The organism is Spirillospora sp. NPDC047279, from assembly GCF_040643285.1.
Classification (GTDB): Bacteria; Actinomycetota; Actinomycetes; order Streptosporangiales; family Streptosporangiaceae; genus Spirillospora.
In genome coordinates, this window is the sequence record NZ_JBEYUA010000013.1 from 168,274 (window position 1) to 224,362 (window position 56,089).

At 72.1% G+C, this 56,089-nt stretch carries 55 protein-coding genes and 2 tRNA genes (1 of these 57 cut by a window edge); 21 read left to right on the forward strand and 36 right to left on the reverse strand.

The annotated features are described in order from the left end of the window. Window positions 1-407, forward strand: partial view of a CHRD domain-containing protein gene (locus ABZ810_RS30935; protein ID WP_358409340.1) — the 3' end only. 946 nt of this gene lie to the left of the window's left edge; 407 of the gene's 1,353 nt are visible here — the last part of the coding sequence; its start codon lies off the left edge, out of view; its stop codon occupies window positions 405-407. Here the strand turns inward: ABZ810_RS30935 and cydC are convergent. The 4 genes from cydC to ABZ810_RS30955 are packed head-to-tail and all read right to left on the reverse strand — an operon-like array spanning window position 389 to window position 6,073. Continuing rightward, window positions 389-2,017, reverse strand: coding sequence for a thiol reductant ABC exporter subunit CydC (cydC, locus tag ABZ810_RS30940; protein WP_358409341.1), 1,629 nt, complete (start codon window positions 2,015-2,017; stop codon window positions 389-391). The two genes, ABZ810_RS30935 and cydC, sit on opposite strands and share 19 nt — an antisense overlap. Then, entirely contained in the window at window positions 2,014-3,624 is a 1,611-nt protein-coding gene (cydD, locus tag ABZ810_RS30945; RefSeq protein WP_358409342.1) for a thiol reductant ABC exporter subunit CydD, read from the reverse strand. Before cydD ends, cydC begins: the two co-directional genes overlap by 4 nt. A 10-nt stretch (window positions 3,625-3,634) precedes the next feature. Continuing rightward, the gene (gene cydB / locus ABZ810_RS30950; protein ID WP_358409343.1) at window positions 3,635-4,636 is read right to left on the reverse strand and encodes a cytochrome d ubiquinol oxidase subunit II; all 1,002 of its coding nucleotides are present in this window, start codon (window positions 4,634-4,636) and stop codon (window positions 3,635-3,637) included. 18 nt (window positions 4,637-4,654) lie between these two features. After that, window positions 4,655-6,073 (reverse strand): cytochrome ubiquinol oxidase subunit I, encoded by a 1,419-nt coding sequence (locus tag ABZ810_RS30955; RefSeq protein ID WP_358409344.1) that lies wholly within the window; start codon window positions 6,071-6,073, stop codon window positions 4,655-4,657. 183 nt (window positions 6,074-6,256) lie between these two features. Here ABZ810_RS30955 and aroA point away from each other — a divergent pair, with 183 nt between their 5' ends. The 3 genes from aroA to ABZ810_RS30970 all read left to right on the forward strand — a co-directional run bounded on the left by aroA (window position 6,257) and on the right by ABZ810_RS30970 (window position 10,214). After that, window positions 6,257-7,525 carry a 3-phosphoshikimate 1-carboxyvinyltransferase gene (gene aroA / locus ABZ810_RS30960; protein ID WP_358409346.1) on the forward strand — a complete coding sequence of 423 codons (1,269 nt, stop codon included), beginning with the start codon at window positions 6,257-6,259 and terminating at the stop codon, window positions 7,523-7,525. A gap of 28 nt (window positions 7,526-7,553) precedes the next feature. Next, a complete protein-coding gene (rsgA, locus tag ABZ810_RS30965; RefSeq protein ID WP_358409534.1) occupies window positions 7,554-8,573 on the forward strand; it encodes a ribosome small subunit-dependent GTPase A in 1,020 nt (339 codons plus the stop codon). 75 nt (window positions 8,574-8,648) lie between these two features. Further along, window positions 8,649-10,214: a serine/threonine-protein kinase gene (locus ABZ810_RS30970; protein WP_358409347.1), complete on the forward strand. Its 1,566-nt coding sequence runs from the start codon at window positions 8,649-8,651 to the stop codon at window positions 10,212-10,214. Here the strand turns inward: ABZ810_RS30970 and ABZ810_RS30975 are convergent. Further along, window positions 10,192-11,106 carry an MHYT domain-containing protein gene (locus ABZ810_RS30975; protein ID WP_358409348.1) on the reverse strand — a complete coding sequence of 305 codons (915 nt, stop codon included), beginning with the start codon at window positions 11,104-11,106 and terminating at the stop codon, window positions 10,192-10,194. The two genes, ABZ810_RS30970 and ABZ810_RS30975, sit on opposite strands and share 23 nt — an antisense overlap. 194 nt (window positions 11,107-11,300) lie before the next feature. On the opposite strand from ABZ810_RS30975, the gene ABZ810_RS30980 reads away from it, so the two are divergent. Continuing rightward, window positions 11,301-12,824 carry an FAD-binding oxidoreductase gene (locus ABZ810_RS30980; RefSeq protein ID WP_358409350.1) on the forward strand — a complete coding sequence of 508 codons (1,524 nt, stop codon included), beginning with the start codon at window positions 11,301-11,303 and terminating at the stop codon, window positions 12,822-12,824. 43 nt (window positions 12,825-12,867) lie between these two features. On the opposite strand, the gene ABZ810_RS30985 is transcribed toward ABZ810_RS30980, so the two are convergent. Further along, complete coding sequence (locus ABZ810_RS30985; protein WP_358409352.1) at window positions 12,868-13,725, reverse strand: hypothetical protein; 858 nt, start codon at window positions 13,723-13,725, stop codon at window positions 12,868-12,870. A gap of 101 nt (window positions 13,726-13,826) precedes the next feature. On the opposite strand from ABZ810_RS30985, the gene hisN reads away from it, so the two are divergent. From hisN to lhgO, 4 genes are all read left to right on the forward strand, one after another. Next, window positions 13,827-14,630, forward strand: a complete 804-nt coding sequence (gene hisN / locus ABZ810_RS30990) for a histidinol-phosphatase (RefSeq protein ID WP_358409354.1) — start codon at window positions 13,827-13,829, stop codon at window positions 14,628-14,630. 154 nt (window positions 14,631-14,784) lie between these two features. Beyond that, on the forward strand, window positions 14,785-14,976 hold the full coding sequence (locus ABZ810_RS30995; protein WP_358409355.1) for a hypothetical protein: 192 nt from the start codon (window positions 14,785-14,787) through the stop codon (window positions 14,974-14,976). Between the two features lie 113 nt (window positions 14,977-15,089). After that, window positions 15,090-16,022, forward strand: a complete 933-nt coding sequence (locus ABZ810_RS31000; RefSeq protein ID WP_358409357.1) for a TIGR03619 family F420-dependent LLM class oxidoreductase — start codon at window positions 15,090-15,092, stop codon at window positions 16,020-16,022. Further along, window positions 16,019-17,215 carry an L-2-hydroxyglutarate oxidase gene (gene lhgO / locus ABZ810_RS31005; RefSeq protein WP_358409358.1) on the forward strand — a complete coding sequence of 399 codons (1,197 nt, stop codon included), beginning with the start codon at window positions 16,019-16,021 and terminating at the stop codon, window positions 17,213-17,215. Before ABZ810_RS31000 ends, lhgO begins: the two co-directional genes overlap by 4 nt. 45 nt (window positions 17,216-17,260) lie before the next feature. Here the strand turns inward: lhgO and ABZ810_RS31010 are convergent, their stop codons facing one another. Genes ABZ810_RS31010 through ABZ810_RS31040 form a run of 7 tightly spaced genes read right to left on the reverse strand, consistent with a single transcriptional unit; the run spans window position 17,261 to window position 24,258 of the window. After that, a complete protein-coding gene (locus tag ABZ810_RS31010; protein ID WP_358409360.1) occupies window positions 17,261-18,409 on the reverse strand; it encodes a hypothetical protein in 1,149 nt (382 codons plus the stop codon). A 9-nt stretch (window positions 18,410-18,418) separates the two neighbouring features. Next, complete coding sequence (locus ABZ810_RS31015; RefSeq protein ID WP_358409362.1) at window positions 18,419-19,312, reverse strand: ABC transporter permease; 894 nt, start codon at window positions 19,310-19,312, stop codon at window positions 18,419-18,421. Next, a complete protein-coding gene (locus ABZ810_RS31020) occupies window positions 19,309-20,103 on the reverse strand; it encodes an ABC transporter ATP-binding protein (protein ID WP_358409364.1) in 795 nt (264 codons plus the stop codon). The genes ABZ810_RS31015 and ABZ810_RS31020 overlap by 4 nt, the downstream gene beginning before the upstream one ends. An 11-nt stretch (window positions 20,104-20,114) precedes the next feature. Next, complete coding sequence (locus ABZ810_RS31025) at window positions 20,115-21,323, reverse strand: amidohydrolase (RefSeq protein WP_358409366.1); 1,209 nt, start codon at window positions 21,321-21,323, stop codon at window positions 20,115-20,117. Further along, window positions 21,320-22,570: an amidohydrolase family protein gene (locus tag ABZ810_RS31030; protein ID WP_358409367.1), complete on the reverse strand. Its 1,251-nt coding sequence runs from the start codon at window positions 22,568-22,570 to the stop codon at window positions 21,320-21,322. Before ABZ810_RS31030 ends, ABZ810_RS31025 begins: the two co-directional genes overlap by 4 nt. Window positions 22,571-22,627: 57 nt before the next feature. Beyond that, window positions 22,628-23,476 (reverse strand): sulfite exporter TauE/SafE family protein, encoded by an 849-nt coding sequence (locus ABZ810_RS31035; RefSeq protein ID WP_358409368.1) that lies wholly within the window; start codon window positions 23,474-23,476, stop codon window positions 22,628-22,630. Window positions 23,477-23,499: 23 nt separating this feature from the next. Continuing rightward, a complete protein-coding gene (locus ABZ810_RS31040) occupies window positions 23,500-24,258 on the reverse strand; it encodes a GntR family transcriptional regulator (protein WP_358409369.1) in 759 nt (252 codons plus the stop codon). 101 nt (window positions 24,259-24,359) lie between these two features. Between ABZ810_RS31040 and ABZ810_RS31045 the strand changes: the two genes are divergently transcribed. Both ABZ810_RS31045 and ABZ810_RS31050 read left to right on the forward strand, forming a co-directional pair. Further along, entirely contained in the window at window positions 24,360-25,406 is a 1,047-nt protein-coding gene (locus ABZ810_RS31045; protein ID WP_358409370.1) for an acetamidase/formamidase family protein, read from the forward strand. Continuing rightward, a complete protein-coding gene (locus ABZ810_RS31050; RefSeq protein WP_358409372.1) occupies window positions 25,403-26,524 on the forward strand; it encodes an amidase family protein in 1,122 nt (373 codons plus the stop codon). The genes ABZ810_RS31045 and ABZ810_RS31050 overlap by 4 nt, the downstream gene beginning before the upstream one ends. 116 nt (window positions 26,525-26,640) lie before the next feature. On the opposite strand, the gene ABZ810_RS31055 is transcribed toward ABZ810_RS31050, so the two are convergent. From ABZ810_RS31055 to ABZ810_RS31075, 5 genes are read right to left on the reverse strand one after another with little or no spacing between them, the layout of a single operon-like run. Then, the gene (locus tag ABZ810_RS31055) at window positions 26,641-27,711 is read right to left on the reverse strand and encodes a hypothetical protein (RefSeq protein WP_358409373.1); all 1,071 of its coding nucleotides are present in this window, start codon (window positions 27,709-27,711) and stop codon (window positions 26,641-26,643) included. A gap of 12 nt (window positions 27,712-27,723) precedes the next feature. Further along, a complete protein-coding gene (locus ABZ810_RS31060; RefSeq protein WP_358409375.1) occupies window positions 27,724-28,413 on the reverse strand; it encodes a class I SAM-dependent methyltransferase in 690 nt (229 codons plus the stop codon). After that, complete coding sequence (locus ABZ810_RS31065) at window positions 28,403-29,341, reverse strand: NAD(P)/FAD-dependent oxidoreductase (protein ID WP_358409376.1); 939 nt, start codon at window positions 29,339-29,341, stop codon at window positions 28,403-28,405. The genes ABZ810_RS31060 and ABZ810_RS31065 overlap by 11 nt, the downstream gene beginning before the upstream one ends. 57 nt (window positions 29,342-29,398) lie before the next feature. Next, window positions 29,399-29,854 (reverse strand): hypothetical protein, encoded by a 456-nt coding sequence (locus ABZ810_RS31070; RefSeq protein WP_358409378.1) that lies wholly within the window; start codon window positions 29,852-29,854, stop codon window positions 29,399-29,401. 8 nt (window positions 29,855-29,862) lie between these two features. Further along, complete coding sequence (locus ABZ810_RS31075) at window positions 29,863-30,450, reverse strand: HTH domain-containing protein (protein WP_358409379.1); 588 nt, start codon at window positions 30,448-30,450, stop codon at window positions 29,863-29,865. A gap of 128 nt (window positions 30,451-30,578) precedes the next feature. Here ABZ810_RS31075 and ABZ810_RS31080 point away from each other — a divergent pair, with 128 nt between their 5' ends. From ABZ810_RS31080 to ABZ810_RS31100, 5 genes are all read left to right on the forward strand, one after another. After that, window positions 30,579-32,072, forward strand: a complete 1,494-nt coding sequence (locus ABZ810_RS31080) for an MFS transporter (RefSeq protein ID WP_358409380.1) — start codon at window positions 30,579-30,581, stop codon at window positions 32,070-32,072. A 121-nt stretch (window positions 32,073-32,193) separates the two neighbouring features. Next, window positions 32,194-32,988, forward strand: a complete 795-nt coding sequence (locus tag ABZ810_RS31085) for an alpha/beta hydrolase (protein WP_358409382.1) — start codon at window positions 32,194-32,196, stop codon at window positions 32,986-32,988. A gap of 22 nt (window positions 32,989-33,010) precedes the next feature. After that, on the forward strand, window positions 33,011-33,910 hold the full coding sequence (locus ABZ810_RS31090; protein ID WP_358409383.1) for a helix-turn-helix domain-containing protein: 900 nt from the start codon (window positions 33,011-33,013) through the stop codon (window positions 33,908-33,910). 225 nt (window positions 33,911-34,135) lie between these two features. Beyond that, window positions 34,136-35,326, forward strand: coding sequence for a hypothetical protein (locus tag ABZ810_RS31095; protein WP_358409384.1), 1,191 nt, complete (start codon window positions 34,136-34,138; stop codon window positions 35,324-35,326). Then, entirely contained in the window at window positions 35,323-36,168 is an 846-nt protein-coding gene (locus ABZ810_RS31100) for an FkbM family methyltransferase (RefSeq protein WP_358409386.1), read from the forward strand. The genes ABZ810_RS31095 and ABZ810_RS31100 overlap by 4 nt, the downstream gene beginning before the upstream one ends. Here ABZ810_RS31100 and ABZ810_RS31105 read toward each other — a convergent pair. From ABZ810_RS31105 to ABZ810_RS31125, 5 genes are all read right to left on the reverse strand, one after another. Beyond that, the gene (locus ABZ810_RS31105) at window positions 36,145-36,405 is read right to left on the reverse strand and encodes a hypothetical protein (protein ID WP_358409387.1); all 261 of its coding nucleotides are present in this window, start codon (window positions 36,403-36,405) and stop codon (window positions 36,145-36,147) included. The genes ABZ810_RS31100 and ABZ810_RS31105 overlap by 24 nt on opposite strands. Next, a complete protein-coding gene (locus ABZ810_RS31110; RefSeq protein WP_358409389.1) occupies window positions 36,402-36,674 on the reverse strand; it encodes a hypothetical protein in 273 nt (90 codons plus the stop codon). The genes ABZ810_RS31105 and ABZ810_RS31110 overlap by 4 nt, the downstream gene beginning before the upstream one ends. Window positions 36,675-37,031: 357 nt before the next feature. Next, window positions 37,032-37,910: a hypothetical protein gene (locus tag ABZ810_RS31115; RefSeq protein WP_358409391.1), complete on the reverse strand. Its 879-nt coding sequence runs from the start codon at window positions 37,908-37,910 to the stop codon at window positions 37,032-37,034. A 65-nt stretch (window positions 37,911-37,975) separates the two neighbouring features. After that, a complete protein-coding gene (locus ABZ810_RS31120; RefSeq protein ID WP_358409393.1) occupies window positions 37,976-38,179 on the reverse strand; it encodes a DUF397 domain-containing protein in 204 nt (67 codons plus the stop codon). Then, window positions 38,176-39,027 (reverse strand): Scr1 family TA system antitoxin-like transcriptional regulator, encoded by an 852-nt coding sequence (locus ABZ810_RS31125; RefSeq protein ID WP_358409395.1) that lies wholly within the window; start codon window positions 39,025-39,027, stop codon window positions 38,176-38,178. The genes ABZ810_RS31120 and ABZ810_RS31125 overlap by 4 nt, the downstream gene beginning before the upstream one ends. Window positions 39,028-39,094: 67 nt before the next feature. Between ABZ810_RS31125 and ABZ810_RS31130 the strand changes: the two genes are divergently transcribed. After that, window positions 39,095-39,505, forward strand: coding sequence for an ATP-binding protein (locus ABZ810_RS31130; protein ID WP_358409396.1), 411 nt, complete (start codon window positions 39,095-39,097; stop codon window positions 39,503-39,505). Window positions 39,506-39,568: 63 nt separating this feature from the next. Next, a complete protein-coding gene (locus ABZ810_RS31135) occupies window positions 39,569-40,321 on the forward strand; it encodes a trypsin-like peptidase domain-containing protein (RefSeq protein ID WP_358409397.1) in 753 nt (250 codons plus the stop codon). Between the two features lie 108 nt (window positions 40,322-40,429). Here the strand turns inward: ABZ810_RS31135 and ABZ810_RS31140 are convergent, their stop codons facing one another. From ABZ810_RS31140 to ABZ810_RS31160, 5 genes are all read right to left on the reverse strand, one after another. Beyond that, entirely contained in the window at window positions 40,430-41,887 is a 1,458-nt protein-coding gene (locus ABZ810_RS31140; protein WP_358409399.1) for a carboxylesterase family protein, read from the reverse strand. Between the two features lie 87 nt (window positions 41,888-41,974). Further along, window positions 41,975-42,049, reverse strand: a tRNA-Met gene (locus ABZ810_RS31145). A 49-nt stretch (window positions 42,050-42,098) separates the two neighbouring features. After that, complete coding sequence (trxA, locus tag ABZ810_RS31150) at window positions 42,099-42,404, reverse strand: thioredoxin (RefSeq protein ID WP_358409400.1); 306 nt, start codon at window positions 42,402-42,404, stop codon at window positions 42,099-42,101. Then, complete coding sequence (locus tag ABZ810_RS31155; RefSeq protein ID WP_358409402.1) at window positions 42,292-42,789, reverse strand: MerR family transcriptional regulator; 498 nt, start codon at window positions 42,787-42,789, stop codon at window positions 42,292-42,294. The genes trxA and ABZ810_RS31155 overlap by 113 nt, the downstream gene beginning before the upstream one ends. 107 nt (window positions 42,790-42,896) lie before the next feature. Then, a complete protein-coding gene (locus ABZ810_RS31160) occupies window positions 42,897-43,505 on the reverse strand; it encodes a helix-turn-helix domain-containing protein (RefSeq protein ID WP_358409403.1) in 609 nt (202 codons plus the stop codon). Between the two features lie 89 nt (window positions 43,506-43,594). Between ABZ810_RS31160 and ABZ810_RS31165 the strand changes: the two genes are divergently transcribed. Then, entirely contained in the window at window positions 43,595-44,485 is an 891-nt protein-coding gene (locus tag ABZ810_RS31165; protein ID WP_358409404.1) for an oxygenase MpaB family protein, read from the forward strand. A gap of 70 nt (window positions 44,486-44,555) precedes the next feature. On the opposite strand, the gene ABZ810_RS31170 is transcribed toward ABZ810_RS31165, so the two are convergent. Both ABZ810_RS31170 and ABZ810_RS31175 read right to left on the reverse strand, forming a co-directional pair. After that, window positions 44,556-45,359, reverse strand: a complete 804-nt coding sequence (locus tag ABZ810_RS31170) for an SDR family oxidoreductase (protein WP_358409405.1) — start codon at window positions 45,357-45,359, stop codon at window positions 44,556-44,558. Further along, window positions 45,356-46,732, reverse strand: coding sequence for a cytochrome P450 (locus ABZ810_RS31175; protein ID WP_358409407.1), 1,377 nt, complete (start codon window positions 46,730-46,732; stop codon window positions 45,356-45,358). The genes ABZ810_RS31170 and ABZ810_RS31175 overlap by 4 nt, the downstream gene beginning before the upstream one ends. 185 nt (window positions 46,733-46,917) lie before the next feature. On the opposite strand from ABZ810_RS31175, the gene ABZ810_RS31180 reads away from it, so the two are divergent. Further along, on the forward strand, window positions 46,918-47,604 hold the full coding sequence (locus tag ABZ810_RS31180; RefSeq protein ID WP_358409409.1) for a L,D-transpeptidase family protein: 687 nt from the start codon (window positions 46,918-46,920) through the stop codon (window positions 47,602-47,604). On the opposite strand, the gene ABZ810_RS31185 is transcribed toward ABZ810_RS31180, so the two are convergent. From ABZ810_RS31185 to ABZ810_RS31205, 5 genes are all read right to left on the reverse strand, one after another. Then, entirely contained in the window at window positions 47,601-50,561 is a 2,961-nt protein-coding gene (locus tag ABZ810_RS31185) for an AMP-binding protein (RefSeq protein ID WP_358409411.1), read from the reverse strand. The two genes, ABZ810_RS31180 and ABZ810_RS31185, sit on opposite strands and share 4 nt — an antisense overlap. A 105-nt stretch (window positions 50,562-50,666) precedes the next feature. Further along, complete coding sequence (locus tag ABZ810_RS31190; RefSeq protein ID WP_358409412.1) at window positions 50,667-52,319, reverse strand: AMP-binding protein; 1,653 nt, start codon at window positions 52,317-52,319, stop codon at window positions 50,667-50,669. 96 nt (window positions 52,320-52,415) lie between these two features. Further along, entirely contained in the window at window positions 52,416-52,796 is a 381-nt protein-coding gene (locus ABZ810_RS31195; protein ID WP_358409414.1) for a DUF3054 domain-containing protein, read from the reverse strand. A gap of 251 nt (window positions 52,797-53,047) precedes the next feature. Continuing rightward, window positions 53,048-53,121 (reverse strand) — tRNA-Met (locus tag ABZ810_RS31200). Next, window positions 53,099-53,767, reverse strand: a complete 669-nt coding sequence (locus ABZ810_RS31205) for a TetR family transcriptional regulator (RefSeq protein ID WP_358409416.1) — start codon at window positions 53,765-53,767, stop codon at window positions 53,099-53,101. The genes ABZ810_RS31200 and ABZ810_RS31205 overlap by 23 nt, the downstream gene beginning before the upstream one ends. Window positions 53,768-53,809: 42 nt before the next feature. Here ABZ810_RS31205 and ABZ810_RS31210 point away from each other — a divergent pair, with 42 nt between their 5' ends. After that, window positions 53,810-55,006 carry a cytochrome P450 gene (locus ABZ810_RS31210; protein ID WP_358409417.1) on the forward strand — a complete coding sequence of 399 codons (1,197 nt, stop codon included), beginning with the start codon at window positions 53,810-53,812 and terminating at the stop codon, window positions 55,004-55,006. Here ABZ810_RS31210 and ABZ810_RS31215 read toward each other — a convergent pair. Continuing rightward, window positions 54,966-55,988, reverse strand: a complete 1,023-nt coding sequence (locus ABZ810_RS31215) for a rod shape-determining protein (protein WP_358409419.1) — start codon at window positions 55,986-55,988, stop codon at window positions 54,966-54,968. The two genes, ABZ810_RS31210 and ABZ810_RS31215, sit on opposite strands and share 41 nt — an antisense overlap. Window positions 55,989-56,089: the final 101 nt, after the last annotated feature.

The window sequence follows — 56,089 nt, forward strand, 5'->3', positions numbered from 1 at the left end:
AGGCGCGGACGTTCACCAAGCCGGTCATCGCGGGCGCGCAGATCTACCGCTGCACCAAGCAGGCCGATGGATCGTTCGCCTACACGCAGGAGGGCGTGACCGCGGTCCTGGCGGGTGGCATCGCGCACTCGTTCGCCAACCCCGGCCCGCAGGGCCCGCCGCAGTGGGTCGCCCCTGACGGCAGCGCGGTCCAGGGCAGGGCCGTCGTGCGGACGCCGAACGGCGACGGCAACATCCCCGAGCTCGTGCTCGACGCCACCCAGAGCGGTGCCGGCCGCGGCCTGCTCGCGGACACGACCGCGATCCTGCGTCTCAACACCATCGGCGGCGTCGCCCCCGCCGGCGCCTGCGCCGAGGGCTCGCCGGCCAAGGTCCCCTACCGGGCCGACTACGTGTTCCTGGGCTGATCCCCGACCGTGACGACCTCGTCCACGTGACGCAGCACGGGGTCGGCACCCGGAATCGCCGCACGGTGGCTGACGAGCAGCACCGTGCGGCTTCCGGCCGCCCGGAGCAGGTCGGTCAGCACGGTGGTGGCGGTGGCGTCGTCGAGGTGGGCGTCCGGCTCGTCCAGGACCAGGATCCGCACGTCCGCCAGGAGCGCCCGCGCCAGCGCGATCCGCTGGCGTTCGCCGCCGGAGACGGCGGTGCCGTGCTCGCCGACCCGGACGCCGAGCCCGAGGTGCCCGGCCCCCGCCCGCCGCAGCGCGTCCGCCACCTCGTCGTCGGACGCCTCCGGCCTGGCCAGCCGCACGTTCTCGGCCACGGTCGTGTCGAAGAGGTGGGCGTCCTGCCCGCACAGGCCGATCACCGAACGTACGTCGTCGGCCGCCAGGTCCCGGAGCTCGGTGCCGCCGAGCGTCACCGAGCCGCGGTAGTCCAGGAAGCGCGCCAGCACGGCCGCGAGCGTCGACTTCCCCGACCCGCTGCGTCCCATGACCACGACGCGGCGTCCCGGCGCCAGATCCAGGTCCGGCGCCACCAGAGAGTCGTCCGCCGCGCCCGGCCAGCGGGCTCGCAGGCCCCGCACGGTCAGCCGGTGACCGTCCGGCAGCGGCCGCGCCTCCGCGGGCTCGGTCGACGGAACGGGCGCGTCCAGCACCTCGCGCACGTGCGCCGCGTCCTCCCGTGCGCGCAGCAGCCGCTGGGCGGCCTCCGACAGCGCGCCGAGCGCCTCGAACGCGGCCAGCGGGGTCAGCACGATCACCGCGAGCAGCACGGCGTCGAGCCGCCCGTCCCGCACGGCGGGAACGCCGGCGGCCAGCGCCCCCAGCACCGCGCTGCCCCCGGCGAGCGTCGTCAGCCCCGCCCCCAGGCCCGCGGTCCAGGCCGACCGCCCGGCGGCCGCCACGACGGCCGCGTCCGCCCGCCGCAGTTGCTCCAGCCGTCCCGGCAACGCCCCGTAGGCCACCAGCTCGGGCAGCCCGTCCAGCGTCTCGGCCGTACGCGCCGACAGGGCCGCGCGTCCCTCGGCCCCGCGCGCCTCCGCCCGCCGGGCGCCCCGCCACGCGACCACCGGCGCCAGCACTCCCCCGGCGAGCACCGCGCCCAGCAGGACGGCCCCCGCGGCCGGCAGGATCCACCACTCCAGGACGACCGCCGTCGCCGCCGCGATCCCCGCCGCCACCATCGGCAGGACGCCGCGCAGCCAGCGGTCCGCGACGCCCTCGGCGTTGCCGACGACCGCCCCCAGCGAACCCGGCCGCGTCGCGGGCGCCAGCTCCGCCAGCCGTACGAAGATCCTGACCCGGGTCCGGGCCAGCAGCCGCAGCGCCGCGTCGTGCGCCACGACCCGTTCGGCGTAACGCAGCACGCCGCGCCCGAGCCCGAACGCCCGCACCGCCACGATCGCGACCATCAGGTAGAGCACGGGCGGATGGTGCGACGCCCGCGAGATCAGCCACGCGGACGTCGCCATCAACCCGACGCCGCACACCAACGCCGCGGCCCCCGCCGAAGCCGCCAGGCCCAGCCGCGCATGGACGGCGCCCGGCCCTCTGCGCGGCGCGGCGCTCACACCGTCACCGCCCGGTCCGGCTCGCTACCCAGCTCGGCGTCCCGGCGGACGCTCAGTTCGACGACCCGGTCGGCTCGTTCCAGGAGGGCTCGGCGGTGGGTGGCCACCAGGGCCGTCCGGCCGCGCAGCAGGTCCGTCAGGGCCTCGGCCACCGCGACCTCGGTCAGGACGTCCAGGTGGGCGGTGGGCTCGTCCAGCAGCACGAGCCAGGTGTCGAGCAGGTCGCAGCGCAGGGCGGCGCGGGCGAGGGCGACCCGGTGGCGCTGGCCCGCCGACAACCCTTCGCCGCCCACCCCGAGGCGGGTGTCCAGCGTGGTGAACGTGCAGACCCCGACCGCCTCGGCGGCGCGCGAGACCGCCGTGCCCGGGGCCTCCGGCACCGCGATCGCGATGTTCTCCGCGACCGTTCCCTCGAACAGGAACGGGCGCTGCGGCACCCAGGCGATGCCCCTGCGCCACGCGTCGTCCGCCACGACCTGGACGCCGCCCGACAGGATCCGGCCCGACACCGGCGTCACCAGCCCCGCCAGCGCGCCGATGAGGCTCGACTTCCCGGCCCCGGAGGGGCCGGTCAGCGCGGTGATCGCCCGTTCCGGCACGTCCAGCGAGAACGGCCCCACCGCTTCGCGCGGCGCGAGCGCCTCCACCCGCAGATCCCCGCGCGACGGCGAGGAGACGGGGCGTGGGGCGGGCACGGGCTCGTCCAGCAGGCCCAGGATGCGGTCGGCGGCGGCGAGGCCCTCCTGCCCCGCGTGGAACTGGGCCGCGGCCTGCCGCAGCGGCAGGTACGCCTCCGGCGCGAGGATCAGGACGAAGAGCGCCGTCTCGAACGAGATCGACCCGCCGACCAGGCGGAGCCCGACCGACACCGCGACGAGCGCGACGGCCAGGGTCGCGGCCAGCTCCAGCACGAGCGCCGAGCAGAAGGCGATCCTCAGCGTCGCCAGCGTGGCCCTCCGGTGGTCGCCGGTGACCCGTTCGATGTGGCGCGCCTGGGCGCGGGCCCGGCCGAACGCCTTGAGCGCCGGCAGCCCGGCGACGACGTCGGCGAAGTGCCCGGCGAGCACCTCCAGCGTGCGCCACTGCCGCCGCGTCCGGGACGCCGCGTACGTGCCGATGAGCACGCCGAAGACCGGGATCAGCGGCAGGGTCGCGGCCACGATCGCGGCGGCGGCCGGGTCGGCGGCGGCCAGCGCCGCCAGGACCGTCACGGGGACCAGCAGCGCGAGCACCAGCTGCGGCAGGTACCGCGAGAAGTAGGGGTCCAGCGCGTCCACGCCGCGCGTCACCAGCGCGGTCAGCTCGCCGGACCGCGCTCCGGGACGGTCGGCGGTCACCCTGGCCAGCAGCCCGGCCCGCAGCTGCGACGTCACCCCGGCCGCCGCGCGGTGCGCCACGACCTCCTGGCCCCACACCAGCAGCGCGCGCAGCGCGATCACGGCCGCGAGCGCGGCGGGGAAGGCCGGCGCCGCGACGGCGTGGGCCAGCAGCGCCGCCTGCGCGAGCACGCAGCCCGCGCCGAGCGCGCCCAGCAGGACGCAGGCCAGGAGGTACGGGGCCGTGGAACGTGCGTGGCGGGCCAGCCGCCGGTCGAAGGGGGTCGGCATCGTGGTCGCCCTAGTGGGCCGGGATGCTCTGGAGCCCGATGCGCTTGCGGAACACCCAGTAGGTCCAGCCCTGGTAGATGAGGACCACGGGCAGGAAGATGACGGCGACCCAGGTCATGATGCCGAGGGTCTTGGGCGTGGCGGCGGCGTTCTCCACCGTCAGGCTGTTGGCCGCGCTGACGGTGGACGGCATCACGTCCGGGTAGAGCGCGACGAACAGCGTGATCGCGGCGAACGCGAGCGCGCCCCCCGACAGCCCGAACGTCCAGCCGTCCCGGCCGCCCGTCCGGTTGAGCAGGTACGAGGCGACCAGGGCGGCGGCGGCCACGATCCCGGTGACGGCGGTGGCGGCCGACCCGTGCTGCGTCTGCGTCCAGATGAGGAAGACGGCGGCGGCGACGATGGTGGCGACGCCGACCTGCCCGGCCAGCCTGATCGCGCGTTCGCGGACGTCGCCGGCCGTCTTCAGCGCCGTGAACACCGCGCCGTGGTAGAGGAACAGCAGCAGCGTGGTGACGCCGCCGATCAGCGAGTAGATGGTGAGCAGGTCCCAGAACGTGCCGACGTACTCGTGCCGCTCGTCCAGCTTCACGCCGCGCACGATGTTGGCGAACGCGACGCCCCACAGGAACGCCGGGACCAGCGACCCGAAGAAGATGCACAGGTCCCACCCGCCGCGCCACCGCTCGCTGTCGCGCTTGCCGCGGTACTCGAACGCCACGCCGCGCAGGATGAGCGCGACGAGGATCAGCAGCAGCGGCAGGTAGAAGCCGCTGAAGAGCGTCGCGTACCACTCGGGGAACGCGGCGAACGTCGCGCCGCCCGCCGTGAGCAGCCAGACCTCGTTGCCGTCCCAGACCGGGCCGATCGTGTTGATCAGCACCCGCCGTTCGCGGTCGTCCCGGGCGAGCGCCCGGGTGAGGATGCCGACGCCGTAGTCGAAGCCCTCCAGGAAGAAGAAGCCCACCCACAACGTCGCGATGGCGACGAACCACAGGTCGTGCAGTTCCACGGAATTCCCCAGATCAGGTCAGTAGGCGAAGGCGAGCGGCTTGTCCTCGTCGGAGTCCCCGGACCCGGACGGGTCGCCGGAGGACCCGCCGGCGGGCTCCTCGGGCGGGTCCTTGCGGGCCCAGCGCAGCATGAGCCCGAGCTCGACGACCGCGAGCGCGCCGTACAGCGCGGTGAAGACGATCAGCGAGGTGAGCACGGTCCCGGCCGGCACGGTCGGCGACACCCCCGCCCTGGTCTCCATCAGGCCGAAGACCACCCACGGCTGCCGCGCCATCTCGGTGAAGATCCAGCCGAACGAGTGCGCGACGAACGGCAGCACCACGCTCCAGATCGCGATCCCCCAGACCCAGCGGTTCTTCGGCAGCCGGCCGCCGCGGGTGAGCCAGAGCCCGGCCAGCGCCACCAGCGCGGCCAGCGAGCCCGCGCCGATCATGATGCGGAAGCCCCAGTAGGCGATCGGGATGTACGGCCGGTAGTCGCCGGGCCCGTACTTCTGCTGGTACTCGGCGTTCAGGTCGTTGATCCCCTGGACCTCGCCGTCGAAGCTGCCGGTGGCGAGGAACGACAGCAGGCCCGGGATCTCGATCTGGGTGACGGGCCGGGTGCCGTCGAGCGTGCCGATGGTGAAGAGGGAGAACGAGGCGGGCTGCTGGGTCTCGTACAGCGCCTCGGCCGCGGCCATCTTCATCGGCTGGGTCTCGGTCATCACCTTGCCGAGCAGGTCGCCCGACACCAGCACGCCGCCGAACCCGACGAGCGTGGCGACGAGGCCGAGGCGCAGCGACGGCCGGAAGACGTCGAGGTTGCGGCCCCGCTTCAGATGCCAGGCGGCGACGGCGGTGAGGAACACCCCGGCGGTCACCCAGCAGCCGAAGATCGTGTGCGGGAAGGTGGCGAGCAGCACCTTGTTGGTGAGCACCGCGCCGAAGTCGGTGAGCTCGGCCCGCCCGGCCTCGGGGTTGTACCGGTAGCCGACCGGGTTCTGCATGAACGAGTTGGCGGCCAGGATGAAGTACGCCGACAGCACGGTGCCGATCGCGACCAGCCAGATGCAGAGCAGATGGACGCCGCGCGACAGCCGGTCCCAGCCGAAGATCCACAATCCGAGGAACGTGGACTCCAGGAAGAACGCCAGCAGCGCCTCGATGGCCAGCGGCGCCCCGAAGATGTCGCCGACGAAGCGGGAGTACGAGCTCCAGTTCATGCCGAACTGGAACTCCTGCACGATCCCGGTGACCAGCCCCATGGCGAAGTTGATCAGGAAGAGCTTGCCCCAGAACTTGGTGGCCCGCCTGTAGTGCTCCCTGCCCGTCCGCGCCCACGCGGTCTGCAGGATGGCGACGGCGAGCGACAACCCGATCGTGACCGGCACGAACAGGAAGTGGTAGACCGTGGTGATGCCGAACTGCAGGCGTGCGAACAGCAACTCGTCCACGGCGCCTCCCCCCGAAGCCGCGTGCCGAAAGACCGGCTCACCGTAGAGGTGGAAGGTCGTCCGTTCCGGGCGACATCTGGGGGATCTACGGAGGGTTTTCCGTTCCTTGTCATGATCTTGCCTGCCCGATGGCGGCCCCATAGTGGTCCGCGCGCCCGGGGCGGGTCCCGATAACCTTGGGACATGTCCTCTCCGCACTGGTCCGCCCCGGTGGCCCATGCCCCGGTCGACGCCACCGTGGCGATCCCGGGCTCCAAGTCGATGACCAACCGTGCGCTGATCCTGGCCGCGCTGGCCGGGTCCCCCGCGACCGTCACCCGCCCCCTGCGCAGCCGCGACACCGAGCTGATGGCGGGGGCGCTGCGCTCCCTGGGGGTCGGCGTCGGCGAGGACTTCGACGACTGGCAGGTGCTGCCGGGCGAGCTGACCGGCCCCGCCCGCATCGACTGCGGCCTGGCCGGCACGGTGATGCGGTTCGTCCCGCCGGTCGCGGCCCTGGCCGACGGCGAGGTCGTGGTGGACGGCGACCCGTACGCGCGCCGGCGGCCGATGGGCCCGCTCATCACGGCGCTGCGCGAGCTGGGCGCGGACATCGACGACGGGGGGCGGGGCGCGCTCCCGTTCACGATCCGCGGCCGCGGCACGGTCGAGGGCGGCACCGTAACCATCGACGCGTCCGGCTCCTCGCAGCTGGTGTCCGGCCTGCTGCTGGCGGCGCCGCGGTTCGAGAAGGGCGTGGAGGTCCGGCACGTGGGCCCGCCCGTGCCGTCCGCGCCGCACCTGGCGATGACCGTGGAGATGTTGCGCGAGCGCGGCGCCGCCGTCGAGGTCGAGGACGACGTCTGGCGGGTCGCGCCGGGCCCGCTGCGCGGCGGCGAGACCGTCATCGAGCCCGACCTGTCCAACGCGGCGCAGTTCCTGGGCGCCGCGCTGGTGACCGGCGGCCGGGTGACCGTGCCCGGCTGGCCCGAGCGCACCACCCAGCCCGGCGACGCGCTGCGCGGCCTGCTCGCCGCGATGGGCGCCGAGGTGACGTCCGGGCCGGACGGCCTCACCGTCCGCGGCTCCGGCACGTTCGAGGGCCTGGAGGCCGACCTGCACGAGGTCGGCGAGCTGACCCCCGTCCTGGCGGCGCTCGCGGCGCTCGCCTCGTCGCCGTCCCGGCTGACCGGCATCGCGCACCTGCGCGGCCACGAGACCGACCGGCTGGCCGCGCTCGTCAACGAGATCAACGCCCTCGGCGGCGACGCGACGGAGCTGCCGGACGGCATCGCGATCAACCCGCGCCCGCTGCGCGGCGGCGTCTTCCACACCTACGACGACCACCGGATGGTCATGGCCGCGGCGGTGCTCGGCCTGGCGGTCCCGGGCGTCGAGGTGGAGAACGTCGCCACCGTGGGCAAGACCCTTCCCGACTTCACCGAGCTGTGGGGCTCGATGGTGACCGCGTAGCCGGGCACCGCACAGAAAGGCACGGACACTGGCACGACGAACACGCGACTACGACGAGGACGACGTCCGGGTACGCCCGAGCCGTCGCGGCTCCAAGCCGCGCACCCGGCGCCGGCCGGCGCACGAGGACGCGGTCGCGGGCTTCGTGACGGCCGTCGACCGCGGCCGCTACCAGGTCCTGGTCGGCGAGGGCACCGGTGACGCCCGCAACGTCGTCGCGATGCGGGCCCGCGAGCTGGGCCGCAAGGGCGTCGTGGTGGGCGACCGGGTCGCGCTGGTCGGCGACGTGTCCGGCGAGCCCGACACGCTGGCCCGGATCGTCCGGGTCGAGCCGCGCACGTCGTCGCTGCGCCGCACGGCCGACGACACCGACCCGTTCGAGCGGATCATCGTCGCCAACGCCGGCCAGCTGGTGATCGTGACCGCGCTGGCCGATCCCGAGCCGCGGCCCCGCATGATCGACCGGCAGCTCGTCGCCGCCTACGACGCGGGCATGGAGCCACTGCTCTGCCTCACCAAGGCCGACCTCGGCGACGCGGACGCGCTGGTCGCCGAATACGCGCCCCTCGGCGTCCGGTACGTCGTCACCACGCGCGGCCAGGAGGCCGCGGGGCAGGTCGGCGAGCTGTACGGGCACCTGGCCGGGCGGATGAGCGTGCTCGTCGGGCACTCGGGTGTCGGCAAGTCGACATTGGTCAACGCGCTCGTGCCGGACGCCGAGCGTGCGGTCAGCCACGTCAACGCGGTCACCGGACGCGGCCGGCACACCTCGTCGTCGGCGGTCGCGCTGGAGCTCCCGGACGGCGACGGCTGGATCATCGACACCCCGGGCGTGCGCAGCTTCGGCCTGGCCCACGTCAAGCCCGAGAACGTCATCAACGCGTTCGAGGACCTCGCCGAGGGCGCCGCCGAACGGTGCCCGCCGCTCTGCGACCACCTTCAGGACGACTGCGGCCTCGACGAGTGGGTCGCCGAGGGGCGCGCCTCGCGGGCGCGCCTCGACTCGCTGCGCCGCCTGCTGGCCAGCCGCGAGGGCGAAGCCGAGTAACCCTGCCGGGCGGCGCCGCCGGGCGGCGCCACGAAGCCCGCTTCAGAGGGCGCGAGAGGTCGGTATCGTCCTTCTATGCCCCAGGTCATCGCGGAGCGCTACGAGCTCGTGGAACTGCTCGGCAGCGGTGGAATGGGCGCCGTCTGGCGGGCCCGCGACCGCATGCTCGACCGCGAGGTCGCGGTCAAGGAGGTGTCGCTCCCGCCGGGCATCGACGACGTCCAGCGTGAGCGGACGTACGCCCGCACGTTCCGCGAGGCGCGGTCGGCCGCGCGGCTGGACCACCCCGGGATCGTCACGGTCTTCGACGTGATCGAGCACGACCGCCGCCCCTGGATCGTGATGCGGCTGGTCCGCGCGCCCGCGCTCGACAAGGTCATCTCGCGGGAGGGGCCGCTGCCCCCGGCACGGGTGGCGGCGATCGGCGCCGGCCTGCTGGAGGCGCTCCGGGCCGCGCACGCGGCCGGGGTCGTGCACCGCGACGTGAAGCCGGGCAACGTCCTGATGCAGCACGACCGGGCCGTCCTCACCGACTTCGGCATCGCCACGGTCGCGGGCGACGAGACCCTCACCCAGGCGGGCGCGGTCGTCGGCTCGCCCGCCTACCTCGCGCCCGAGGTCGCCCGCCGCCAGAAGGCCTCCCCCGCCTCCGACCTGTGGTCGCTCGGGGCGACGCTGTACGCCGCGGTGGAGGGCCGTCCGCCGTACCAGCGCGATGACGTGTGGGGCGTGATGGCCGCGGTGCTGAGCGACGATCCCGACCCGATGCGGCGGGCCGGCCCGCTGGCGCCGGTGATCGAGGGCCTCCTCCACAAGGACCCGGACCAGCGGACCCGTCCCGAGGATGCGCTCCAGCGGCTCCGCCAGATCGCCCAGGGCGCCGAGGGCGCCCCGTTCCAGGCCGGCGGGACCGGCTGGGCACCGCCGCACCCGCCGCATCCACCGCACCCGGTCACGGTGGACGGCGGGCCGGCCCGCGACATGACGTTGCCGCCGCCTCCCCCGCCGGGCACGCTGGAGCCGCCGCCGCGCCGGTCCCGGTCCCCGCGCTGGGCGCTGATCGTCCCCGCGGGCGTGCTCGCCGTGATCCTGGCGGCCTCGGTACTGATCGTCCTGGTCTTCGTCAACGGCGAGGACGACGACCCCGGCGTGACGTCCTCCTCCAGCGGCTCTCCGGGGGCGCGAACGAGCGTCTCGGGGTCCCCGGCGGGATTCGACACCTACCAGGGGTCGTTCGTCACGCTCGTTCCGCGGGGCTGGAAGCAAGAGCAGACCGGCCGCAACGTGTCGTTCACCGACCCGGACGCCGGCGCCACCCGCGGCATCTTCTTCCAGCACCTCGCCGACACCCCGGGCGGTGAGGCCCGGCAGCTCAACCAGGCCGCGCAGAGCTTCCAGAACGACTCCGGCTACGCCGACTACCAGCAGGTGGCCTGGAACGAGAACATCCCCTTCCAGGACGGCAAGGCCGCCGAGTTCCAGTTCACGTTCAAGAAGGACGGCAAGAACGGGCGCTGCCGGGTGCGGGTCTTCTCCTACAACGGCGGGCTGCAGATGGCGTTCCTGGTGTCCGGCCAGCACAACTGGCAGGACAGCAACGCCAAGTTCGACACGTTCCTCACGAAGTTCCGTCGCCCCTAGGCCGGGTCTCGTCGCTCCTGGGGCGGCCGGGCTGCGGGCGGTGCGGCAGCAGCAGCGGCGCGCGGGGCGCCGGCACCTGCTGGTCCCGGTACGCCGACCGGACCGCGCCCCGGGACGGCTCGGGCGGGACGCGGGTCGCCTGGCGCGCCTCGTCGATCAGCTCGGCCTCGGTGGGGGCCAGCGAGACGATCACGAGCAGGATGGTGGCCAGGAGGCCGAGGCCCACGATCAGGGGCAGCAGGAAGTCGCCCGCCGAGGCGCCGGCGGGTGCGTGCGAGTCCGAGGAGTGCAGGGTCACCCGCATGGCGGCCATGCCGGTGTAGTGCATGCCGCAGACCGCGACGCCCATGATGAGGGCCGCGCCGAACGTGGCGCGCCGGCCCCGGACGCGGACGGTGAACCACAGGGCCGCGGTCGCCGCGCCCACCGCGATCACCACCGACGCCACGACGAGGACCGCGTCGTAACTGAGGTGCCCGGACATGTTCATGGCGGCCATGCCGGTGTAGTGCATGCTGGCCACGCCGAGGCCGGTGACCACCCCGCCGATCAGCAGCGGCGCCAGCCGGGCCCCGCCGAAGCCGACCGTGAACAGCCCGACGCCGACGACGCCGACCGCGATGAGCGCGCTCACCAGGGTGAGCGGCACGTTGTAGCGCAGGTGGGCGCCCGACACCTTGAAGCCGAGCATCGCGATGAAGTGCATGGCCCAGATGCCGGTGCCGCCGATCGCGACCGCGGCCAGGCCCAGCCAGCCGGCGCGCCGGGTGCCCTCCGTCGCGCGGGCGCGCGAGGTGCACATCAGCCCCAGCATCGACCCGATCACCGACAGTGTGTAGGCGATCGCGGGCGTGCTGATCCCGTAGGCAAAGTGATGAGTTTCGGCCGTCACGAACATCCCCCGTGGTCCACCCCAATAGTGATCGCATGCTAACGACCACGACCTGCTCCAAACAGGAAGAAATATGGCCCATTCCGGCCATGACCTGCAACGATCTTCAGAGAGGCTTCAGCGGACGTTCAGCTTGGCCTTCAAGATCGTTGCGAAACGCGTGAAATCCGTCGGCCAATGGCGAGAATGGCCGCATGGAACGACGCACGTTCCTCGCGGCGACCGCACTCGGCGGGCTGGGCTCTTTCACCGCGTCCGGCTGCTCGCCGGACGGCGACCGTGGAGGCGCCGGCCCGAAGGCGACCACGCCCCGGGCGTCCCGCCCGGCGCCGACCGGGCCCGCCGACTGGAACGCGCTCGAACGCGGACTGGAGGGCCGGCTGATCCGCCCCGGCGACGCCGCCTACGACCAGGCGAAGCGCCTCTACATCCCCCGGTACGACCGCGTCCGCCCCGCCGGGATCGCCTACTGCGAGATCCCGCAGGACGTGGCGGAGTGCGTGGCGTTCGCGACCCGGCGGCGGCTGCCGGTGGCGGTCCGCTCCGGCGGTCACAACTACGCGGGCTGGTCGACCGGCTCCGGCCTGGTCGTCGACGTGTCCGCGATGGACGCGGTGGAGCACGACGGCGGGCGCGCGACGGTCGGCGCCGGCACGCGGCTCATCGACCTGTACGACCGGCTGTCCCGCGCCGGCGCGGGCGTGCCGGCGGGCACCTGCCCGACCGTCGGCATCGCCGGGCTGGCCCTCGGCGGCGGGCTCGGCGTCCTCTCTCGCGCGTACGGCCTGACCTGCGACGTCCTGGAGTCGGTGCGGGTGGTGACCGCCGACGGCCGCGTCCGCACCTGCGACGCCGCCCGCGAGCCCGAGCTGTACTGGGCGTGCCGCGGCGGGGGCGGCGGCAACTTCGGCGTCGCGGTCGAGTTCACGTTCCGCACGCACGAGGCCGGCGACCTGACGACGTTCGACCTGCGCTGGCCCTGGTCGCGCGCGGCGGCGGTGCTCCGCGGCTGGCAGCGCTGGCTGCCGTCCGCCTCCGACGGCGTGTGGACGAGCGTGCAGATCAACACCTCCCCCGGGGCGGGCGCCCCGACCATCGACATCACCGGGGTCGCCGCCGAGTCCCCCGAGCGGGACCTCGACCGGCTCACCGCGGCCGTCGGCGACGAGCCGGACGGGCCCGGCCTCGTGCGCCGCTCCTATCTCGCCACCATGCAGCGGGTCGGTGGTTGTGCCGGGCAGTCGATCGACGCGTGCCACGGCCAGGGCACGCTGCCGGGCCGCCGCCCCGGCGGGCGTTTTCCGCGGACGGACTACGCGGGCAAGTCGCACGTCGTCACGCGCCCGCTGACGGACACGGGCATCGAGGCGCTGCTCGCGCGGTTCGCCCGGGGCAACGAGGTGTCCGGGCGGTCGGTGCTGATCGACGCGCTCGGCGGCGCGATCGGCCGGGTGAAGCCGGGCGACACCGCGTTCCCGCACCGCGGCGCCCTCTTCTGCGCGCAGTACCTGGCGGACGGCGACGACCGCGACTGGCTGCGGGCCACGCACCGCGCGATGGAGCCGCACGCGGGCGGCGCCGCGTACGTCAACTACATCGATCCCGAACTGGCCGGCTGGGCGCGGGCCTACTACGGCCCCAACCTCGAACGGCTGCGCAGGGCGAAGGCGGCCTACGACCCGGCCCGGCTCTTCCGCTTCCCCCAGTCCGTGGGCTGACGCCTCCGGGCCGCGAGGTGACGCGACCCGGGCCGCGAGCCGATCAGCCGTTGCCGATCTCGTCGTAGAGGGAGTTGGCGCGCTCCTCCGCCTCGTTCAGGACCTTGACGTGGTCGGGCGCCAGGTCCTCGACGCAGCGGGTCATCGCGGTCGTGACATGGCTGAACGCGGTCTCCTCCGCTCCGCGCAACGCCGCCCGGACCGTCGCCGAACGGGCGCCGAGCGCGGCCCACTCCAGCTCGAGCCTGGCCACCGCCTCGTCGAAGGCGCGGGAGGTCTCGGCGCCCGCCTCCTTCATCTCGTCGGGGACCGGCCCGCGCCCCGCCTTGCGCGCCGCGCTCGACAGGGCGGAGATCCGGCTGGCGAGGTTGAGCCCCTCGCGGGCCAGCGGCAGCACGTCGTGGATCAGGTCGGTGACCGCCTTGGCGAGCTCCTCGACCCGGGTGAGCAACGTCTGGGTCGCCTCCTCCAGGGCGGTCGACGTGCGCGCCGCGACCTGGGTGGCGACCTCCTGCTGCTGCCGGGTGAGCACCGGCACCACGTCGCTCTCCAGTCGCCGGCGCAGCTCCTGCGCCCGCGCCGTGTCGGGCTCGGCCGCGCCGCCGCCGCGTTCGACCCATTCGGCCCAGATCTTCTCGATCCGGCTCTCACCGGACGCCCCGATCTCGGCCGCGATCTCGTCGAGCGCCTCGGCGGCGCGGCTCTTCAGCCGGTCGACCCGGCCGTAGAGGGCCTCCCGCCGGAACGGGTCGTTGAGCTCGTTGAGCAGGGTCTGCAACCGCCGGGAAACGTCGATCGCGTGCTCGGCGAGCGGAACGAGCCTGTCGGCAAGCTCCTCGAGCGTCTGCGCCCGGCGTGGGTCGGTCAGCTCGGCCACCCACCCGGGAAGGTCGTGCGCCATTCGACCATGCTCCCATCAACGGGCCCCGCTAGCCGGGCACAACGCTCTTCCACCCGGTAAGAGTGTCGGCGCACGCCGTGATCGCGGTAGCGTTGCACGCCGTGGCAGGCTATTCCGATGACCTGCGTCTCGCCCACGTGCTGGCGGACGCGGCCGACGACATCACGACCAAGAGGTTCAAGGCACTCGATCTGAGCATCGAGACCAAGCCGGACCTGACCCCGGTCAGTGACGCCGACCGCAGCGTCGAGGAGCAGATCCGCGGCACCCTCAAGCGCGCCCGCCCCCGGGACGCGGTCGTGGGCGAGGAGTACGGCAAGACCGGCTACGGCGCCCGCTGCTGGGTCATCGACCCGATCGACGCCACCAAGAACTTCGTCCGCGGCGTTCCCGTCTGGGCCACCCTGATCGCGCTGATGGAGGCGGACGAGGTGGTCGTCGGGCTGGTGTCGGCGCCCGCGCTCAACCGCCGCTGGTGGGCCGCCCGGGGCGGCGGCTCCTGGACCGGCCGCAGCCTCGCCCGCGCCTCCCGCCTCCAGGTCTCGTCCGTCGCCGAGTTGGCGGACGCGTCCCTGTCGTTCTCCAGTCTCAGCGGCTGGGAGCAGCAGGGCAGGCTGGAACGTTTCCTCGACCTCAACCGCTCGGTGTGGCGCACCCGCGCGTTCGGCGACTTCTGGTCGCACATGATGGTCGCCGAGGGCGCCGTCGACGTCTCCGCCGAGCCCGAGGTCTCGCTCTGGGACCTCGCCGCCCTCCAGGTGATCGTCGAGGAGGCGGGCGGCATGTTCACCGACCTGTCCGGGGTCCCGGGGCCGGACGGCGGCAGCGTCGTCTGCACCAACGGCCTGCTGCACGCCGAGGTGCTGCGCACCCTCGGCGGAGGTCAACTCTCCCTCCGCATCTGACCCGCATCTGACCCGCATCTGACCCGTATCCGAGCCGCCACGCAACGTGATCTTTGGACGGCCGCCCACTCGCGACATATCGTGGGAGCCAAGCGGAACTGGCGGCCCTGTCACGTCCGTTTACCCAGTGGGCGGCCGTACGGAGGTTTGGGACATGACCACCAAGAGCAAAGTCATCATCGGCGGAGTCGCCGTCGGCTTTCTGACCCTGTTCATCTTCCCGTGGTGGCTGAGCGCGCTGATCATCCTCGGCGTCGTCGGGGCACCGCTGGTCGGCTACCTCATGCTCGACCCGTCGCAGCGCAAGCGCGTCCGCGCTCAGAGCCGCAAGCGCCTCGGCAGCTGACCGCCGGAGGTCGGCCCGCCGCGCCGTTCGGCGTGACCTGAGCCGGTCGGCCCGTTCGGGGTCTCCGGTCGGGCAGGACGTGGCGGGCCGGGACGAGCACGGGGGATCATCGGGTGACCGCAGAACGACGGCTGGGGCTGGCCATCGCCCAGTACGGCCCGCACGCGACCGCCGACGCGGTCCACACGGTCGCCGCCGCGGCCGAGGAGATCGGCTTCGACAGCCTGTGGGTGGGCGACCGGCTGCTGCGGCCGGTCGAGCCGACGGAGCTGTACGGGGGCCTGCTGCCGTGGCCCGAGGGTTTCGGCACGTTCCTCGACCCGCTGGTCACGCTCACCGCCGCCGCGGCGCGCACCGAACGGATCAGGCTGGGCACGAACGTGCTGATCGCGCCGCTGCACGTGCCGGTGCGGCTCGCGCGCGAGCTGGCGTCGCTGGACGTGCTGAGCGGCGGGCGGCTGATGGTGGGCCTGGGCGTGGGGTGGTCGCGGCAAGAGTACGCGGCGGCCGGGGTGCCGTGGGCCGAACGCGGCGCCCGGCTGGAGGAGACCCTCGACGTCCTGGAGGCCGTCTGGGCCGGGTCACCGGTGTCGCATCAGGGGCATTTCTGGCACATCGATCCGGCGCGGATCGATCCCAGGCCGCCGCGCCGCCCGCCGCTCTATCTCGCGGGCCGCGCGCCCGCCGCGCTCGACCGCGTCGCGCGTCGCGCCGACGGCTGGCTTCCGGCGGGCGTCCCGTTCCCGGTCATGGCGGAGACGTGGGAGCGGCTGCGCGCCAAGAACGGCTCGCTGGAGCTGATCGTGCGCGGCAACGTGTTCCTCACCGGGGACGCGGTGTCCGTCGCCCGAGGCGGGACGCCGGGTGAGCGCTTCCCGTTCGTCGGCTCCCGTGACCAGGTCGTCGAGGACGTGCTGACCTGCTTCCGGCTGGGCGCGCACGAGGTCCTCCTCGACCTCCAGCAGACCTGTGACGATCCGCGGCGGATGCTGGCCGAGGCCGCCCTGATCCACGAACGGGTGCGGTGTGCGAGCATCGGCGGGTGACTCGTATCGGCGTGGTGGGCGCGGGGATCCTCGGCCTGGCGGTGGCCCGGCGGCTGGGCGAGCTGCGCCCTGACGCGGCGGTCACCGTCCTCGACAAGGAGGACCGTGTCGCCGCGCACCAGACCGGCCACAACAGCGGGGTGGCGCACGCGGGCCTCTACTACACGCCCGGCTCGCTCAAGGCGACGCTCTGCCGGCGCGGGATCGGCCTGCTCAAGGACTACTGCGCCGACCGCGGCCTGCCCTACGACGAGTGCGGCAAGGTCGTGGTCGCGAGGTCGGCGGCCGAGCTGGACGCGCTCGCCGAGATCGAGCGCCGCGCCACCGCCAACGGCGTGCCCGGCCTGCGGCGGCTGGCCTCGCGCGAGGAGATCCGCGAGATCGAGCCGCACGCGGCGGGCGTGGCGGGCCTGCACTCCCCCACCACCGCGATCGTCGACTTCCCCGCGGTGACCCGCGCGTACGCCGACGACGTCGCCAAGGCGGGCGGCGAGGTGCGCCTCGGCTTCGAGGTGGCCCGGCTGCGCCGCGCGGGCGACCGGGTCGTGGTCGTCTCGGCCGGCGGCGAGGAGCTGGCGTTCGACCGGCTGGTGGTGTGCGCCGGGCTCCAGTCCGACCGGGTCGCGCGGCTGGCGGGTGACTCCGCCGGGCCCGCGATCGTGCCGTTCCGCGGCGAGTACTACCGGCTCGTGCCGTCCCGCACCGACCTGGTGCGCGGGCTGATCTACCCGGTGCCCGACCCGCGCTACCCGTTCCTCGGCGTGCACTTCACGCGGCGGGTGGACGGCGGCGTGGACATCGGGCCCAACGCCGTGCTGGCGCTGGCGCGCGAGGGATACCGGCGGCGTGACGTCCGCCCGGCCGACGTGTGGGAGACGCTGCGCTGGCCCGGTTTCCGGCGCCTGGCGGCGCGGCACTGGAAGACCGGCGTGAAGGAGATGTACGGCTCGGCGGTCAAGCGCGCGTTCCTCGCCGAGGCCCGGGCGTTCGTGCCCGAGCTGGCCGCCGCCGACATGGTGCCCGCGCCCGCCGGGGTCCGGGCCCAGGCCGTGGACCCCGACGGTGCGCTCGTGGACGACTTCCGCATCGGCTCGATCGGGCCGGTCACCACCGTCCGCAACGCGCCCTCCCCCGCGGCGACCTCGTCGCTCGCCATCGCCGAGCACGTCGCGGCCACGGTCCTGGACGAGTAGCCGCGGCGGACGGGCGCCGCGCAGGGCGGCCGGCAGGCGGGCGGATCAGCCCTTCAGGCCGATCGAGGTGTCGATGAACTCGTTGGTCACGATGTCCTCGGGCTTCAGCCCGGCCGGGATCGTGTCGCCGCGCGCGGTGAAGATCGGCGTGACGGCGGCGATGGCGCGGGCGGTGCGCTTGAGGTCGAAGTCGCCGAGGGTCGCGTTCGGGCCGTTCCCGACGATCTTCTGCTCCTTCATGACGCGGACGGAGTCGGTGTTGCCCGGCAGGGTGATCGGCGGGCCGTCCGGGATCGTCTCGGCGATGCGGACGAGGGCCTGGTTGATCGGGCCCGGGTTCTGGACGTAGTCGACCTGGGCCTTCTGGAGCATCGGCACGAGCTTGGCGAGGCAGGCGCGGTTCTTCTCCAGCTCGCCGGCGCGCACGGACCAGCCGTGCTGGTAGATCTCATAGCCCGCCTCGTGGATGAGCAGCGACTTCACCGGCTTCTTCCAGCCCTGCACGTCGTTCTGCCAGCGGTACGGCTCGTTGCTGATGTAGCCCTGCTGCATCGATTTGCCCTTGTCGGCGACGAAGCGGCTGGGCGTCCCGTCGAACGAGGCGTCCGCCTGCTCCTTGGTCACCAGGCCCTTGGCGATGAGGAAGTCCATGTAGGCCTTGCCCTCGCTGTAGACGACCTTCGCCTTGGTGGCGGGGACGTCCTTCCAGGTGCGCACGTCCGGGTAGGTCGCCGGGTCGAACATGATGATCTGCGGGTTGATGTCGAGCGACGAGAAGACGGCCTTGACCGGGAACTTCTCCGCCGAGCGCACCGCGTCGTCGGTGGGCACGAAGCCGAGCGTGATCGACTTGTCCTGGTACATCTGCGCCGGGATCGGCTGGCCGCCGAGGAACGGCCCGCCGAGCCGTACCTCGACGTTGACCCCGGTGTCGCCGAGCGGGCCCGCGTACGCGCCCTTGCGGGTGTCGACCTTCCCGTCGGGGCCGACGAGCTGGTAGGCGGCGGCCCGTTCCGGCGTCGCGTACCAGTCGGTCTGGATGACGACGGTGGCCGGGCAGATGCCCGACAGCGGGCCCTTGCCGGTCGGCGCGGACACGTTCCCGGCGTCGGCGCCGCCGCAGGCGGTGAGGAGGGCGCCGGCGGCGGCGAGCGCCACGGCCGAACGGGTCGCGGGGAGGGGCTTCATGCGCATGGTGGACTCTCAGCTCTTGGTCGTGGTGGTGGCGGCGCGGCCGGAACGGCGCCGGTCGATGTGGTCGCCCAGAAGGTCGAAGGCCCAGAACACGATCAGGCCGACGAGGGAGGAGAGGATCAGGCAGGTCAGCAGCTGCTCGGTGGCCAGCCGCTGCCGGTAGACGTCGATCATCCGGCCGATGCCGGGCTCGCCCTGGCGGAAGAAGAAGTCCGCCACGATCGAGCCGATGATGGCCATGCCACCGGAGATCTTGAAGCCGGTGACCATGGCGGGCAGCGCGGCGGGCAGTTGCAGGCGCACCAGCCGTTGCAGGCGGGTGGCGCCGTGCAGGGTGAACAGGTCGTGCAGGCCGGGCTCGACGGACTTGAGGCCGAAGAGCGTGTTGGTGATGGTCGGGAACAGCGCGACCATCACGCAGACGATGACGCGGCTGGTGAACTCGTAGCCGAACCAGAACCCGAACATCGGCACGACGGCCAGGATCGGGATCGTCTGGAGCACCACCGCGTACGGGTAGAGCGAGAACTCCGCCCACCGCGCCTGGCTCATCACGACCGCCAGCAGCACGCCGAGCACGATGGCCAGCGCGAGGCCGGTGAGCGCGATCTGCGTCGTCGACCAGAGCGCGTCGAGGATCTCGGCGCGGTTGGCCGCGTCGAACAGCCCGACCTTGATCACGTCGTACGGCGCGGGCAGCAGGAAGCGCGAGTCCTCCGCCAGCACGGACTCGCTGACGAACGTCCAGGCGCCCATCACCAGGACGAAGACCGCGATCGGCGCGATGACGCGCAGCCGGGAGCCCGGCCGGCCGCCGCCGCCGGAGGAGGAGCGTCGCCGTTCCTTCGGCGGGGCGGCGGCCCCGGACGCGGCGGGGGCGGTGGGGGTGGTCACCGAGGTCATGCGGCTGCCTCCTCGTCATCGGCCGTGCCGGGGTTCTCGTGCTCGCTCTCGGCGCCCTGCTCGTGCTCCACGGAGCGCAGCGCCTCCGAGACGCGCGCCGCGACGGCGGCGAACTCGGGGCTGTAACGCAGCTCAGGCGGGCGCGGGTAGCCGAACGGCACCTCGATGTCGGCGACGATCCGCCCCGGCCGCCCGGAGAGCACGACCACGCGGGTCGACATGAACACCGACTCGGGAACGGAGTGGGTGACGAACAGGCCCGCGAACGGGTCGGACACGAAGAGCGCGCCGACCTCCTCGTTCAGCCGTTCCCTGGTCATCTCGTCGAGCGCGCCGAACGGCTCGTCGAAGAGGAAGAGCTTCGGCTGGAGCGTGAGGGCGCGGGCGATGGAGACGCGCATGCGCATGCCGCCCGACAGTTGCGCGGGCCGGTGCTTCTCGAAGCCGTCGAGCCCCACGCGGCGGATGGCGTCCATCGCGCGTTCGCGGCGTTCCGCCGGGCCGGCGCCGGACAGCTGGCCCGGCAGCTCGACGTTGCGCAGCACGGTCCGCCACGGCAGCAACGTCGCGTCCTGGAACACGTAGCCCAGCGCCTCGCCGCCGGTGCGGACCGCGCCCGACGTCGGCCGCTCGAACCCGGCGGCCAGCCGGAGCAGCGTCGACTTGCCGCAGCCCGACGGGCCCACCAGCGACACGAACTCCCCGCGCCGCACGGTCAGCGAGACGCCCGACAGCGCCCGCGTCCCGTTGGGGAAGGTGAGCGAGACGTCCTCGAAGCGGATGTCGTCCATGGTTCCTCCGTTCACACCAGTTCGCCGTCGCGGGCCACGACCCGGCCGGACTTGAGCACCAGCGACCGCGCCGGGTGGGACATGACGATCTCCGCCGGGGCCTGGCCCGGGACGACGCAGAGGTCGGCGGGCGCGCCCGGCACGAGCCCGTACGAGGGGAGGCCGAGCGCGCGGGCCCCGCCGTAGGTGGCGGCCAGCAACGCCAGCTCGATGTCCTCGTCGCGGAAGAAGACGCTGCGGGCGGCGATCTGCATCGCCAGCCGGACCATGTCGCCGTCGCCGTAGGGCGTCCACAGGTCGCGGACGCCGTCGTTGCCCGCCGCCACGTTCGCGCCCGCCTCGTGCATCAGGCGCAGCGGCGGTACGGGGTCGTCGCGGTTGGCGCAGGTCGCCAGGGAGACCCCGGCCTCGGCCAGGCCCTCGATGATCGGCTCCTGGAGGGCCCGTTCGATCTCGCCCATCGCGTACGCGTGGCTGACGGTGACCAGCCCCTGCATCCCGGTGGCCCGGGTGCGTTCGATGATGAGCTCGATCTCCCAGGCGCCGAGCCGCCCGCCGTCGTGCAGGTGGACGTCCACCTTGGCGCCGTGCCGCTCGGCCATCCCGAACACCGCGTCCAGGTGGCCCACGGCGTCGCCGTCGACGCCCGCCGGGTCCAGGCCGCCGACGACGCCCACGCCGCCGCTCTTCAGGGCCTCCTCCATCAGCTCGGCGGTGCCGGGCCGGGTGAGCAGGCCGCCCTGCGGGAACGCGACCAGCTCGACGTCCACCCGGCCGTCGTGCGCGGCCGACGCCTCGCACACGGCGTCGACCCCGTCCAGGCCGACCTCGGGGTCGATGTCGACGTGCGAGCGGACGTGCGCGGTGCCGAGCGTGACCATGTGCCCGAGCAGCGCGCTCGCGTAGTCGGAGCTGGGCAGGCCGAACTCGGCGCGGCGCCCCTCACCGTTCGCGATCTTGCCCGCCAGGCCGGGCGCGGCCGAGTGCGGCACCCAGGGGCCGCCCCACAACGTCTTGTCCAGGTGGCTGTGCGCGTCGACCAGCCCCGGCAGGACGAAGAGCCCGCCGAGCTCGATCACCTCGGCGTCCGGCCCGGCGGTCAGGCCGGGGCCGATCTCGGCGATCCGCCCGTTCCGGACGAGGAGGTCGGCGCGCTGGGCCGGACCTTCGGGCGTCCACGGACGACCGCCGCGCAGCAGCAGTTCGTTCGGCTCGGTCAAAGGAGGGCTTCCCTTCGGATGAGGAGGTCGGTCGTACGGGCGGTCCGGGCCACGACGCGGCCGCGCTTGAGCACGTAGCAGCGGTCGGGCCGGTCCAGGAGCACGTCGGCGACGCGGTGGGTGCCGAGCACGACCAGGTCGGCGTCGGCGCCGGGCCGCAGCCCGTGGCGGTCGGCGACGCCGATCACCCGGGCGGCCTGGCCGGTGGCCATGTCGAGCACCTTCGCCAGGTCCGCGCCCGACATCCGGAACGTCTGGGCCACGAACAGCCCGACGTCGAGCGGGTCGGCGTTGCCGAACGGCGTGAAGGCGTTGCGGACGTTGTTGGAGGAGTACGCGGCGGTCACCCCGGCGGCCCAGAGCTCGCGGATCGGGGCGACGCACCCGTTCAGGTGCGTGTCGGTGAAGGGCAGCGGCACCACGGCGACGCCGGCGGCGGCCAGCCGCTCGATCACGGCGGCGTGCTCGGGGCGTCCGGCGAGGGAGTTGACGTGGCCGAGCGCGACCCGGCCGCCCATGCCGGCGGCTTCGGTTAGCCCGGCGATGTATTCGGCCAATGCGAAGCGCGGGTCGCCGCCGTCCGCCGCCATGTCGGCGTGCAGGTCGGCGGGGACGCCGAACTCGGCGGCGAGGTCGAAGACCAGGTCCACGTGGCGGCGGCAGGTGTCCAGGTCCGGCTCGTTGTAGGCGCAGCCGCCGACGGCGTCCGCGCCGCGGCGCAGGGCCTCGCGCAGGAGTTCCTCGGTGCCGGGCGCCTGGAAGATGCCCTCCTGCGGGAACGCCACGATCTGCAGGTCCAGCGCGTCGCGGTACTCCTCGCGGAGGTCGAGCATGACCTCGAACGCCAGGAGACCGACGACGGGGTCGATGTCGGGGTGCGCCCGGACGTGGGTCGTGCCGTGGGCGACGGCCTGGTCGAGGACGCGGCGGGCACGGGCGCGCACGGACTCGTGGGTGAACGCCCGCTTGAGCTCGCCGGTGACCTCGATGGCGCCGGCCAGGGTCCCGTCGGGGTTGGGGCGCTCCCGGTCGAGCAGGGCCTTGTCGAGGTGCAGGTGCGGCTCGATGAGGCCGGGGATCACCACGCGCCCGGCGCAGTCGATCTCCTCGGCCGCCGGGGCGGCGCTCCCGGCGGGAACGAGGGCGGAGACACGGCCGTCCGCGATCACGATGTCGACGAGGCCGCCGTCGTCGACGACCCGCGCCGCACGGAGAACGAGGTCCGGCGGTCTTGGTTCGAAACTCACGGACAGTTGTATACGATCCGCCTGTTTCGATCTCTCACCCGGCGTGTGTCGCCCTCGTTACGAACCGCTCACCAGCATCCTGATCCCGATGACCAGGCCGAACACCGTGACCGCCACCCGGAGCGCGGTCGGATGCAATCGCCGCGACAGGCGTCCGCCCAGGTTGCCGCCGAGCAGGCAGGCCGGGCCGAGCACGAGCACCGACACCCAGTGCACCGGCCCGAAGGCCGCGAACCCGATCGTCGCGACCGTGCTCACCAGTAGCTGGAGCACCGTCTTCGCCCCCTGCTGGAACTGCATCTCCGCGCTGGTGGTGAGCAGCAGGACGGTGAGCAGGATGATCCCGAGGCCGCCCGCGAAGTACGCCCCGTACAGCCCGGCCAGGAACACCCCCGCGAGCAGCGGAAAGGACCGGCCGGCCCACTCCGGCGCGACGGCGCCCTCCTTCGCGTCGGTGGAGGTCGTTGCCACGCCGCCACCGACCTGCACGGTCTCGGGGACGGCGGGCTCCCGCCTGGCCGCGGCCTTGGCCAGGAGGCGGTTGATCCGCGGCTGGGCGGCGAAGAGCGTGGTGGCACCGAGGACGAGGTAGGGCACGACCGCCTGGAAGACGGCCGCGGGCAGGACGAGCAGCAGCAGCGTCCCGCCGATGGCGCCGAGGGCCGCCGCCGCCATCACCGCGCGCAACCTGCGGCCGTGCCCCTTCAGGCGGCCGCGGTAGGCGAAGGCGCCGCCCAGGTAACCGGGCCAGACACCGAGCGCGTTGGTGACGTTGGCGGTGACCGGGGGCAGCCCGGTGGCCAGCAGCGCGGGGAAGCTGATCAGGCTGCCGCCGCCGGCGACGGCGTTGCAGATCCCGGCGAGAAAGCCCGCTCCGGCGAGCAGCGCGACATCGTGGGGGGTCATGCGGGCAGATCGTATACGAGCCCTCAGGGGGCTTCGGTCACCGCTCCGGTCCCGGCGTCCGTGCCCGCCTCCGTACCCGCGCCCGTACCCGCGCCCGTACCCGTGTCCGTGTCCGTGTCCGCGTCTCCGCCGGCGGCCGAGCCGGTGCCCCGGTCACGGAAGAGGTAGGCGGCCTCGGCATGCGAGATGTGCCGCGTGACCGCCGCGTGCGCCCGTTCGGGATCGCCCGCCTCCAGGGCCGCGCAGATCTCCACGTGCTCCTGCCACGAGTCGTGGGCGCGGCGCGGCAGCTCGACCGAGTAGACCCAGGCGATCTTCTGGCTCAGCTGGTCGATGAGCTGGCTGAGCAGCGTGCTGCCGGAGGCCTCGGCCAGCACCTCGTGGAACCGGCTGTTGAGCCGCGCCAGCTCCTCCAGGCGGCCGTCCGCCACCGCGTCGAGGCCGAGCGCCACCAGTTCCTTGAGCCGGCCGAGCTGCTCGGGCGTGCGCCGGGCGGCGGCCCGGCTCGCGCACAGCGGCTCCAGCAGCCCGCGGATCTCCAGCAGGTCGGCGGCCTCGGTCTCGGACAACTCGGCGACGAAGGTGCCCACGTACTTGCGGGAGTGCACGAAGCCCTCCGCCTCCAGCGTGCGCAGCGCCTCGCGCACCGGCACCCGCGACACCCCGTACCGCGCGGCCAGCGACTCCTCGGTCAGCCGCCTCCCCGGCTCGAACACCCGCCGGATGATGTCGTCGCGGATGGCCTTGCAGACCTGCTGCGGCGACATGCGCGCGTTGTCCATGGATGCCCCCGGGTTTACTCGGACCGCGTCGAGATGGTTGTATACGAGCGTACTCCCACCCCGAGTCCGGTACCGCCCCATGCCAGGAATCGGGTGTTCGCATGCAGTTGCTCCAGCCCCGCGAGGGCACCGTCCACGGTGACGCCTACCTGCCCGCCGACCTGGACTCGATCGCCTGGGGCCTGCTCCCCAACGCGACGAGCCGCCCGGTGACCAAGGTCGCCTCCGGCTCCACGATCACCATCGACACCGTCAGCCACGAGGGCATTCTCGAGGACCAGGGCCGCGACCCCGCCGCGTTCTTCGCCGCGTCCGGCATCCCGGCCGTCCTCGCGGACGCGGCGGCGGTCGCCCGCGACGCCGTCCACGACCCCGCGGCGCAGGGACCGCATGTGGTCACCGGCCCGATCGCGGTCGCCGGCGCCCAGCCCGGCGACGTCCTCGAAGTGGAGATCCTCGCCCTCGACCGCCGCGCCCCCTACGGCGTGATCAGCAACCGGCACGGCAAGGGCGCCCTCCCCGGCGAGTACCCGGCCACGCCCGGGACCGTCTCCCTCGTCGCCACCGTCGAGGACGGCCGGGGGGTCCTCCCGGTCGGCGACGGCCGGTCCCTGCGCTTCCCGCTCGCCCCGTTCCTGGGGATCATGGGCGTCGCCGCCGCCACCGACCAGCCGGTGCACTCGGTGCCGCCCGGCCCGCACGGCGGCAACATCGACGTCTCGATGCTCGGCCTCGGCGCCAGCCTCTACCTCCCGGTCCAGGTGCCGGGCGCGCTCTTCTACACCGGCGACCCGCACTTCGCGATGGGCGACGGCGAGGTGGCGCTCACCGCCTTCGAGGCGCCGCTGCGCGCGACCGTCCGCCTCACCGTCCACGCCGACCCGGCGATCCGCGCGCTGGCCGCGGCCCTGGCCACCCCGTTCGCGGAGACCGCCACCGACCACCTGGTCCTCGGCCTCGACCGCGACCTGGACGAGGCGGTGAAGCAGGCCACCCGCAACGCCCTCACGTTCCTGAACGAACGGCACGGCGTCCCGCCCCAGGTCGGGCTCGCCTATCTCAGCGCCGCCGCCGACTTCCGCATCTCGCAGGTGGTCGACATCGTGAAGGGCGTGCACTGCTGCATCAGGAAAGCGGACCTGCCTTGACCGGCGCCTTCGTCCCGTGGATCCCGGTCACCGAGCGCGCGCCCACCGCCGGCGGCCCGCTCGCCGGGCTTCGCCTGGCGGTCAAGGACGTCATCGACGTGGCCGGGCTCCCGACCGGCGCCGGCCACCCCCGCTGGCTGGCCACCCACCCGCCTGCCGAACGGGACGCCCCGGCCGTGGCCCGCCTCCGTGCGGCCGGGGCCGTCCTCGTCGGCAAGACGCACACCGACGAGCTCGCGTACAGCCTCGCGGGCACCAACGCGCACTACGGCACCCCGCCCAACCCCGCCGCCCCCGGTCATGTCCCCGGCGGCTCGTCCAGCGGCACGGCCTCCGCCGTCGCGGCGGGCCTCGCCGACATCGGCCTGGGCACCGACACCGCGGGCTCCATCCGCGTGCCCGCCTCCTACACCGGCCTCTACGGCCTCCGCCCCACCCATGCCCGCGTCTCGCGGGAAGGCGTCGTCCCCCTGGCCCCGTCCTTCGACGCCCCCGGCCTGCTGACCCGGGACCTCGCGACGCTCCGCGCCTCGGCCGCCGCCCTCCTCACCGGCTCGCCCTCGCCCGCTCCCCCGGCCCGTCTCCTGGCCCCCGCCGACCTCTGGACGTCCACCCCCGAACTCGCGGACGCCCTCGCCACCGTCAGCGCGCACCTCCCCGTCGAGCGCGCCCCGCTCTTCGCCGACGACCGCGAACGGGACCGCCTTCGCGCCGCGTTCTCCACCGTGCAGGCGGCCCAGATGTGGGAGTCCCACGGCGGCTGGATCACCCGGGAGTCCCCCGCGTTCGGCCCCGGCGTCGCCGCCCGCGTCCGGCTCGCGGCCGATGTCACCGGCGCCGAACGCGCCGAGGCCGAACACGTCCTCCAGGCGTTCCGCGAACGTGTGCGCGGCGTCCTGGTGATTCCCAGCACTCCCGCGCCCGCCCCCAGGCTGGGCGAGACCGGCGACCGGACGGCGACCCTGCGCCTCACCTGCCTCGCCCCCGTCCTCGGCGCCCCCGCGATCAGCGTCCCCGCGGCCACCCGCGACGGCCTTCCCCTCGGCCTGTCACTGGTGGGCGAACCGGGCCGGGACGAATCCCTCCTCGACCTCTGCGCGATGATCGCTCAGCGATAGGTGAGGATCGCGCCCGCCTCGCCGGCCCCGAAGATCTCGTCGCGGCGGCGACCGCCGTCCTGGCCGCGGGCCCGGCCACGGGCCGCTGGTGCCGCCCCTGAGGCGGGTCAAGGCCGCTACTCCATGGTCAGGGCGATGATGCGGGCGGTGCGTTCGGGGGTCGTCACCGCGCTGAGGCTCTCCTCCGAATAGACGAGCTCGGCGTCCATCGCGAAGACCAGGAAGTCGCCGGCGACGTCGAACGGCCAGTCCAGCTCGTTCAGCCGCCGGCACACCTCGTTCAGGATCGTCTGGAGCCGGTCGTCGGCCAGGCGGTTCTGGTCGAGGTAGCCGGCGAGCTCGTACAGCTCGGGCGCGTCCTCCTCGTTGATCCAGACCTCGTGCGCCTCGTGCTGGGTGAGGAGTCGGGCGATCCCCTCGTCCCCCTCGCCGGTGGGGAGGGCGACGAGCGGCGGCAGGACGTGGAACTGGCCGGGCGTGTACAGCAGGACCAGGCCGGCGGGCACGGTGGGAGGCGGCGAGGCGGCGACGGCGGCCGGGACAGCCTCCACCATCCGCTCGACGAAGGTCCGTTCGACGTCCGCCATGCTCGTCCCGGCAGGCAGGGCGCGGTAGGCGACCGCCGATCCGCGGGTGACCAGGCTGATCTCGCCCCGCTCGTCGTACTCGACGCGGACCCGGAGGAACGGCGCGAGCTCGCCGAGGCTCGGCCCGTTCTCGTCGTCCACGCGGACGAGCCGGCCGGCCTCGTAGCCGAACGTCGACCGGCCGCAGCCGCCGGTCGCCTGGTATTCGGCGGTGGCGAGCCGCCCGGCCTCGTAGGTGAACACCTCGTGCCGGATGGCCGCCTTGTCCGGCGAGTACGTGAACAGGGCGAGCTCCACAGGCCCTGCCGGGCCGTGGATGAAAAACGTCTCGTACGTCTGCCCGGCGAACGAGGTCCCCTGGCGTTCGACCCACACCCGGCCCTCGTCGTCCTCCCCGTACCAGTACGCCGCCCCGTCCCCGTCCCCACCTTCGCCTTCGCCCTCGCCGAGCCGCTCGCCGACCGGCATGCGGTTGGCCAGGAAGTAGGTCGGGTCGACCGCGTACACCGCGTCGGTGCAGGGCACCCACCGCGTGACGCGGGCCTCCGCCGCCGCCTTACGTTCCGCGTACTGGGCACCCAACCAGGACATGTCGGCCATCGGCCGATCTTGTCATGGACTGCGGCGCGCCCTGACGACGGAGTCGTGGATGGTGATCTCGTTGCCGTCGTGGTCCTGGGTCGACCGCGAGCGGGCCTCGGCGGTCACCACGTCCCAGCCGTCCACGGGCAGCCGTTCCAGGATGTCCTCCGGCGTGTAGAGCAGGTCGGGCACGGCCGGCCGGCCGGCCGAGGTGTCCAGGTCGGACGGGTGGTGGCCGACGATCAGCAGCGTTCCGCCCGGGGCGACCATGCCGGCCAGCCGGGCGAACAGCTCGGCGCGGGAGTCGGCCGGCGGGTGGGTGTAGTGCGATGTGACCAGGTCGAACGGCTCGTCCGGCGCCCAGGTGGCGAGGTCGGCGCGCAACCAGTGCACCCGTCCGCCGGGGTCGTGCGCGGCGGCGCGTTCGAGCGCGGTGGCGGACCAGTCGATCGCGGTGGCGTCCCAGCCCTGCTCGGCGAGCCAGACGGCGTCGGCGCCCTCGCCGCAGCCGATGTCCAGCGCCCGGCCCGGAGGCAGGCCGGCCGCCTCGGTCACCAGGGTGGCGTTGGGCCGGCCGCTCCACACGTGCTGGTGGGAGCCGCTGTAGCGCTCCTCCCAGAACTCCTCGGTGAACTCGGGCGCGGTCTCGTGATCGTGCGCGTGCCCGGCGGGCGTGTGCCCGGCGTGTGCGTGCCCGGCGGGCGTGTGCTCAGCGTGCATCGGCGAAGTCCTCCTCGACCAGGTCGGCGTTGATGCGGGCGCCGGCCATCAGGCCGGCGGAGGCGGAGCCGATGACCTGGGCCATCGGGTCGGTGACGTTGCCCGCGACGTACACCCCGGGGATCTCGGTGACGCCGCCCATCTCGGACGGGATGTGGCTGGCGACCACGTGCCCGTTCACCTCCATGTCGACCGGCTTCAGGCCGAGCGAGGCGAGCAGTCCGGAACGGGCGGTGAAACGCGGCGAGACCACGAGGGCCTGGCGCGGCACGACCTCGCCGGAGGCGAGCCGCACGCCGGTGAGCCGGTCGTCCTGGACCTCCACCCCGGCGACCTCACCCTCGACGATCTTCACGCCGCGCCGTCCGAGCAGCTCGCGTTCGTCCTGCGACGGCGCCGGCGCGGTGTGGACGAACAGGGTCACGTCGTCGCTCAGCTGCCGGAACAGTTTGACCTGGTGGACGGCCATCGGGCCGGTGGCGAGCACGCCGATCGCCTGGTCGCGCACCTCCCAGCCGTGGCAGTACGGGCAGTGCAGGACGTCCTTGCCCCACCGCTCGGCGAGCCCCGGCACGTCCGGCAGCTCGTCGACGAGACCGGTGGTGACCAGCAGCCGCCGTGCCTCGACCGGCGAGCCGCCGGCCGGTTCCACCCGGAAGCCGCGGCCGGCCCTCTCCACCGAGGTGACCGTCCCCTGGACGATCTCGCCACCGTACGAGGCGACCTCGTCCCGCCCGATCGCCAGCAGCTCGCGCGGCGGGACGCCCTCGCGGCCGAGGTAGTTGTGCGCGTGGGCGGCCGGAGCGTTGCGCGGCTCACCGGCGTCGATCACCAGGACCGAACGCCGGGAGCGCGCCAGTGCCAGGGCCCCGCTGAGCCCCGCCGGTCCGCCACCCACGATGACCACGTCATACGAGTTCTCGTTCATGCCGACACTGTGCGCTCAGGTGGGCCGAAACGACAAACTTCGTTGCGAAAACAGCAACTAGAAGCGGGCCAGGCTCGGCAGCAGCTTCTGCGCCGCCTCGATGATCTGGTCGGCCCCGGCCAGCGCCCGTTCGGTCTCGCGCTCTTCCGCGCCGTCGCCGGGATAGGCGGGGTATTCGAGCTCGTTCCGGCGGATGCGCAGCGTGCGGAACGGCCGGAAGACCTCGCCGAACTGCGCCCGCAGCGCCTCGTCCACCACCAGATGCCCGCCCCTGGTCGTGGGCCGCAGCCCCTGCTGGGCGAGCAGGGCGGTCCCGGCGAGCCGCGCGGCGTCATAGGCGAGCACGTACGCGCTGTCGGCGTCCGTCCCGGCCAGCACCGCCGCCGACCCGTACGTGCGCTGCGCCTTGGTCAGCCACGGCAGGCCGTCGGCCGCCGGGCCGGTGACCCGCTGCAACTCACCGTCGGCGATCATCCGCTCGATGACGGCCTCGCCCCGCGCCCACCGTGCCATGGCACCCCTCACCCGCTCGGAAGATCACCGTATGCCACCACGAACGGCGACGCCTTCACCTGCTGAACGAGCGGATCGTCCGTCGCGAGCCACCGGGCGGCGGGCCGGACGACCGGGTTGACCGGCAGTTCGAGCCGCTCCCGCGCTCGTTCGGCGGCGTCGTACACGTCCTCCCGCTCGACGTCGCCGAGCACCAGGACGTCCACGTCGTTCGGCGCCGATCCGGGCTCGCCCGCGTACCGCCGCGCCCACGAGCCGAAGATCAGCACCGCGTCCGCGCCCACGCCGGCGAACTCGTCCTCGACCACCACCTGGGGCCCGAACGTGACGGCGAGGAGCCTGCCCAGCGCGTCGGCGACGCGGTGCCGGGAGTTGGCGCGCAACAACCGCGACCGGCCCACCGGGCGTGCGGTGATGAGGCCCGCCTCCAGCAGCCGGCCGATCTCGCCGTGCAGCGTGGACATGGACACTTCGAGCCGCCGGGCCAGCTCGGCCAGCGTGTAGTCCTGCTCCGGATGCAGGAACAGGACGGTGAGCAGGTCCGCCTGATGCCGCGACCGGAAGATCGGCATCAGCGCCGGCGCCTCACTTCGCATAGTCCGAATATATCTCCGGGTTAACCGAAACAACTCATGCGAACGACATCTCCTCTTGCGCACACTGTTCCTTATGCATACAGTGTGCGCATAACGAGAACGGCATCCCCCAATCGAGAGGTTCTCCGATGGAACAGCGCGACCCACGCCGGTGGTGGATCCTCGTGGTCCTCTGCCTCAGCACCCTGGTGCTCGTCATCGACAACATGGTGCTGACGGTGGCGATCCCGCCGCTGGCGGAGGACATCGGCGCCACCGCCCAGGACGCGCAGTGGATCCTGGAGTCCTACATCCTGGTCTTCGCCGGGCTGCTGCTGACCGCCGGAAGCCTCTCCGACCGCTTCGGCCGCCGCCGAATAATGATCATCGGTCTGGTGCTCTTCGGTGCCGCGTCCCTGGTGGCGACGCTCGCGGCCAGCCCCGAACAGCTGATCGCCGCCCGCGTCGTCATGGGCGTCGGCGGCGCGCTGATCATGCCGAGCACGCTCTCGATCCTGATCACGGTCTTCGACGACGAGGAACGCCGCAAGGCCATGAGCGCCTGGTCGGCCGTCGCGATGGTCGGCCTGGTCGGCGGCCCCGTCCTGGGCGGCGCGCTGATCAAGTGGTTCTGGTGGGGCGCGGTCTTCCTGATCAACGTGCCGATCGCCGTCGCCGCCGTCATCGCCGCCGTCGTCCTCATGCCCGAGTCCAGGGGCCCCTGGCAGAAGCCCGACCCGCTCGGCACGATCCTCTCCGCGGTCGGGATGACCTCCCTGGTCTGGGGCATCATCGAGCTTCCCAAGCACGGCCTCACCGGCGCACCGACCCTCACCGCGTTCGCCGTGGCCGCCGCCGCCCTGATCACGTTCGTCGGCTGGGAGATCCGCACCGAGTCCCCGATGGTCCCGCTCGGCCTGTTCCGCGACCGCAACTTCTCCGGCGGCAGCCTCTCCCTGACCCTGGTCCAGGTCGGGAACGGCGGCCTCCTGCTGGTCCTCACCCAGTACCTGCAGTTCGTCCTGGACTACTCCCCGACCGAGGCCGGGCTCGCGTTCCTGCCCATGGCCGTCTCGTCCCTGCTCTTCAACGGGCTCGGCGCCGCCCTCGGCGCCAGGATCGGCAACCGCGCGGCCGCCGTGTCCGGCCTCCTGATCATGGCCGCCGGCTTCGCCGCCCTCGCCTCCCTCTCCTCCGACTCCGGCTTCGCCCTGGTCGGGACCGCGCTGTTCGTGCTCGGCGCCGGCGGCGGCCTGGCGATGCCCGCCGCGATCGCGGCCCTCATGGGAGCCGTCCCCGCCGAGCACGCCGGCGTCGGCTCGGCGCTGAACGACACCATCCAGCAGGCCGGCGCCGCCCTCGGCATCGCCATCCTCGGCAGCATCGTGTCCAGCACGTTCACCGGCAACATGCCCGACTCCGCGCCCGAGCAGGCCCGCCGCAACATCGCCGACGCCCTGGCCACCGGCGACAACGCCCTGGTGAGCACCGCCCGCGACGCCTTCACCACCGCGATGTCCACCAGCTTCATCGCCGCCGCCTGCGGCGTCGTCGCCGCCGCGCTCCTGGCCCTGATCGTCCTGCGCGACAAGAAGCCCGCCAAGCCCTCGACCGAGCCCGCCCCCGAACCCGCCACCATCTGATCCCTGAACGTGCGGAGCGGCGGCCCTGGGCGGGGCCGCCGCTCCGCACGTTCAGAGCCCGGTCGCCCACGGGAACATTCGTACAAGACCAGCGCCCGCCTCCCCGGGCAGAGTCGCCTCCATGAGTGAGCACCCGCATTCCCTGCACGTCGTCCATGACGGCTCGCGGCAGGCACCGCCGCTGTTGCTCATCCACGGATCGGGAGCCTCGGGCGCCTCCTGGAGCCCGATGATCGCGGCACTCGCCGGCCATCACCACGTCATCCGCGTCGACCTTCCGGGCTGCGGCCAGTCTCCGCCCGCGCCCTCGTACGACGTGTCCGACCAGGCGGGCCGGGTCGCCGCGGTCCTCGACGGCCTCGGGCTCGGCCGCGTCACCGTGGCCGGGCACTCCAGCGGCGGCTACGCCGCCACCGCGCTCGCCGAACAACGCCCCGACCTGGTGGGGTCGCTCGCCCTGATCAGCACCGGCCCGAGCCCCGACGCCCTCCTGCCGCAGCCGTTCATCCTCCGGGCCCTGCTGGCCCCGCCCCTCGGCCCGATCCTCTGGGCCAGGCGTTCGGACTCGATGATCCGCCGCGGCATCCAGGCGACGGCCGCCCGCCCCGCCGACATCCCGGACGAACTGGTCACCGACGTCCGCGCCATCACGTACCGCACGATGAGGAAGGTCCTGTCCCGGTACACCGCTTACCTCGACGAACGGAGCGTGCCCGAACGCCTCACCGCCCTCGGCGTCCCCACGCTGGTGATCTTCGGCGGCGCCGACCCCCGCTGGGACCCCTCGTCCGCGCGCCAGTACGCCAAGGTGCCCGGCGCCCGGGTCGAGCTGCTGCCCGGCGTCGGCCACATGCCCCTGCTCGAGGCGCCCGAGGCGACCGCCGATCTCCTGCTCGCCTTCACCACCGACTCGTGATCCTCGCGTTTAGACTGGTCCCGTGCTCGCGGCCGGGACGCCACCCGACTGGGCGATGGTGGACATCTCCGTCCCGCGCCCGGCGGACCGGCTGCCGGGGATCTCCATGGCCGGGTTCGACAACCGCGCCCCCATGCGCGCCGACATCGCCATGGTCGCGCACCCGTCCGTCACCCTGCTCATCGACCTGAGCGAGGAAGCCGGCCTCGTCTACGACGCGCGAGGCCGCCGCGAGCACGGCAGCGTCGCCATCGGGCTCCTCCCCGGCGACCTGCGAGCGACCGGCCAGGGCATCGGCTCGTACCTCCAGATCCGCCTGCAACCCGTCGCCGCTGCCGCGATCCTCGGCGCGTCGGCCGAGCTCAGCGGAACGATCGCACCCCTCGCGGACGTCTGGGGCCCCGACGCCGAACAAGCCGAGGACCGGCTGCGCGCCGCCCCGTCCTGGGACGAACGTTTCTCGATCGCCTCGGAGCTCCTCGGCCGCCGCCTGGCCGCCCGTCCACCGGTCGATCCCGAGGTCGCCCACACCTGGCGCCGGACGTTCACCGACCGGGGCCGGATCCGCGTCGACGGCATGGCGGACGAGGTCGGCTGGAGCCGCAAGCGCCTGTGGTCCCGCTTCCGCGCCCAGCTCGGCCTCACCCCCAAACGCGCCGCCCAGCTGGTGCGCTTCGACCACGCCGCCCACCTCCTCGCCGCGGGCCACCCCGCCGCGGCCGTCGCCGCCGCGTCCGGCTACGTCGACCAGTCCCACCTCCACCGCGAGATCAAGGCGTTCGCCGGCCTGACCCCCACGGCCATAGCCGCCGCCCCCTGGCTGGCCATCGACGACAGGGCCTGGCCCGATGCGGTCCCGGCCCGGCGGTCTGCCGCCGCCCGCGACGACCTTCCCGACGGCGCCGCCGTGTGCTTCCCTTGAACGTGGCCAACGCCATTCACTCGCAGAGGGCGGTAACTCGAATTGAATCGTGATGGCTCCCCTTCACGTGGAGCTCTCCGTGCCACATCGCAGTTCGCCGCTCTGGAACCCATCTGGGCCGGCATCAGTTCGACCGTCCAACTGCGGGCCCTGCTGGTCTTCGGGGCCCTGTTCAACGAACGTGTCTACGTCCACGACACGCAGCTCGTCGACAATCCCCGGGTCGTGGCCGACTTCGGCAGAGCCGACCTGCGGGGCGACAGTTTCTACCGCCTCCTCAGAGACCTCATCGCCTCGGGCGTCGTCGCTGTCGGGCTCCGCGGGCACAACTACCTCCAACGCGAGGACAGGATCGACCCCTGCGAGTCCCTCGGCGACGTCCTCGACTTCTGGAAGAAGATCAGCCCGGACGGCAGGGGCTGGGTCGTCTCACCGATCTCCGACGCCCGCGGCAGGATGATCGAAGAACTCGACGGCGTCATGACCGACGACGGATCCGTCGTCGTCCGCTACGACTACATGCGCACCAAGGACGACTTCATGTGCCAGGTCCGCGCGGCGGCGAACTCGCCGGACTCGGTCCTGGCCGGGCTGCTGTCGCGGCAGCCGATCGAGCTCCGAAGGCTCTATGACGAGATCCTCGCCCGGCCCCGCTTCTCGCACACGCCGATCTTCGCGCTGCTGCACGACTCCGGCCTCCCCGTCAGCGACGAGCTGATCCAGATCCACGGCCTCTTCGACGAGACCGCGCACGCGAGGGCGTTCCACGCACGGGTCATGGGGTCGGACTGGGACTCCGGGCAGAGCGCGGGCCTGGCCGAGGCCGTCCTCGCCGACGAACGGGTGGAGCCGGGGGCGGACGTTCCCGCGCCCGACGCGGCGGAGCTGATGGCGGAGGCGTACCGCATGGTCGAGGGGCCGTCGCCCGAGTTGCTCGCCATGCTGCGCGCCGACGAGATCATGCACCTGCGCGAGCAGGCGCGGGAGCTCTTCGAGATCCAGTCGTACCTCGAAGTCTCCGACGTCCACGCCTCCGACGACGTCCTGGCCGCCGCGCTCGCCGACTGCTCGGCCGCCCACTGGCAGCGCGTCTGCGAGCACATCCGGGCCACCCGCCCGCATCTGACCGTCCAGTCCACCAAGCTCGGCATCTTCCTCCGCAGGAGGGTGCCACGGCTGTCGCAGCTGGCCGAACGGTTCGCGACGACCGGCCTGTCCACGCTCACCGAGGTGGCGGTGAGCGCGGTGCCCTTCGTGGGGGCCGGGCTGACCGACGAGTCGAAACGCGGGATGATGCGGCGCGTGAATCTGGAGTTCGTGTTCTTCACGGAGTCGTCACGCATGCGGGAGCTGCGGAGCTTCTACCCGCAACGCGGCTGGATCACCTCCGACACACGATCGATCGAAGGCCGGTGAGCACCACCCGGGGGGCCACGACGGCTTCTCTGATCCAGTACGACGGACTCAGCTGGGCGCTCAGGCCCGCCAGCGACGACCGCGTCGGCCCCGGACCCCACGAACAGGACATCTGGCGGCTCGCCGCGTCCTTCGCCACGCCCGGCTCCGCGTTCGTCGACGTCGGAGCGCACGTCGGCCACTACTCCCTCCGACTGTCCAGGGACTTCACGCGGGTCATCGCGGTCGAGCCCAACCCGGCCGCCCTCTACACGTTGCACCTGAACCTGCGGCTCAACGACATCACCAACGTCACCGTCCACCCGGTGGCGGCGCACGCATCCGCCGCACGGCTCAGGCTCTGGGACCCCTACAACGTGACCGCGGGAGCCTGCACCCGCACGCTCGCCCTGGACGAGCCCGCGATCCTGCCCGCCGACGGTACCGGCTCGGCTGCGCACACCGGCGTGTTCCTCGACGAGGTGGACGCCCGGCCGATCGACCTGATCGCAGCCAGCTCACCGGAACGGATCGCCCTCATCAAAATCGACATCGAGGGCCTCGAAGGAAGAGCACTGGCCGGCGCGGCCGACACCCTGCGCGCCCACCGACCGGCCCTTCTCATCGAGATGCACGACTCGATGTACGGCCACCACATCAAAACCGACGTGCTCGAACAGCTGTCCCGCCACAACTACACGTGGTGCGAGTTCTCGCTCTACCAGCGATCGAAGATGACGAGCTCGGACATGTGCCCGTACCTCTACGCCGAGCCGCCGGGCACCGGCCGCGCGCAGGAGTTCCTGGACTTCGCCGACCGGGTCAACGAGGACGCCCCCTCACGCTGGGTGACCGTGCTGTGAGACGGCCAGGACGATGATGCGCATCTCCTCGTCCCGCACCCAGCACAGCGCGTCGAAGTCGCCCATCTCCACCTTCACCAGGCCGGTCTCCTTGTCGACCGTCCGCACGTTCCCCGACTCCCGGTCCGTCGACAGGTATTCCAGCGAGTCGACGACATACCTGGCGACCATCGGATCAAAGGACCGGATCGCCCGCGAGGCATGCGCCGCGACAAGGATCTCGTAGTACCCCTTCATCGGGAGATCTCCCGACGCAGATCATCGAGCCGCACGGTCTCCATCCCGGCGTTCAGCTCCGCGATGAGCCTCGCCCCAAGCAAACGATCAGCGACATCCTCCGCCGCACTCAGCGCGTCCATGCCGGCGATGGCCACCTCGTACGGAACCACGGCCGCCGCCACGCGCCCCTCCTGCTCCAGCAGGACCACGTCACCCGCCGCCGCCTGATCAATAGCCTGCCCGACCTCGGCGGCACCAGCAGGCAACCGCAGCGTCCGGCTCTTCATCCCCAGACGCCTCCCCACAAACGGATCAGCAAGTCACCCGGCCCCTCCAAGGTAACCGACGACCAGGAGATACCTATGCGGGGTTCTCAAGAGAGGGCCGTCCCGTCGGCTTTTCCCAGGCAGACAGCCAGGGAGATGTGGGCGAAGACATGGCGACACTCCAAGCAGGAAAATCACTCTTCGTGATCAGATAACTGCGTCTAGTTCTTGCCACTCATGCCCGGAAACAACTCCCCACTGCTCCAGTGGGGCACGCGTACCGGCGCTGAGGGCCTCTGTGACCCATCGCCGCCCAACCCCGAACGCACAGGAGCGGCGGCCCACCACTGGGGGGCCGCCGCTCGAACGTGCCTACATCTACTCGCTGAACAGGTCTTCAACCTGGTCGATCACGAGCGCGCGGCGCATCCACTGCTCCAACTGACCGGTGTCCTCGCATTCCCTGATGCGCGCCTCCGACTTGGCGTCCACCTCGATCCCGCGACCGGCCAGGGCGACCAGGAGCATCCTCGCCTCGCCCAGCACCTTGCCCTCCTCGCGGCCCTCCTCGCGGCCCACTTCTCGGACGCCACGGACGTAGTCGCTGGCGTATTCGTACTGAGCGCTCACGAGAAATTCCTCCAGCCAGAGCTTCCCCGATTCACCGAGGGTGGCGGTGAGCAGGTCGAGATACAGTTTGGCCTTGTCGCCATCGACGGCGTCGAGTGCCTCGGTCACCACCTCAAGGATAGCCGCGCCGTCCTCGCCGTCCCCGTGGGCCAGGCAGGACTGTACGGCCAGTTCGATGTTGTCGAGAGCCTCCTCGACGGTCGTGATCTTCGGGATGGAGTCGGGCCCGATCACCAGAGGCCTCAGGACGAGGCCGGGGTGGCCGAGGTCGATCGGGGCGGCGCAGGCCTTGGCGGCCGTCGTGGTCGGGCAGATGACGATGAGAACCGCCGGGCAGTCATGCCTGAAGCGGGTCTGTGCGAGGTACATCGGCCAGGTCTTGTGTTTCTCCGGCTTGAACTTGAGCTGAACCTCGTAGACCACCGCGAACGTGGTCTTGTCGTCTTCGTCCACGAAGAAGACCGTGCGGTCCATGGTGAGCTGATGGACTTGGGTGGCGTCCTCCGAGGTGAGCCGCGGACGGGAGTTCGCGGGCACCGGGACGCCGAGCTGTGTGCAGAAGTGCCTGGCCAGCTCCGGGTTCTCCCGGACGAGTAAGGCCAGCGCCTCATGCTTGATCGAGGGCATGGCCAGGACTATAAGCAGCGGGTATGACTCTTTGGATTGGGAACGCTACTTAAAGTTCTTGCCACTCATGCCCGGAAATAACTCTCCTTGAGATGGGCCAGCAGGGCCGCGACGTCCGCGCGAGTGAAGGTCAGCACGCCGCCGTCAGGGTCCTTGGAGTCACGCATCCCGATCCGCCCCGCGCGCAGCGTCGCCAGCTCCACGCAGTTGCCATGATCACCGCCGCTGTGGCTACTCTTTCGCCAACGCGGTCGCTCAGAGGGGTTCACAGGGCCTCCCGTATCTCCTCGATGAGAAGTCGAGTCTGGTCGACAGGCAAAGCCACAGATCTGATCAGATCGTATGCCTCGTCCAGCCTCGCGACGAGATCTGGATCTACGACCATCCGGCCCGTCCCGCCGAGACCTTCTTGAAAGGCCGTATCACAGCCCTCTTTAAAGCTCATGAGGGTGACGTCACCGGCCAGCCCCGCATGGGCGGCAGTACGTCCGGGGACCACCTGGATCGTGATGTGCGGCTGACACAGGGATCGGTCCAGGTGCGCAAGCTGCTCTCGCAGGACTTCCGGACCCCCGATCGGCCGCCTGAGGGCTCCCTCTTCCACGATCGCCAGGAGTTTTGGAGGGGCTTTTCTCTCAAGGATCTGCTGCCTGCGCAGCCGTTCCGCCACAACTTCATCCGCGCGGTCGGCCGACAGACTGACCAGGGCCAACGTGCGCGCATAGGCCTCGATCTGAAGCAGGCCCGGCACGAGAGTAGGCACGTATACCCGAATCCGATCAGCCTCTGCTTCATGCTCGTAGAAGCTGCGGGCGGCTGCCGGGATCTGGTCTCGGGCGGCTAGTTCCCAGTGTTCGGTGAAGTAGTCGGTTTTGAAGGTGGCGTCGAGGAGGCGGGCTATCTGCTCGTCGGGGGACTTGTGGGCGTGCTCCAGCTTGCTCAGGTGGCCGGCGCTGCACGCCAGGCGTTCGGCGAGCTGCTCCAGGGACCAGCCCTTGGCCTCGCGGAGGGTGCGGATCTTCCAGCCGTAGTGCTCGGCGAACGAGCCGTTCGGGTCGAGCGGGTTCGAGGGGCGTCCCATTGTTGCCGCTTCCTTCCGGCACGAAAACGTGGTCACGACGCTACGCGGAGTGAGTGACGCTTGGGGCCCGGACCGGGACGAGGAGGCCGTGGAAGTGAGCGTCATGACGAGTGAACCGAAAGTGGACGACCCGTTCATCTTCACGCTGGCCCTCAGGCCCGTGCCGGAGGCGATCAAAGCGGCGCGCGATCTGGTGGCGGGGGCGTGGGCGCACTGGGGGTTGACCGATGACTATCCGGCGCGGCTCGTGGTCTCGGAGCTGGCGACCAACGCGATCAACGCGTCGACGGCGGGTCAGCACGTGGTGGTGCGGTGCTACCTCGGTGAACGCGGGGTCGCGGTGATCGAGGTGTGGGACGAGTCGCCGGAGCCGGTCGTCATGAGGCACGTCGGGACGCGGGACGAGAGCGGGAGGGGTGTCTACATCCTCGACCAGATCGCGCTCGACTGGCAGGTGCTCCGTACAGGCGAGGGCGGGAAGGTCGTCCGGGTCGAGATGGCCGCCGGGGATTGACAGGAGTTACTAGCAGACGTCAATGTCTGTTTGGAAAATCTCCCCCAGCAGAGAGCGGATCACATGTCACGAACAGCACGGGTGCTGACCATGCTCGGCCTGGCCGCGGGGTTCGTCGCGGTGAGCGGGACGCCCGCGCACGCCGCGATCCCCACGCTCGGGGGCGGGAGCGGGATCGTGTTCGACCAGGGCAAACCCGGTGCGCCGACCCCGGCCACAGGCCTCGGCTGCACGCTGACGGCGGTCGGGTACGACCGGTCGGACAACCTGGTCGCGCTGACCAACGCGCACTGCTTCACGGCGGCGGACGGCACGAAGCTGATCGGTGACGAGGTCTACCGCGACAAGTCGCCGGCGGGCACGAGCGTGAACTGGGCGACCAAGGTGGAGGCCGATCTGGACGCCGGGCCCCTCGGCACGGTCGCGTACGTGAGCGAGCAGAACAACCTGCTGAGCGGCGGGCCTCCCGGGCTCGACTTCGCGGTGATCAAGCTCGACCCGGCCAGGGTCGCGCCGACGAAGACCGTGGGCGGGGTGACCCTGACGTCGGTGGGGCCGCCGCCCGCCGCCGGCACCATCATGTGCAAGGAGGGCCACACGACCGGCCTGACCTGCGGGATGAAGCTCGGCACCAACGGCAAGTGGTTCACCCACACCGTCTGGACGTGGTCGGGCGACTCGGGCTCACCGGTGGCCGTGGGTCAGACGCTCGTCGGCAACGCCTGGGGCGCGCAGCACTCCTCGCCGATCCTCAGCATCATCGACGAGATGAACGCCAACGGCGGCGTCGGCGCCGGATTCCGCCTCGCGACCTAGTCGAACCGGCGGTGGACGGCCTCTGTGCGCCCGCGCCGAGTACGGAGTCGGCGAGCTCCGTGCTCGGCCCGGGAAGGGGCACGCCGATCGAGCCGCGGCCCAGGGGCGCTAGACCAGCCAGGCTTTGCGGTCGTCGCCTCGGGGGTCGTGGGCGACGTCGTTCGTGGTGCCGTCGAAGACCTTGACGGGGCGGGACGCGGTGTCGAAGCGGGGCCAGCCGGGGTCGCCGTGGACGGCGAAGTCGACCCAGGCCTTGTGCATGGCGTCCGCCAGGGCCTGGGGCGGGTTCTCGCCGGCCATGCCGAGGACGTCGGGCGAACGGAGGTTGTCGAAGACGAAACCGAGCTCCAGGGCGTGGCAGGCGCCGAGCTCGAGGTTCGGCGAGCACCAGGCGAACTCGTACATCCAGGTGGACGGATGGGTCTCGGCGATGCGGTTGGCCGGGAGGCGGAAGAAGCTGTCGGTGATCAGCAGCGCGAGGACCTCGCCCGCCGAGAGGTCGGGGTGGGCGTCGCGGTACGCGGAGGTGATCGCGGCGTCGATGCCGAAGCCGGTGGCGACGATGCTCACCAGGTCGGGGGTGAGCGCCGCGGCCAGGCCGTTCGGCATCAGGAAGAGGCGGAACTCCTCGGCCGTGTAGCCGAGGAGCAGGTCCACGTCGCGGCCGGCGCCGTCGGCGATCGCGTCCTCGGCGCGGCGGGTGTAGAGGTCGCCGTCCAGCACGGGCGTCAGCGACATGGCGGACGCGGCGGTGGTGCGGCCCCAGCGGCCCGGGTCGGGCAGGGCCGACACCTCGGCGGCGACCGCGGCCTGGACGGGGATGATCGCGGCCGGGTCGAGGGCGGCGAACCCCTCGGCGGTGGGCTCGACGCCGAGGCGGGACGCCATCTCCTTGGTGACGAGCAGGGCGTCCTCGGGCGCCTGGGCGATGCTGCCGGCGCCGCTCTGCGCGATGGCGCGGTGGAAGAGCCCCAGGTCGAGGGAGAGCAGGGTGGTGACGCTCATGGCGCCGGCGGACTCGCCGAACGCGGTGACGCGGCCGGGGTCGCCGCCGAACGCGGCGATGTTGTCGCGCACCCATTCCAGCGCGGCGATCTGGTCGCGCAGCCCCCGGTTGAGCGGCGCGCCGGGCAGGTTGGCGAAGCCCTCGACGCCGAGCCGGTAGTTGATCGTCACGCAGACCACGCCGTCGCGGGCGAAGTTGCGGCCGTTGTAGACGTCGACCGAGCCTGACCCGTTGCGGAACGCGCCGCCGTGGATCCACACCATGACCGGCAGCCGGGCGCCGGTGTCGGGCGTCCACACGTTCAGGTTGAGGCAGTCGTCGCCGGGGACGTCCGGGTCGGGCAGCAGCGTGTCGTACGGGCGCGGGTAGCCCGGCTTGGGCGCCGTGGACCCGTAGGCGGTGGCGTCGCGGACGCCGTCCCAGGGCTCGGGCGGCACCGGCGGCCGGAACCGGTTCGCACCGAACGGGGGCGCCGCGTAGGGGATGCCGAGGAAGGCGGCGATCCCGTCCTCCACGGTGCCCCTGACCTTGCCGTACGACGTCTGGACGACCGTTTCCATGCGCGCGCCTCCGCTAGAACGAAGCTCGATCAGCCGAAGCGTACGCCAAAACGCTCAGACCCTCCGAAGAGGGCCTGGGCGTCCATGTGGCGGGGACAGGATTCGAACCTGCATGACCCGGCTTATGAGACCGGTGGGCTTCCGAGTTGCCTCCACCCCGCATCGATGTCTCCAGGGTAGGGAGGCTTACGGGCCGGCTCAATCGAATAAATCAGAGGTGCGGCTCGACCTCGGCGAGGAGGCGGCGCTTGGGGCGCGCGCCCACGATCTGGTGGACGACCTCGCCGTCGCGGAAGAGCTTGAGCGTCGGGAAGCCCATCACCCCGTACCGGGCCGCGATCCCGGGCTCGTCGTCACCGTTGATCTTGACGATGGTGAGCCGGTCGCCGTACTCGGCGTCGATCTCATCGAGGATCGGCGCGATCATCTTGCACGGCGGGCACCACTCCGCCCAGAAGTCGACGAGGACCGGCCGGTCGCCGTTCAGCACCTGCTCGTCGAAGTTCTCGCTGGTCACCGTGATCATCATGCTCCCCGGGAAAGAAGGCGCAGCCCGGCCGGGCCCGCGCCAGCTGATCGGCCACCTCGGCCCTTCTCCGGATCAGGATGCGGATCTCCGCGTCGATCTCGGCGAGCTTGCGCCGGTAGACCGCGACCGACTCGGGGCACGCGTCCCCGGCCTCCTCGCCCGAACGCAGGCACTCCACGAACGGCCGGGCCTCCTCCAGCGAGAAGCCGGATGCCAGCAGCGCCCTGATCTCCTCGACCAGCCGGAGGTCGGACTCCTCGTACTCGCGGTACCCGTTGGCCCCGCGCCGCGCGGAGATCAGCCCCTGCTTCTCGTAGTAGCGCAGCGACCTCGTGCTCACGCCGGCACGGTCCGCCAGCTCGCCGATCCGCATCGCCGCACCTCCTGATCCGTCAGCGACGGTAGTCCTTGACACCGGCGCCAAGGTCAACCCCCGGGAGCGGGCGTTCATGCCCGGTCAGGGTGTGCGGCCGTGCCCGGTCAGGCGTGCAGCATGCGGGTGAGGTAGTCGCGGGCGAACGTGCGCATGGCCTGCTCGTCGTCCAGCGTCAGGCCGCCGCCGGGGAGGAGCAGCAGGGAGACGGCGACGCGCAGCAGGACCTCGGCGACGGTGGTGAAGTCCTGCGGGTCGTCGGGGCGGGCGCGGCGGAGCCGGTCGGCGAGGATGTCGCGGGCCGCGACCATGACGGCGCCGCCGTTCATGCTGAGCTGCGGGAGGAACGCCTCGGGCTCGCTCTCCAGCACGCGCCTCATCAGCGGGTGGCTGCGGGCGCCCTGCAGCCCGGCGACGAACCCCTCGACCACGGCGTCCTCGGGGGTGGGCAGCTCTTCGGTGGCGGCGGCGATGGCGGTCAGGAAGCGGCGGCACTCGCGCAGGATCACGGCCTGGAGGAGCTGCTCCTTGTTGGTGAACCGCCGGTAGATCGTGGTGCGGGCGACCCCGGCCCGCTTGGCGACGTCCTCGACGCTGACCCGGCGCAGCCCGTACGTCTCGAACTCCGCCAGCGCGGCGTCGAGGATACGGGTGTCCAGGTCATCGGTGTCGGGAGCCGCCGCCAGCAGCCCGGTGAGCGTCGCGTCCGTGGTCATGCTCCGCACTCTATTGCCACCCCCTGTCTCTCAGAACGATACATAGCTACAATCATCGTAGTTTTGTTGCGCAGACACGGACGGTGGAGATGACGGAGTCCAGCGAAGGGTCCGGCGAACGGCACCTCGAACGGTCCCCCGAACGGCCGCTCGGGCCGGAGTCGCTCACGTGGCGCTACTTCGGCGACACCCGGATGTTGCTGGTGGGGCCGCGCGCCGCGGTCCTGCAGAACATGCTCCCCGCGCTCGGCCAGGGCGTGCTCGACCACTCGGTGTTCTTCTCCGAGACGTTCGCGCGCCTCAAGCGCTCGGCCGGGCCGATCCTCGACACCGTGTACGGCGGTGCCCGCTCGCGCGAGACGGGCGAGAAGGTCCGCGACTACCACCGCGAGATCAAGGGCACGATGCCCGACGGCGGCCGGTACCACGCGCTCGATCCGGAGACCTACTTCTGGGCGCACGCGACGTTCCTCGACACCATGCTCTACTGCGTCGAGACGTTCATCAGGCCGCTCGGCGAGCGCGAGAAGCGGCGCGTCTACGAGGAGTCCAAGACCTGGTTCCGCATGTACGGGGTCAGCGACCGCGCGATGCCCGAGGACTGGGAGGCCTTCCAGGCGTACTGGAAGCGCATGCTCGAAGAGGAGATCGTCGCCCACAGGACCGCCCGCTACGGCGTCGGCTACGCCACCAAGGGGCTCCCCGCCCCGCCCAAGGTGCCCGCCGCGTTGTGGCGCCGCGTCTCCCCGCCGCTGAACGCGGTCGCCCGCTTCGTCACGGTCGGCGGCCTGCACCCGCGCATGCGCGAACTCCTCGACCTGCCCTGGAGCGCCGCCGACGAACGCCGTTACCGGCGCTTCGCCGCCACCGTCCGCCGCCTGAACGGCGTGTGGCCCCTGCTGCCCGAGGCCGTCCGCTACCTCCCGCAGGCCCGCAAGGCCTTCCGCCGCGACGGCCGTCCGCGCGGATCCCGCCCCTGACACGCGCGGAGCGCCGTGCCCCTCGCGGACGTTCACGAGGCGCACGGCGTTCCGCGACCAGCCGGACGGGTCAGCCGCGGATACGGGCGTCGTAGGACTTGCGGGCGTCCGCGTCGTACTCAAGGAAGATCTTGTCGAGCCCGTAGCGGCGGGAGATCGCCTGCTTGAACCGGTCCGGGAAGAGCGCGCCGAGCTTGGCCTGCCGGCCGAGCTTGCGCGGCACGGCGACCTGCGGCCGCGGCGTGCCGATGAGCTCGACGACGGCCGCCGCGATGTCCTCCGGCTCGCAGTTCTTCTGCCCCTTGGGGCTCTGCGTGCCCGCGATCAGCTCGGTGTTGGTGAACGTGGGCAGCACCGCCGACACGTGCACGCCGGTCGACTGGACCTCCAGCCGGGTCGCGTCGGTGAACAGGATGACGGCGGCCTTGCTGGCGTTGTAGAGCGCCAGCCCCGGGGTGGGCAGGACGCCGGCCAGCGACGCGATGTTGATGATGTGGCCCCGGCCGCGCGGCGTCATGCGGCCGAGGGCGAGCTTGGTGCCGAGCATCACGCCGTGCACGTTGATGTCGAGGCAGCGGCGGGCGTCGGCGTCGCTCTCCTCGGTGACGGGGCCGATCGGCATGATCCCCGCGTTGTTGACGAGCACGTCGAGCGGGCCCACCTCGGACTCGACGGCGTCGAGGAACGCGGTGAACGAGTCGCGCGAGGTGACGTCCACCGTGAACGCGGCGACGCCGAGCTTCTCGCCCGCCTCCTTGGCGGCGGTCTCGTCGATGTCGCCGATCGCGACGGTGGCGCCCTTGGCCTTGAGGGCGCGGGCGGTGGCGAAGCCGATGCCGCGCGCGGCGCCGGTGATGGCGATGACCTTGCTCACTGGGCAGACTCCAGTCGTTCGAGTTTCACGGGCAGCCCGTCCTTGGGCGAGGGCAGGGAAGTGGTGTCCAGCGGCCACTCGTAGCGTGCGGGCACGCTCCAGCGGTACGTCTGGACGAGCTGGTGGAGGATGCTCTTGACCTGCATTCCGGCGAAGTGCAGGCCGATGCACTTGTGCGCGCCGCCGCCGAACGGCTGCCACGCGTACTTGTGCGCCTTGTCCTCGCGGCGGCCGTCGGCGAACCGTTCCGGGTCGAAGCTCTTGGGCTCCGGCCACCATTCGGGCATGTGGTGGTTGGTCAGCGTCGGCACCACGACGGTCGTGCCGGCCGGGATGTGGAAGCCGAGGATGGAGGTGTCCTTGACGACCTTGCGCGGCAGCGCCGGGACGGGGGCGACCAGCCGGGTCGCCTCCTTCATCACCAGGTCGATCGACACGAGCGAGTCGAGGTCGTCGAACTCCAGCACCGGCTTGCCGAGGGCGAGCGACTCCTCCCGGACGCGCTCCTGCCACTCGGGGTGCTTGGCCAGGTAGTAGGCCATCGTCGTCAGCGTGATGGTGGTGGTGTCGTGCGCCGCCATCAGCGCGAAGATCATGTGGTTGACGACGTCGTCGTCGCCGAACCGGTGGCCGTCGTCGGTCTCGGCCTGGCAGAGCGCGGCGAACAGGTCGTCGCCGCCGTCGCGCCGCTTGGCGGGCAGGTGCTCGCGGAAGAACGCCTCCAGCACCTTCCGCGCCTTGAGCCCCTTGTGCCAGCGCAGGCCCGGCACGGGGAACCGCACGTACGCGGTGCCCGCGCGGACGGCGTCGATGAACGCGCCGTTGATCCGGTCGGCTTCGGCACGGTCCAATTCGACGCCCATGAAGACGTCGGTGGCCAGGTCGAGCGTCAGCTGCTTGAGGTGGTCGTAGACCTTGAAGTCGCGTCCGGGCTCCCAGGACTGGAGGCCCTCCTTGATCCCGGGCGCCATCGCGTCCATGTAGGCGCGCAACCGCGGCCTGTTGAACGCCTGCTGCATGATGCGCCGGTGGTGCAGGTGCTCCTCGAAGTCCAGGAGCATGATGCCGCGGTAGAAGAAGGGCCCGATGAAGTAGCTCCAGGCGGGCCCGTTGGCGAACGCCTTGTCCCTGTTGACCAGGACGGTCTCGGCCGCCTCCGGCCCCTGCACGGTGACGATCCGCTGCCCCAGCAGCCAGCCCCAGGTGACCGGGCCGAACTGCTCGTACCGCTTGCGGGCGACCTCGAATGGGTGCCGCATCGTCTGGATCGTGTTGCCGATGTAGGGGATGCCGGGCTCGCCGCGCACCGGCTTGAGCTCGCTGCCCTCCGGGGGTTCGGCGAGGATGCTGGTGGCCCGTTGGGAAAGAGGCATGGACCCTCCGGCCGAGGAACAGATGTGCGGAATGTGTAGCTTTGTTGTAACGCACCTGACGACCGGATGTCCAGGATCGCCGCCGGGCCAAAAATGACTCGCCGGTCACACCGGGTCCGTAAAGGTTCCGCCGCGGCGCCGCGTGCCCTGACCTGCCCGCCGATGCCGCCGCCTAGCCTCCACGCATGATCGCAGGCACCGCGCTCGCCGCCGCGAGCCTTCTGCTCCCGGCCGCCGCGCCCCTCGCGGCCGCCCCACCGGCACTCGCCCCGCCGGCGGCGCGCATCGCGGGCGCCACCGGCCCCGACATCCGGGATCTGCAGAAGCGCCTGAAAGAGCTGCACTACGACCCGGGCCCGGTCACCGGCACGTTCGACGAACGCACCCGGGTCGCGGTCTGGGCGTTCCAGAAGGCCAACCGCATCCAGCCCAGCGGCGCGATCAACGCCCGTACCCGCGGCGCGCTCGAGCACCCCCGCGCACCCCGCGCGCTCGTGACCGGGAAGGCGGCCCGCAACCGCGTCGAGATCAGCAAGCGCAGGCAGCTGCTGGTCGTCTACCGCAAGGGCAGGATCGCCCTCATCACGCACGTCTCGACGGGTTCCGGCCGGAGCTACTGCGGCCCGAACGGCTGCGGCGTCGCCCGTACCCCGAGCGGCGACTTCACCGTGTTCCGCCGCCTGGGCGGCTGGCACCGGTCAGCGCTCGGCTACATGTACCGCCCGCTCTACTTCCACGGCGGGTACGCCATACACGGCTCGCTCAGGGTCCCGCGCCGCCCGGCCTCGCACGGCTGCGTTCGCGTCCCCATGCACACCGCCGACCTGCTCCCCCGCCTGGTCCGCAACGGCACCCGCGTCCACGTCCGCTAACGGGCCTTCGCGGACGGGCCGCGGAAGAGGCGGCGGCGGGCGGTCTCGGTCAGCAGCCGATACGCGCCCGAACGGTCGCGGTAGTAGGCGCGCTTCTCGGACGGGGCGGGGATGCCCTCCTCGCGCAGCGGCGCGGTGCGCAGGCGGCGGCCCGCGGTGACCGGGATGTCGTCCACGACGCGGACGAGCGCGGGCCGCAGCCCGGGCTCGACGCGCAGCAGCGCCTCGGAGAGGTCCACCGGCTTGACCTCGGCGTCGCCGCGCAGGCTGACGGCCGCGACGGCCACCTCGGTGTCGCCCATCGGGATGCCGTAGACGGCGACGGCGTCGATGTAGGGCAGGTCGCCGAGCGCGTCGCGGATCGGGCCGGGCGGGACGATGCCCTCCGTCGTCCGGATGAGCTCGGCGTCCCGGCCGACCAGCCAGAAGTCGCCGTCGGAGTCCCGGCGGAAGAGGTCGCCGGTGACCGTCCAGGCGTCCTCGGGACGGAAGACGCCGCGCAGCACCCGGGCGTTGGCGCCGATCCGGCTCGGCTTGACCCGCGCGACCAGCATGCCGATCTCGCCCGGCTCGCACTCCTGCGCGAAGCCGTGCCGGTCCTCGACCAGCCGTCCGTTCTCCAGGTCGTAGCGGGCCAGCCGCACCTCGGCGCTGCCGGGCAGCGGGCGGCCCAGCGAGCCGGGCTTCTTCCCGCTCAGGTTGACCAGGATCGCCTCTCCCTCGGTCGCGGCATAGAACTCCAGGACGCGCGCGGGGGCGAACCGGTCCTCGACGCGGCGCCACAGGCCGCGCGGCATGCCCGACCCGATGAACAGCCGCACCGGATGGTGCCGCTCCCCCGGGTGCGGCGGCGCGTTGACCAGGTCGCGCAGCGACGTCCAGGTGTACGAGGCGACGGTGACGCCGTAGCGGCGCGTCTCGTCCCAGAACGTCTCCGGGTCGTACGCGCTGGCCAGGGCGAGCCGCGCGCCGCCCGCGACCGCGCCGCCCAGGCTCATGAGCAGCGCGGACGGGTGGTGCAGCGGCGTGATGCTGTAGACCGTGTCGGCCGGCGAGAGCGCCGCGGACGAGGCGGTGCCGAACGCCGACAACGCCCAGCGCCGGTTGGTGATCCGGGCGGCCCGCAGGTGCTCGCCGTCGCCGGTGAACAGGACGCACGCGACGTCGCCGGCGCGCCCCGGGTTGGGCCGGTACCAGCCGGGCGGCTCGACGCCGTCCGGGTCGATGCGTTCCATGTCGGTGAGGGGCAGGCCGATGTCGCGCTCGCCGCCGCCCCCGCCCAGCAGGTAGCAGGGGACGTCGCCGGACAGCTCGCAGGCGCGGGCCGCGTTCTCCGGATCGGCGACCACCCGCGTCACCCGCGCGAGCTGGATCTCCCGGGCCAGGTCCCCGTCCGTCCGGTGCAGCACCGCGACCGCGCCGAGCCTGCTCAGGGCCGCGACCAGCGCCAGCGCGCTGGGCCGCGTCTCCATCAGCACGCCCACCGCGTCGCCCTGCCGGACGCCGATGCTGATCAGGCCACGGACGACCGCGTCGATGCGCCCCTTGGCCGCCGCCTGCGTGTGGGCGCGCCCCTCGTACAGGAAGAAGACGCCCTCGGGCGTACGTTCCCACTGCTCGTCCAGCAGCAGCCCGAGCGACATGCGGGTGTCGGACTGGATGCGCTCGAGCCGGGCGAGCCGCGGCAGGTTCTGCGTGGCCTCGCCGACGAGCTGGCGGCCGCCGCGCACCGCGCGCGAGAACGTCACCGCGGCCGACCGCACCGCGCTCGCGCCCACGCCCGTCGCCAGCTGGACGCCGTAGCCGACCGTGCCGCCGGGCGGGCTCGGGGCCTGCGTGCCCTCGTCGCCCTTCACCGGCATGACGACCTCCGGAAGGTCGCCCTCACCGGACCGCCATCGGGCCCACTCGGCCACCGCCGGCCAGGTCTGTGCCATGGCGAGAGATCCCACCACCAGGCCGAAATGCCCGGCGCGCAACGACGCCTCGTACACCTGTGCCCGCGGCGCCGCCCGCCGGATGCCCCGCACCATCGGCGGCGGCGCGATCTCGTCGACCTCGCCGACGAACGTGAGCACCGGGCAGCTGATGTCGGCCAGCGTCACCAGCCGGTCGCCGATCACGAACCCGCCGGTCAGCATGCGGTTGTGCTGGATGAACTGGCGCAGGAACTCGGCCAGCGCCGGCCCCGGCCAGGCGACCCAGCCCTCACGTTCGAGGAAGCGCCGCTGACGCTCGCGCGGGGCGAGCCGTTCCCGGTCGTGCAGCTGCCGGATGAAGTCGACCCGGCTGCGCACCGACTTGACCGGGCTGAGCAGCTGGAAGCCGGTCCTGGTCACCCACCCCGGAACGGCGACGTTGCCCAGCAGCCAGTCCGGGATGCGCCCGGCCCCCTCGGAGGCCACCCAGCTGGGCAGCCCGAACGGCAACCCGACACTGATATCAGCCGGGCTGCCGAACGTGATCAGCGAGGCAATGCCCTTGCTCCTGCGATAAGCGGCGGCCTGGTAAACGAACATCCCACCCTGCGAGTACCCGGCCAGATGAACGTCCTGCCCCGTAGCCTCGCGGATCCGCTCGACGGCGTCGCTCACCGCCACCACATGGTCGGTGATCGTCCGCTCCAGCCCTCCCGGCTCCCGCTCGGGCGCGCCGAAGTCGACGACCCACGGGTCGACGCCCAGCTCGTGCAGGGTGGCCACCGCGCTCACCCGCGACGAGATGTCGTACACCTCGGCGGTGATCATCAACGGCGGCACCAGCAACATCGGCGGCCGCTTCTCCGAGCCGCCCGGGTAGTAGTGCTTCAGCCGGTAGACCCGTTGCTCCGTGACCACCTCGCTGGGCGACGCGTCCACGTCGGTGTCGAGGTCGAGCCCGCCGAACCGCGCCACCTCCAGCGCGTTCTGGGCGGTGGAGCCCAGGCGGGCGCCCAGGCGGAAGAGCGCTGTGGTCACTGGTGGCATCGTCGCCTCTCACGCAGGGTCAACGACATGTTGTCCGGTAAAGCCGGAATTATCAACAAGTGATCAGGCGAGTCGGCACCCGGGCGAGAGACCAGGTCAGGACACCACGCGCGCACCCGGCATCTCGCCGCCCTGCAAGCGCTCCCACATGTACCGCCGCCGCGGCTTGCCGCTGCTCGTCCGCTGGATGAGCCCGGTCCCGACCACGATGGTGACCTCGACCCCCTCGTCGCCCAGCCGCCGCCGCAACATCTCCCGCACGCCCGGCGCCCACGCGTCGTCCGCCGTCTCGGCGAACAACGCCAGCCCCTTCTGCCCGGCGCCGGGAACGGCCGTGACCACGATGCGCCCCTTGCCCAGCCCCGTGGTCTCGGCGATCTTGGCCTCGAGGTCCTCGACGTACACCGAACGGCCGCGCACCTTGATGCTGTCGCCCATCCGGCCGAGCACGAAGAGCTGCCCCTCATGGAAGAACCCGGCGTCCCCCGTAAAAACCTTCCCGCCGGCAAATCGCGTCGACTTACCCTCCGCACCCGCGTAATAGCCCGGACAGGCCGACTCGCCGCCCACCACGATCTCGCCGAGATGCCCCTCGGCCAGCTCACGCCCGTCGTCATCCACGATCGAGACCGGCACGTCCTCCTGCGGTGTCCCGCAGCCGACCACCCAGCCCGTCTTGGCGCCCACCGACCTGGGCCCCAGCCCGTGCTGCTCCAGGATGCGCACCGGCTGCCCGAACGCGAGCGACTCGTTGTCCGGCCGCACAGCGAGCGGATCGCGCGCCACCTCGTCGAGCGTGACCAGCAGAGTCGTCTCCGCCATGCCGAAGGCGGGCTTGAACGCCGTCCGCGAGAACCCGAACGGCTCCAGCAGCTCGGCGAAGACCTCCAGCGAGTGCGGGTCGATCGGCTCGGCCCCGATGATCGCCGTCTTCCACCCGGACAGGTCGACACCCTCAAGCTGCTCCGGCTTCACCCGCCGGGCCACGTACGAGTACGCGAACGGCGGCGCCGCGGTGTGCCGCGCCTCCGCGAAGCAGCGGATCCACCTGGCGGGATCGCGAATGAAGTGGTCCGGCCGCATGAGCAGCAGGTTCGCCTGCTGGGCGATCGGCGTCAGGAAACAGCCGATCAGGCCCATGTCGTGGTAGAGCGGCAGCCAGGAGGCGACGGTGTCGTCCTCGTCGAACCCCGCGCTGCGCGCGATCAGCTCGCTGTTGGCCTCCAGGTTGTCCCAGGTGACCATGACCCCCCGCGGCGCACCGCTGGAGCCCGAGGTGAACTGCAGCAACGCCAGCTCCCCCGCCTCCTGCACAGGCGTCTCGGTCTCGGCCTGCCGCGGCTCCCACGGCTCACCCGCCAGCCCCGCCTGCTCCATCGCCCGCGCCGCCAGCGGCGCCAGGTCGGCGGACGCGATCGTCAGCACCGGCTTCGCCTGCCGCAGGATCGCCGCGACATGCGCCACGTAGTCGTCGCCGTCCTGGAACAGCGGCGGAGTGATCAGGCAGACGGTGGCACCCGCCGCCCACACCCCGAAGTACGTCTCCATACACGTGAAGTCGGTCGGCAGGACCATGCAGACCACGTCACCCGGCCGCACCCCGGCCTCGATGAGCGCCCCACCCGTACGGCGGGCGGCGCCGGCCAGTTCGCCGTAGTCGCGGAACTCCCAACCCCCATCGTCGGTGGCCAGGCGCACTCCGCGGCGGTGGTTCGGCTTGTCCAGCCAGTCGCGCAGCGCTGATGTCATCGTGTCCCCTTCGCGTGCTGACCGTCACACACGTGACTCGTGGGTAACTTCACCAGGGCCGCCGTATCTGCGTCAACTACGACGATCACAAAGTGATCAGTTCTGCACCTGGTGACCTTCCCGGCGCCTGAGGACCGTCACCCGGGCCACCGCCCGCCACCCCACCAGAGTCGCCCCCGTGAACAGGGTCGCGACAACGACGAACGCCACCGCCGTCCCCTGTCCGGAAAGAGCCCGCAGCACCATCCCGGCCACCACGGTCGTCACCCAGATCCCGACCCCCACCGGCAGAACCCCAAACGGCTCACGCCACGCCCGAGTAACACCCCACCCAAGAGCAAGCCCCACCAAAAACGGCCAGAACGTGGTCAAGAACCCGCCCAGGCCGCCCGAATCATCATGATTGGCCCGCCCGATCAGGACGAACACCACCAAGCAACACAAGTCCAGCCCCCCGGCCGCCACCACTCTCCGCATACGTCAAGCCTACGAAACCCCCGCACCACCCAAGAGCCGGGGCAAGGGAGCCAAGCCACAGGAGGCAAGGGACGAAGCCCCAAAAAGGGGACAAGGGAGCGAAGCCACACAGGGGGGCAAGGGGCGAAGCCCCAAAGGGGGCGTGGGGGCGAAGCCACCACATCGGGGGTTCCAGGGGGTCGTCCCCCTGGGGGAAATGGCGAAAGGGCCAGCGGCTCACGCAAACGTGAGCACACTGACCCCAGGACCAGTAGCGGGGGCAGGATTTGAACCTGCGACCTCTGGGTTATGAGCCCAGCGAGCTACCGAACTGCTCCACCCCGCGGTGATGTCTTAACTCTATAGGGTCCGGCAGGTGAACGCGAACCGATTGCCGGAGCGTCGAGCGCCGCGGTGAGCATCTCCACGAGGTCGGCCACGAACGTTTCGTGCCCCAGCAGCGAGTCCTCCCTGCCGCTGCGGTCGGCGAGCGCCGCGGTGAGGAACGCGATGAACACCGAGATTCGTTCCAGCGCCAGCTCCTCGGGCAGGAACCCCCGGCAGATCTCCTCCAGCATTTCGAGCTGCCGGGCGATGGCCGTCCCCTGGATCACCAAGGGCACCGAGTGCGTCCGTACCCCCGCCTGCCCGGCCACCTGGACAACGATCCGCAGGAAATCGCGCCCGTCCTCACTCAGCAGCTCGTCCGCGATCGGCCCCACGATCGCACCGACGACCCCCCGCAGGTCACCGGCCTCGAGCGTCTCCAAAGCCGCAGCCCTGACCGGCTCCATCCGCTCGACCCCGGCCCGGAGGATCGCCTCCAGCAACCCGCGCCGCGACCCGAAGTGGTACGTGATGGCCGAGTCGTTGCCCTGCCCCGCGAGCGCCACGATGTCCCTGGTCCGCGCCGCGTCGACCCCGTCCCTGGCGAAGAGCCGGGCGCCGGCCCACAGCAGCCGTTCCTTGGTCGCCCTTGCGTCTCTCGGCACGCCGATGATACTAACAGGGGGCGTTAATAACGGGAGGCGTTAATGAAGTACGACCCGTTCGACCCGGCCTTCCAGCGTGACCCCTACCCCGCGTACGACCAGCTGCGCGACCACGACCCGGTGCACCGTCACGACGATCCGCCGTTCTGGGCGCTGTCCCGCTTCGATGACATCTGGGCGGCGGTCCGCGACGCGGAGACGTTCTCCTCCGCGCAGGGCCTCACCTTCTACCCCGACGAGATCGGCAAGCTGGGGCTGGCCCCCACCATGGTGATGCTGGACCCGCCCCGCCACACCGCGCTCCGCCGCCTCATCAGCCACGGCTTCACCCCCCGCCGCACGGCCGCGCTCGAAGACCTCCTGCGCGAGTTCGTCCGCGGCAACCTCGACGCCATGGAACGAAAGGCGGCCTCCGGCGAGCCGGTCGACCTGCACCGCGACTACTCCTCCCCGCTCCCCACGTTCGCGCTCGCCCACCTCCTGGGCGTCCCCGAAGCGGACCGCACCCTCTTCGATCCCTGGGTGTCGGCGCTGACCACACTCCAGGACGACGGATTCGACGCGAGCTCGCTCTCCCACGGAGACGCCGCCACCTCCGTAGCCGAGATGTTCGGCTACTTCTCCGACGTCGTCACGGCCCGCCGCGACAACCCCACCGACGACCTCATCAGCGCCCTGACCAGGGCCGAGATCGAGGACGAACGCCTCACCGACTGGGACATCCTGGGTTTCTGCTTCGTCATGGTCGCCGGCGGCAACGACACCACCGGCAACCTGATCTCGCACGCCGTCACCCTCCTGGACGAGAACCACGCCCAGCGCGAGCTCCTGACGGCGAACCCCGACCTCATCCCCAACGCCCTCCTGGAGTTCCTCCGCCTCGAAGGTTCCGTCCAAGCCCTGGGCCGGACCACCACCAGACCCGTCACCCTCCACGGCACGGAGATCCCCGCCGGCGAGAAGGTGATGATGCTCTACGGCGCCGCCAACCGCGACGAACGCGAGTTCGGCCCCACCGCCGCCGAGCTGGACATCACCCGCCGCATCCCCCGCCATCTGGGCTTCGCGACCGGCGTGCACTTCTGCATCGGCTCCCACCTGGCCAAACTCCAGGCACGGATAGCCCTTGAGGAGCTCTACAAGAAGCATCCCCACATCGGCGTCGACCTGGCCAACGCCCAGCGCATCTCGTCCCCGTTCACCCGCGGCTGGGTGAGCCTGCCCGCGACCGGCCTCTGACCGGCACCAGCGCGGCCCGCCGCCACCGCACGCCCCTGAACGTCTCCAGCCCCTCCAGGTGCCGGGCCGCGCCGACCACCACCGCCGAATGGGGCTCGTCCACGATCTGGACGGGCAGCTCGGTCTCCTTGCGCAGCAGATCGCTCAGCCCCGGCAGCAGCGAACCCCCGCCGGTCAGCGCGATCCCGCGATCCATCAGGTCACCGGCCAGCTCCGGCGGGCAGACCTCCAGCACGTCCAGGATCGCCGTCATGATCCCCCCGACCGCCTCCGACATCGCCTGGGCCACGGCCTCCGCGGGCAGCGCCAGCGTCCCCGGCAGCCCGCTCGCCGCGTACCGCCCGCTGATCTCCACCACCCCGCCGAGCCCGATCTTCGCCCGTTCCGCCGCCTGGTCCCCGACCAGCATCGCGTGCTCCGACCGCACATAGGACGCGATCGCCCGGTCCACCGCGTCCCCGCCGACCCGCGCCGTGTGCGAGACCACGACACCCCCCAGCGACATGATCGCTACCTCGGTCGTCCCCGCCCCGATGTCGACCACCATCGCCGCCGCCGCGTCCTCGACGTGCAACCCGCACCCCATGGCCGCCGCGATCGGCGCGTCGATCGGATGCACCGACCGGGCCCCCGCCCGGTACGCCGCGTCCTGCACGGCCCGCCGTTCCACCACGGTCGCGTTGGCCGACACCGCGACCGCGACCCGGGGCCGCAGCACTCTCCCCCAGCGCTGCACCTGCCCCATGAAGTGCCGCAACATCCGGTCGGCGAGCCCGAAGTCGGCGATCGCCCCGTGCCGCATCGGCCGCCCGATCGACACCCCCGCCGGCGCCTGCCCGATCATCCGCCGAGCCGCATGACCCGCCGCGACGACCTTGCCACCCTCCACCGCGACGACCGAGGGTTCGTCCAGCACGAGCCCCTGCCCTCGCACGTAGATCCGCGTGTTCGCGGTGCCCAGGTCAATCGCGGTGTCACCCATAAAAACGACCCTTTGCAGATACCGGTCCGACCGAAACACCGAACGACATACCCACAAGTTCGATCTTTCAGGGGAGGTATCGCGTCAAGAGCCCCCCAAGC

Excerpts from the sequence above, each read along its gene's own strand:
- ABZ810_RS31165 (WP_358409404.1), top strand. The coding sequence starts at position 43,595 with ATGACGGAGTCCAGCGAAGGGTCCGGCGAACGGCACCTCGAACGGTCC.
- ABZ810_RS31110 (WP_358409389.1), bottom strand. The coding sequence starts at position 36,674 with ATGAAGAGCCGGACGCTGCGGTTGCCTGCTGGTGCCGCCGAGGTCGGG.
- cydD (WP_358409342.1), bottom strand. The coding sequence starts at position 3,624 with ATGCCGACCCCCTTCGACCGGCGGCTGGCCCGCCACGCACGTTCCACG.
- ABZ810_RS31195 (WP_358409414.1), bottom strand. The coding sequence starts at position 52,796 with ATGCGGAGAGTGGTGGCGGCCGGGGGGCTGGACTTGTGTTGCTTGGTG.
- ABZ810_RS31015 (WP_358409362.1), bottom strand. The coding sequence starts at position 19,312 with ATGACCTCGGTGACCACCCCCACCGCCCCCGCCGCGTCCGGGGCCGCC.
- ABZ810_RS31040 (WP_358409369.1), bottom strand. The coding sequence starts at position 24,258 with ATGGACAACGCGCGCATGTCGCCGCAGCAGGTCTGCAAGGCCATCCGC.
- ABZ810_RS31155 (WP_358409402.1), bottom strand. The coding sequence starts at position 42,789 with ATGCGGATCGGCGAGCTGGCGGACCGTGCCGGCGTGAGCACGAGGTCG.
- ABZ810_RS31070 (WP_358409378.1), bottom strand. The coding sequence starts at position 29,854 with ATGGCACGGTGGGCGCGGGGCGAGGCCGTCATCGAGCGGATGATCGCC.
- ABZ810_RS31060 (WP_358409375.1), bottom strand. The coding sequence starts at position 28,413 with ATGCACGCTGAGCACACGCCCGCCGGGCACGCACACGCCGGGCACACG.
- ABZ810_RS31115 (WP_358409391.1), bottom strand. The coding sequence starts at position 37,910 with ATGCCCTCGATCAAGCATGAGGCGCTGGCCTTACTCGTCCGGGAGAAC.
- aroA (WP_358409346.1), top strand. The coding sequence starts at position 6,257 with ATGTCCTCTCCGCACTGGTCCGCCCCGGTGGCCCATGCCCCGGTCGAC.
- ABZ810_RS31055 (WP_358409373.1), bottom strand. The coding sequence starts at position 27,711 with ATGGCCGACATGTCCTGGTTGGGTGCCCAGTACGCGGAACGTAAGGCG.
- ABZ810_RS31135 (WP_358409397.1), top strand. The coding sequence starts at position 39,569 with ATGTCACGAACAGCACGGGTGCTGACCATGCTCGGCCTGGCCGCGGGG.
- ABZ810_RS31190 (WP_358409412.1), bottom strand. The coding sequence starts at position 52,319 with ATGACATCAGCGCTGCGCGACTGGCTGGACAAGCCGAACCACCGCCGC.
- ABZ810_RS31045 (WP_358409370.1), top strand. The coding sequence starts at position 24,360 with ATGCAGTTGCTCCAGCCCCGCGAGGGCACCGTCCACGGTGACGCCTAC.
- ABZ810_RS31105 (WP_358409387.1), bottom strand. The coding sequence starts at position 36,405 with ATGAAGGGGTACTACGAGATCCTTGTCGCGGCGCATGCCTCGCGGGCG.
- ABZ810_RS31080 (WP_358409380.1), top strand. The coding sequence starts at position 30,579 with ATGGAACAGCGCGACCCACGCCGGTGGTGGATCCTCGTGGTCCTCTGC.
- ABZ810_RS31020 (WP_358409364.1), bottom strand. The coding sequence starts at position 20,103 with ATGGACGACATCCGCTTCGAGGACGTCTCGCTCACCTTCCCCAACGGG.
- ABZ810_RS31215 (WP_358409419.1), bottom strand. The coding sequence starts at position 55,988 with ATGGGTGACACCGCGATTGACCTGGGCACCGCGAACACGCGGATCTAC.
- ABZ810_RS31210 (WP_358409417.1), top strand. The coding sequence starts at position 53,810 with ATGAAGTACGACCCGTTCGACCCGGCCTTCCAGCGTGACCCCTACCCC.
- ABZ810_RS31035 (WP_358409368.1), bottom strand. The coding sequence starts at position 23,476 with ATGACCCCCCACGATGTCGCGCTGCTCGCCGGAGCGGGCTTTCTCGCC.
- ABZ810_RS31065 (WP_358409376.1), bottom strand. The coding sequence starts at position 29,341 with ATGAACGAGAACTCGTATGACGTGGTCATCGTGGGTGGCGGACCGGCG.
- ABZ810_RS31175 (WP_358409407.1), bottom strand. The coding sequence starts at position 46,732 with ATGCCTCTTTCCCAACGGGCCACCAGCATCCTCGCCGAACCCCCGGAG.
- ABZ810_RS31010 (WP_358409360.1), bottom strand. The coding sequence starts at position 18,409 with ATGCGCATGAAGCCCCTCCCCGCGACCCGTTCGGCCGTGGCGCTCGCC.
- ABZ810_RS31160 (WP_358409403.1), bottom strand. The coding sequence starts at position 43,505 with ATGACCACGGACGCGACGCTCACCGGGCTGCTGGCGGCGGCTCCCGAC.
- ABZ810_RS30980 (WP_358409350.1), top strand. The coding sequence starts at position 11,301 with ATGGAACGACGCACGTTCCTCGCGGCGACCGCACTCGGCGGGCTGGGC.
- ABZ810_RS31140 (WP_358409399.1), bottom strand. The coding sequence starts at position 41,887 with ATGGAAACGGTCGTCCAGACGTCGTACGGCAAGGTCAGGGGCACCGTG.
- ABZ810_RS30995 (WP_358409355.1), top strand. The coding sequence starts at position 14,785 with ATGACCACCAAGAGCAAAGTCATCATCGGCGGAGTCGCCGTCGGCTTT.
- ABZ810_RS31180 (WP_358409409.1), top strand. The coding sequence starts at position 46,918 with ATGATCGCAGGCACCGCGCTCGCCGCCGCGAGCCTTCTGCTCCCGGCC.
- ABZ810_RS30985 (WP_358409352.1), bottom strand. The coding sequence starts at position 13,725 with ATGGCGCACGACCTTCCCGGGTGGGTGGCCGAGCTGACCGACCCACGC.
- ABZ810_RS31075 (WP_358409379.1), bottom strand. The coding sequence starts at position 30,450 with ATGCGAAGTGAGGCGCCGGCGCTGATGCCGATCTTCCGGTCGCGGCAT.
- ABZ810_RS31130 (WP_358409396.1), top strand. The coding sequence starts at position 39,095 with ATGACGAGTGAACCGAAAGTGGACGACCCGTTCATCTTCACGCTGGCC.
- ABZ810_RS30970 (WP_358409347.1), top strand. The coding sequence starts at position 8,649 with ATGCCCCAGGTCATCGCGGAGCGCTACGAGCTCGTGGAACTGCTCGGC.
- ABZ810_RS31085 (WP_358409382.1), top strand. The coding sequence starts at position 32,194 with ATGAGTGAGCACCCGCATTCCCTGCACGTCGTCCATGACGGCTCGCGG.